At 45.8% G+C, this 57,671-nt stretch carries 53 protein-coding genes, 1 tRNA gene and 1 other RNA gene (1 of these 55 running past the window's edge); 46 read left to right on the top strand and 9 right to left on the bottom strand.

What is annotated here, in order from left to right; translation table 11 throughout:
- On the bottom strand, positions 1 to 141 hold the 5' end (the start) of the coding sequence (locus tag BLR15_RS09330; RefSeq protein ID WP_092986868.1) for an LCP family glycopolymer transferase. It extends 822 nt beyond the left edge of the window; the window shows 141 of its 963 coding nt (coding positions 1–141); it begins with the start codon at positions 139 to 141; the stop codon falls past the left edge of the window.
- 129 nt (positions 142 to 270) lie between these two features.
- Between BLR15_RS09330 and BLR15_RS09325 the strand changes: the two genes are divergently transcribed.
- Entirely contained in the window at positions 271 to 1,329 is a 1,059-nt protein-coding gene (locus BLR15_RS09325; protein ID WP_092986866.1) for a glycosyltransferase family 4 protein, read from the top strand.
- On the opposite strand, the gene BLR15_RS09320 is transcribed toward BLR15_RS09325, so the two are convergent.
- Together BLR15_RS09320 and BLR15_RS09315 are read right to left on the bottom strand one after the other, a co-directional pair.
- The gene (locus tag BLR15_RS09320; protein ID WP_092986864.1) at positions 1,326 to 1,805 is read right to left on the bottom strand and encodes a hypothetical protein; all 480 of its coding nucleotides are present in this window, start codon (positions 1,803 to 1,805) and stop codon (positions 1,326 to 1,328) included. The genes BLR15_RS09325 and BLR15_RS09320 overlap by 4 nt on opposite strands.
- 18 nt (positions 1,806 to 1,823) lie before the next feature.
- Positions 1,824 to 2,441, bottom strand: coding sequence for a YigZ family protein (locus BLR15_RS09315; RefSeq protein ID WP_092986874.1), 618 nt, complete (start codon positions 2,439 to 2,441; stop codon positions 1,824 to 1,826).
- A 111-nt stretch (positions 2,442 to 2,552) separates the two neighbouring features.
- Between BLR15_RS09315 and BLR15_RS09310 the strand changes: the two genes are divergently transcribed.
- The 22 genes from BLR15_RS09310 (at position 2,553) to BLR15_RS09205 (ending at position 27,649) form a co-directional block, all read left to right on the top strand.
- A complete protein-coding gene (locus BLR15_RS09310) occupies positions 2,553 to 3,422 on the top strand; it encodes a DegV family protein (RefSeq protein ID WP_092986862.1) in 870 nt (289 codons plus the stop codon).
- Positions 3,423 to 3,492: 70 nt separating this feature from the next.
- The gene (locus BLR15_RS09305; protein WP_092986860.1) at positions 3,493 to 4,743 is read left to right on the top strand and encodes a DEAD/DEAH box helicase family protein; all 1,251 of its coding nucleotides are present in this window, start codon (positions 3,493 to 3,495) and stop codon (positions 4,741 to 4,743) included.
- A gap of 224 nt (positions 4,744 to 4,967) precedes the next feature.
- On the top strand, positions 4,968 to 5,414 hold the full coding sequence (locus tag BLR15_RS09300; protein WP_143003955.1) for a ComF family protein: 447 nt from the start codon (positions 4,968 to 4,970) through the stop codon (positions 5,412 to 5,414).
- Positions 5,415 to 5,469: 55 nt separating this feature from the next.
- Complete coding sequence (gene hpf / locus BLR15_RS09295; RefSeq protein ID WP_092986856.1) at positions 5,470 to 6,027, top strand: ribosome hibernation-promoting factor, HPF/YfiA family; 558 nt, start codon at positions 5,470 to 5,472, stop codon at positions 6,025 to 6,027.
- A gap of 158 nt (positions 6,028 to 6,185) precedes the next feature.
- A complete protein-coding gene (gene secA, locus BLR15_RS09290) occupies positions 6,186 to 8,711 on the top strand; it encodes a preprotein translocase subunit SecA (RefSeq protein WP_092986854.1) in 2,526 nt (841 codons plus the stop codon).
- 14 nt (positions 8,712 to 8,725) lie between these two features.
- Positions 8,726 to 9,827, top strand: a protein-coding gene (prfB, locus tag BLR15_RS09285; RefSeq protein ID WP_143003954.1) for a peptide chain release factor 2 whose coding sequence is annotated in 2 segments (ribosomal slippage) — positions 8,726 to 8,797 and positions 8,799 to 9,827 — 1,101 coding nt in all. Because the reading frame shifts where the segments join, the coding sequence is not laid out codon by codon here.
- Between the two features lie 573 nt (positions 9,828 to 10,400).
- Complete coding sequence (locus tag BLR15_RS09280; RefSeq protein ID WP_092986850.1) at positions 10,401 to 11,126, top strand: C40 family peptidase; 726 nt, start codon at positions 10,401 to 10,403, stop codon at positions 11,124 to 11,126.
- A gap of 150 nt (positions 11,127 to 11,276) precedes the next feature.
- Complete coding sequence (locus tag BLR15_RS09275; RefSeq protein ID WP_092986848.1) at positions 11,277 to 11,864, top strand: TlpA family protein disulfide reductase; 588 nt, start codon at positions 11,277 to 11,279, stop codon at positions 11,862 to 11,864.
- Position 11,865: 1 nt separating this feature from the next.
- Positions 11,866 to 12,504: a YfbR-like 5'-deoxynucleotidase gene (locus tag BLR15_RS09270; protein WP_092986846.1), complete on the top strand. Its 639-nt coding sequence runs from the start codon at positions 11,866 to 11,868 to the stop codon at positions 12,502 to 12,504.
- A 2-nt stretch (positions 12,505 to 12,506) separates the two neighbouring features.
- Positions 12,507 to 12,743: a DUF2198 family protein gene (locus BLR15_RS09265; RefSeq protein ID WP_052255690.1), complete on the top strand. Its 237-nt coding sequence runs from the start codon at positions 12,507 to 12,509 to the stop codon at positions 12,741 to 12,743.
- An 80-nt stretch (positions 12,744 to 12,823) separates the two neighbouring features.
- Positions 12,824 to 14,794 (top strand): excinuclease ABC subunit UvrB, encoded by a 1,971-nt coding sequence (gene uvrB / locus BLR15_RS09260; protein ID WP_092986844.1) that lies wholly within the window; start codon positions 12,824 to 12,826, stop codon positions 14,792 to 14,794.
- A gap of 6 nt (positions 14,795 to 14,800) precedes the next feature.
- Positions 14,801 to 17,653: an excinuclease ABC subunit UvrA gene (uvrA, locus tag BLR15_RS09255; RefSeq protein WP_092986842.1), complete on the top strand. Its 2,853-nt coding sequence runs from the start codon at positions 14,801 to 14,803 to the stop codon at positions 17,651 to 17,653.
- Positions 17,643 to 18,842 carry a DUF4097 family beta strand repeat-containing protein gene (locus tag BLR15_RS09250; protein ID WP_092986840.1) on the top strand — a complete coding sequence of 400 codons (1,200 nt, stop codon included), beginning with the start codon at positions 17,643 to 17,645 and terminating at the stop codon, positions 18,840 to 18,842. Before uvrA ends, BLR15_RS09250 begins: the two co-directional genes overlap by 11 nt.
- A gap of 98 nt (positions 18,843 to 18,940) precedes the next feature.
- Positions 18,941 to 19,879 carry an HPr(Ser) kinase/phosphatase gene (gene hprK / locus BLR15_RS09245; RefSeq protein ID WP_092986838.1) on the top strand — a complete coding sequence of 313 codons (939 nt, stop codon included), beginning with the start codon at positions 18,941 to 18,943 and terminating at the stop codon, positions 19,877 to 19,879.
- Positions 19,869 to 20,765, top strand: a complete 897-nt coding sequence (gene lgt / locus BLR15_RS09240) for a prolipoprotein diacylglyceryl transferase (RefSeq protein ID WP_092986836.1) — start codon at positions 19,869 to 19,871, stop codon at positions 20,763 to 20,765. Before hprK ends, lgt begins: the two co-directional genes overlap by 11 nt.
- Positions 20,766 to 20,767: 2 nt before the next feature.
- Positions 20,768 to 21,247 carry an acyltransferase gene (locus BLR15_RS09235; RefSeq protein WP_092986834.1) on the top strand — a complete coding sequence of 160 codons (480 nt, stop codon included), beginning with the start codon at positions 20,768 to 20,770 and terminating at the stop codon, positions 21,245 to 21,247.
- 1 nt (position 21,248) lies between these two features.
- Positions 21,249 to 22,670, top strand: a complete 1,422-nt coding sequence (locus tag BLR15_RS09230; RefSeq protein ID WP_092986832.1) for a tetratricopeptide repeat protein — start codon at positions 21,249 to 21,251, stop codon at positions 22,668 to 22,670.
- 85 nt (positions 22,671 to 22,755) lie between these two features.
- Positions 22,756 to 23,685 carry a thioredoxin-disulfide reductase gene (gene trxB, locus BLR15_RS09225; protein ID WP_092986830.1) on the top strand — a complete coding sequence of 310 codons (930 nt, stop codon included), beginning with the start codon at positions 22,756 to 22,758 and terminating at the stop codon, positions 23,683 to 23,685.
- A 175-nt stretch (positions 23,686 to 23,860) separates the two neighbouring features.
- Positions 23,861 to 24,745 (top strand): RNase adapter RapZ, encoded by an 885-nt coding sequence (gene rapZ / locus BLR15_RS09220; RefSeq protein ID WP_092986828.1) that lies wholly within the window; start codon positions 23,861 to 23,863, stop codon positions 24,743 to 24,745.
- Positions 24,732 to 25,727, top strand: coding sequence for a gluconeogenesis factor YvcK family protein (locus BLR15_RS09215; RefSeq protein ID WP_092986826.1), 996 nt, complete (start codon positions 24,732 to 24,734; stop codon positions 25,725 to 25,727). The genes rapZ and BLR15_RS09215 overlap by 14 nt, the downstream gene beginning before the upstream one ends.
- Before the next feature lie 10 nt (positions 25,728 to 25,737).
- Positions 25,738 to 26,682: a DNA-binding protein WhiA gene (gene whiA / locus BLR15_RS09210; RefSeq protein WP_092986824.1), complete on the top strand. Its 945-nt coding sequence runs from the start codon at positions 25,738 to 25,740 to the stop codon at positions 26,680 to 26,682.
- Positions 26,683 to 26,848: 166 nt separating this feature from the next.
- Positions 26,849 to 27,649, top strand: coding sequence for a SurA N-terminal domain-containing protein (locus BLR15_RS09205; RefSeq protein ID WP_092986822.1), 801 nt, complete (start codon positions 26,849 to 26,851; stop codon positions 27,647 to 27,649).
- 58 nt (positions 27,650 to 27,707) lie between these two features.
- Here the strand turns inward: BLR15_RS09205 and BLR15_RS09200 are convergent, their stop codons facing one another.
- Positions 27,708 to 28,622, bottom strand: a complete 915-nt coding sequence (locus tag BLR15_RS09200) for a TIGR01777 family oxidoreductase (RefSeq protein ID WP_092986820.1) — start codon at positions 28,620 to 28,622, stop codon at positions 27,708 to 27,710.
- A 102-nt stretch (positions 28,623 to 28,724) separates the two neighbouring features.
- A complete protein-coding gene (gene clpP, locus BLR15_RS09195; protein WP_092986818.1) occupies positions 28,725 to 29,315 on the bottom strand; it encodes an ATP-dependent Clp endopeptidase proteolytic subunit ClpP in 591 nt (196 codons plus the stop codon).
- A 159-nt stretch (positions 29,316 to 29,474) separates the two neighbouring features.
- Between clpP and BLR15_RS09190 the strand changes: the two genes are divergently transcribed.
- The 10 genes from BLR15_RS09190 to eno all read left to right on the top strand — a co-directional run bounded on the left by BLR15_RS09190 (position 29,475) and on the right by eno (position 38,227).
- A tRNA-Arg gene (locus BLR15_RS09190) sits at positions 29,475 to 29,546 on the top strand.
- Positions 29,547 to 29,588: 42 nt separating this feature from the next.
- Positions 29,589 to 30,374 (top strand): threonine/serine exporter family protein, encoded by a 786-nt coding sequence (locus BLR15_RS09185; RefSeq protein ID WP_092986816.1) that lies wholly within the window; start codon positions 29,589 to 29,591, stop codon positions 30,372 to 30,374.
- Between the two features lie 12 nt (positions 30,375 to 30,386).
- Positions 30,387 to 30,839, top strand: a complete 453-nt coding sequence (locus BLR15_RS09180; protein WP_092986814.1) for a threonine/serine exporter family protein — start codon at positions 30,387 to 30,389, stop codon at positions 30,837 to 30,839.
- A 1-nt stretch (position 30,840) separates the two neighbouring features.
- Complete coding sequence (locus BLR15_RS09175) at positions 30,841 to 31,110, top strand: glutaredoxin family protein (protein WP_092986812.1); 270 nt, start codon at positions 30,841 to 30,843, stop codon at positions 31,108 to 31,110.
- 107 nt (positions 31,111 to 31,217) lie between these two features.
- Positions 31,218 to 32,234, top strand: coding sequence for a sugar-binding transcriptional regulator (locus BLR15_RS09170; protein WP_092986810.1), 1,017 nt, complete (start codon positions 31,218 to 31,220; stop codon positions 32,232 to 32,234).
- Between the two features lie 19 nt (positions 32,235 to 32,253).
- The gene (gap, locus tag BLR15_RS09165) at positions 32,254 to 33,252 is read left to right on the top strand and encodes a type I glyceraldehyde-3-phosphate dehydrogenase (protein ID WP_092986808.1); all 999 of its coding nucleotides are present in this window, start codon (positions 32,254 to 32,256) and stop codon (positions 33,250 to 33,252) included.
- A gap of 99 nt (positions 33,253 to 33,351) precedes the next feature.
- Positions 33,352 to 34,539, top strand: a complete 1,188-nt coding sequence (locus BLR15_RS14285) for a phosphoglycerate kinase (RefSeq protein ID WP_092986806.1) — start codon at positions 33,352 to 33,354, stop codon at positions 34,537 to 34,539.
- Between the two features lie 21 nt (positions 34,540 to 34,560).
- Complete coding sequence (gene tpiA, locus BLR15_RS14280; protein ID WP_092986804.1) at positions 34,561 to 35,313, top strand: triose-phosphate isomerase; 753 nt, start codon at positions 34,561 to 34,563, stop codon at positions 35,311 to 35,313.
- On the top strand, positions 35,310 to 36,842 hold the full coding sequence (gene gpmI, locus BLR15_RS09150; protein ID WP_092986802.1) for a 2,3-bisphosphoglycerate-independent phosphoglycerate mutase: 1,533 nt from the start codon (positions 35,310 to 35,312) through the stop codon (positions 36,840 to 36,842). The genes tpiA and gpmI overlap by 4 nt, the downstream gene beginning before the upstream one ends.
- Before the next feature lie 83 nt (positions 36,843 to 36,925).
- Positions 36,926 to 38,227, top strand: a complete 1,302-nt coding sequence (gene eno, locus BLR15_RS09145; RefSeq protein WP_092986800.1) for a phosphopyruvate hydratase — start codon at positions 36,926 to 36,928, stop codon at positions 38,225 to 38,227.
- A 346-nt stretch (positions 38,228 to 38,573) separates the two neighbouring features.
- Here the strand turns inward: eno and BLR15_RS09140 are convergent, their stop codons facing one another.
- Positions 38,574 to 39,485 (bottom strand): nuclease-related domain-containing protein, encoded by a 912-nt coding sequence (locus BLR15_RS09140; protein WP_176754119.1) that lies wholly within the window; start codon positions 39,483 to 39,485, stop codon positions 38,574 to 38,576.
- A 256-nt stretch (positions 39,486 to 39,741) separates the two neighbouring features.
- Here BLR15_RS09140 and secG point away from each other — a divergent pair, with 256 nt between their 5' ends.
- The 11 genes from secG to BLR15_RS09085 all read left to right on the top strand — a co-directional run bounded on the left by secG (position 39,742) and on the right by BLR15_RS09085 (position 49,551).
- Complete coding sequence (secG, locus tag BLR15_RS09135; RefSeq protein WP_092986796.1) at positions 39,742 to 39,972, top strand: preprotein translocase subunit SecG; 231 nt, start codon at positions 39,742 to 39,744, stop codon at positions 39,970 to 39,972.
- A gap of 112 nt (positions 39,973 to 40,084) precedes the next feature.
- Positions 40,085 to 40,834: an alpha/beta hydrolase gene (locus BLR15_RS09130; RefSeq protein WP_092986794.1), complete on the top strand. Its 750-nt coding sequence runs from the start codon at positions 40,085 to 40,087 to the stop codon at positions 40,832 to 40,834.
- A gap of 13 nt (positions 40,835 to 40,847) precedes the next feature.
- Positions 40,848 to 43,127, top strand: coding sequence for a ribonuclease R (gene rnr / locus BLR15_RS09125; RefSeq protein WP_092986792.1), 2,280 nt, complete (start codon positions 40,848 to 40,850; stop codon positions 43,125 to 43,127).
- Between the two features lie 6 nt (positions 43,128 to 43,133).
- The gene (smpB, locus tag BLR15_RS09120) at positions 43,134 to 43,598 is read left to right on the top strand and encodes an SsrA-binding protein SmpB (RefSeq protein ID WP_092986790.1); all 465 of its coding nucleotides are present in this window, start codon (positions 43,134 to 43,136) and stop codon (positions 43,596 to 43,598) included.
- 101 nt (positions 43,599 to 43,699) lie between these two features.
- Positions 43,700 to 44,062, top strand: a transfer-messenger RNA (tmRNA) gene (gene ssrA / locus BLR15_RS09115).
- Between the two features lie 181 nt (positions 44,063 to 44,243).
- Entirely contained in the window at positions 44,244 to 45,074 is an 831-nt protein-coding gene (locus BLR15_RS09110) for an ABC transporter ATP-binding protein (protein WP_092986788.1), read from the top strand.
- Positions 45,075 to 45,106: 32 nt separating this feature from the next.
- Positions 45,107 to 46,165, top strand: a complete 1,059-nt coding sequence (locus tag BLR15_RS09105) for a FecCD family ABC transporter permease (protein WP_092986872.1) — start codon at positions 45,107 to 45,109, stop codon at positions 46,163 to 46,165.
- Positions 46,162 to 47,199 (top strand): FecCD family ABC transporter permease, encoded by a 1,038-nt coding sequence (locus tag BLR15_RS09100; RefSeq protein ID WP_092986786.1) that lies wholly within the window; start codon positions 46,162 to 46,164, stop codon positions 47,197 to 47,199. The genes BLR15_RS09105 and BLR15_RS09100 overlap by 4 nt, the downstream gene beginning before the upstream one ends.
- A gap of 15 nt (positions 47,200 to 47,214) precedes the next feature.
- The gene (locus BLR15_RS09095) at positions 47,215 to 48,153 is read left to right on the top strand and encodes an ABC transporter substrate-binding protein (protein WP_092986784.1); all 939 of its coding nucleotides are present in this window, start codon (positions 47,215 to 47,217) and stop codon (positions 48,151 to 48,153) included.
- Positions 48,154 to 48,238: 85 nt separating this feature from the next.
- Positions 48,239 to 49,138, top strand: a complete 900-nt coding sequence (locus BLR15_RS09090) for an ABC transporter substrate-binding protein (protein WP_092986782.1) — start codon at positions 48,239 to 48,241, stop codon at positions 49,136 to 49,138.
- A gap of 212 nt (positions 49,139 to 49,350) precedes the next feature.
- On the top strand, positions 49,351 to 49,551 hold the full coding sequence (locus BLR15_RS09085; protein WP_052255719.1) for a cold-shock protein: 201 nt from the start codon (positions 49,351 to 49,353) through the stop codon (positions 49,549 to 49,551).
- 109 nt (positions 49,552 to 49,660) lie between these two features.
- Here BLR15_RS09085 and BLR15_RS09080 read toward each other — a convergent pair whose 3' ends face one another.
- The 3 genes from BLR15_RS09080 to BLR15_RS09070 form a co-directional block, all read right to left on the bottom strand.
- Entirely contained in the window at positions 49,661 to 51,826 is a 2,166-nt protein-coding gene (locus tag BLR15_RS09080) for a DUF1307 domain-containing protein (RefSeq protein WP_176754118.1), read from the bottom strand.
- A gap of 257 nt (positions 51,827 to 52,083) precedes the next feature.
- Positions 52,084 to 52,926 carry a serine/threonine-protein kinase gene (locus tag BLR15_RS09075; RefSeq protein ID WP_176754117.1) on the bottom strand — a complete coding sequence of 281 codons (843 nt, stop codon included), beginning with the start codon at positions 52,924 to 52,926 and terminating at the stop codon, positions 52,084 to 52,086.
- A 17-nt stretch (positions 52,927 to 52,943) separates the two neighbouring features.
- On the bottom strand, positions 52,944 to 54,824 hold the full coding sequence (locus BLR15_RS09070) for an ABC transporter ATP-binding protein (RefSeq protein WP_092986776.1): 1,881 nt from the start codon (positions 54,822 to 54,824) through the stop codon (positions 52,944 to 52,946).
- A gap of 654 nt (positions 54,825 to 55,478) precedes the next feature.
- Here BLR15_RS09070 and BLR15_RS09065 point away from each other — a divergent pair.
- Positions 55,479 to 56,801 (top strand): Na+/H+ antiporter family protein, encoded by a 1,323-nt coding sequence (locus BLR15_RS09065; protein WP_092986774.1) that lies wholly within the window; start codon positions 55,479 to 55,481, stop codon positions 56,799 to 56,801.
- Between the two features lie 107 nt (positions 56,802 to 56,908).
- Positions 56,909 to 57,322 (top strand): organic hydroperoxide resistance protein, encoded by a 414-nt coding sequence (locus tag BLR15_RS09060; protein WP_052255723.1) that lies wholly within the window; start codon positions 56,909 to 56,911, stop codon positions 57,320 to 57,322.
- Positions 57,323 to 57,671 lie beyond the last annotated feature (349 nt).

The following is a 57,671-nucleotide window of genomic DNA, read 5'->3' as shown; positions in this document are numbered from 1 at the left end:
ATCGTACATATTATTTGCAGTACTTCTAAGCTGGAAGTATACATATGCCAGTATTCCGCCTACAATAAGGATGAACACTAATAAAATAACAATCATAACGGTGAATACCGGGTGTAATCCTTTACGTCTGGTTTGTCTCATAAATTTAACTCCTTTGTTTGACTGATATAATTATACAATGAAAAGAACTTATTTTAAATAAAGATTCAGTTCGATTTCATATTTTCAATGTGATATATTAAATTCAACATATAATGAACGGTGATGGGTATGTATACTTTCTTTCTACTACTGATGTCTTTTATGATATCACTAATTTTAACTCCTATATTCATTTGGACGGCAAAGAAACTTGGATTTGTAGATCATCCGAATTTGCGAAGGGTCAATAAAATGCCGATTCCTCATCTCGGGGGCGTGGCGATTTTAATTTCATTCATTATCGGTGTCCTCATTTCAAGACCGATAGAAATTGAATTTAAACCGATCATTATCGGCGGTGTTTTGATTGTCCTTCTTGGGCTGATCGATGATAAATTTGATCTGAAACCGATCTTTAAGTTGATTGGACAAATATTAGTGACGCTTGTTCCCATCTATTACGGCATCGTCATAGACAGAATTACACCGTTCGGTATCGAAATAGAGTTCGGAATCTTTGCGATTCCGGTAACAGTACTGTGGATGGCTGCCATCATCAATGCGATCAACTTCATAGACGGCCTGGACGGCCTGGCAACAGGTGTGTCCATAATCGCCCTCTCAAGTATTGCATTTATCACGATTCTGCAGGGTGATATATTCGTCATGATGATCTGTGTAATACTGGTCGGTTCATGTGCGGGGTTTCTGGTATACAATTTTAATCCGGCTAAAATATTCCTTGGCGACAACGGAGCGATGCTCCTCGGTTTTGTAATCAGTGTCGTTTCCCTCATGGGCTTTAAAAATATCACGCTGATTTCACTGTTTTTCCCGGTCATCATTTTAAGTGTACCGATACTGGATATGCTGTTTGCGATACTGCGCCGTTACCGGAAAAAAGTATCCATCGTCAGTGCCGATAAAAGTCATATCCACCATAAACTGCAGAGCCTGGGCTACTCACATGTAGAAAGTGTCATCCTGATCTATTTCATGGCACTGCTCTATGCGGGTGCCAGCATCATTCTCTTTCTGTCCACGGTGCCGGGTGCAATCATCATTTCGTCATTGCTGATCCTGACGACAGTAATCATTGTCGAAGCGACCAATCTGACCGATAACAATAAAAAACCGGTGCTCAATTTCCTGCGTAAAATGGTCAGTAAAATTGTTTCTGTGAATTAGAAGGCCAGATGCAGCGCGACAAGTATGAAAAGCGAAAGTCCCAGCCGCCTGTGCAGATTCCTTGTCATCAGATCGTGGCGGATCAGGAGGCTGTACCATCCGGATAAAACCAGAGCCAGCATGGTTAAAGCGGCGAGCAGTCCGGTTAAAATTTTCATGTTCGTCAAATCAAAATTGTACAGATAAAGAACGGCCATGCCGTGCAGCAATATGAAAACAATGGATAATGTCCCCGTCCACCTGTGGTAGGGCATTATTTTTTTTGAGAATTTTGCAAGCCGGATTTTCTTCTGTCTGTCCTTTGTACCCCGGATGGTCGCGAATACCGCGTTCCTTGTCCAGTTGAATATGAAAAATAAAAAGCCGGCGAAGCCGAGCAGAAAATGATAGTACGTTGTGTGGACTGCCAGACTTTCAATAACATTCCATAATGCCCATATCAACAGTGCGCCGTTCAGCAAAAACCATATACTCATAAATGGACCTCCAAGTGTTTATGCCAGTACATTTTCAGCAGTCACTTCATCCCCCTGGACGAGGGTGTGGGTACCCTGCGTGATTTCGCTGATCAGCTCTTTCAGGCTGTCGGCATCCTCCTTTGGTGTGTGGACGGTATATGTGACCTTGTCGGTATATATGGTGTCCTTTATCGTATGAGGGCTGTCCAGAAGCACATGTTCAAATTTACTTGTGTAAGTATAGTCCATGGTGATTTCAAATGGTGTCATGGCAACTTCATAAACTTTGCCTGCACTTTGGACCACCTCGCCTGCAGAACCGGAATATGCGCGGATCAGGCCGCCGGCGCCGAGTTTTATGCCGCCGAAGTAACGGGTCACGACAACGGTGACATTATACAGCAGTTCCCGCTTCAGTACTTCAAGTATGGGAACCCCTGCCGTGCCGGAGGGCTCACCGTCATCGTCTGCCTTTTGTATCAGGGCGCTTTTTCCGATGATGTAGGCGCTGCAGTTATGTGTGGCATCTTTATGTTTATTTTTAATTTCCGAAATGAAAGCCTTGGCTTCTTCTTCGGTTTCTGTTCTTTTGATATATCCGATGAATCTTGATTTGTTTATGACTGTTTCTTCTGTTTTTGTGTGATGGTTCATATATTTCTGTTCCACAAAATCACCTCTTAAAATTATATTAACACATAGACTTTATAGAGTGGATTTAGTAAGATATTTATGAGTGTGTTTGGTTTGAATGGAGGATACTAAATGAAGACAGCAATCGTTGTAGATTCAACGGCTTACCTGCCCGAAGAATTACTGGAGAAATACGATATATATACAATACCATTGAGTGTTGTGATGGGAGACGAAACATACAGGGAAAATGTGGATATCAGCACTGACGAGTTTTTTGAAAAAATGGCGGAGATGGATACTCTGCCGACGACAAGCCAGCCGTCAATCGGTGACTATATTTTATTGCTGGAGTCATTATACCGTGACGGTTATACTGACGTGATCAGTTTTCATCTGTCGGCTAAAATCAGCGGTACATGCCAGAGTGCCATATCGGCCGGAGAAAGCGTCGAAGGGATCAATGTACATGTGATCGACAGTCAGGTCGCTGCCTATGTGCAGGGGTTTCTCGCACTGTATGCCGCCCAGAACAAAGATGAGATGCCTCTGGAAGAACTGATTGAACATGTCGAAGAGATGAAAAAGAAGGAAAATACAAATGCCTACTTCATCGTGGACACTTTGACGAACCTGCAAAAAGGCGGACGTCTGTCCAATGCGCAGGCACTTGTCGGCAGTCTGCTGAAAGTCAAACCGATTCTTGATTTCCGTGACGGCATGATTGTGCCGTACGAAAAGATCCGGACAAAAAAGAAGGCCAAGAAAAAAGTCGAGGAAGTTTTCGGCCGGGAAATTGAGAAACATCAGGATAAAAATATTACAGCGGTCGTCATTCACAGCAATGCAGAAGAAGAGGGCCGGAAATGGAAAGCGGAACTGGAGTCACTCTATCCACATGTAAAATTCACATTGAGCTACTTCGGCCCGGTGATCGGGACCCATCTCGGTGAAGGGGCGCTCGGTCTGGGCTATACGACATTTGATGTCGAAGTCGATTAAAAAATAAGAATAAATTAAATGATTAAGGGCGCAGCTTATTTGCTGCGTCTTTTTTTATGGGGGAATGGGGATGTATTTTCACAGCAAAGGAGAAGTTGTCTATAAGGAAGCCGGAGTGGATATCATTAAAAACATCTGCCACCGGTGTCACAACCGGGACAGGAAACTGTTCTATGAATTTTATTCCGAACTGGATCAACACAAAATAAAATACTGTCTCAACTGTATCGGACTTGGTCGCGTGGACAGTATGACGCCGCTCGCGGGCACCGAAACACACCGTAGAAAAGAAAAGTGTGACTATGTATTGAATTTCGAACTGACAGACATTCAAAAGGAAGCTTCAAAAAAAGTTGTTTCTGCAGTCAGGGAACGCCGGCACCTGCTGCTTCATGCCGTGACCGGTGCAGGCAAGACCGAAATCATATTTGAAGGCATCAAATATGCACGGGAGCATGGCCTGAATGTTGCCGTCGTCAGCCCGAGAATTGATGTGGTCAAGGAAGTCCATCTGAGGCTCGGTGATGCATTCAGAAAAAGCCGCATCGACTTGATGTTTGCAGGTGTCAAAGTGAAGTTCGAACATCATTTCACTGTGTGTACCGTACATCAGCTGTATAATTTCCATGATCATTTCGACTGTATCATCGTTGATGAATATGACGCATTTCCTCTGGCGGATGACAAACACCTGCTCGGGGCGATAGATAAGGCTAAAACTGCGGACGGAAATATCATCATCATGACTGCGACACCGACCAGGAAAATGGTGAAACATGTCGGGGTGGGGAATATATTTCAGATTGCCCGCCGCTATCATGGGCATGATCTGACGGTACCGGTCATCCATTACGGCAATGTCAATAAGGAAGTGCAGCAGAAGAAGCTTAATGGCAAGCTCAAGCGTCTGCTTGACGGCATCATGGATGCAAATCGAAGAGTACTGGTTTTCTTTCCCGAAATAAAAATGATGTATGAGGCATATCCTTTGATATTAAAACATTTTGAAGATGCGGAAACGGTCTACAGCGGTGATGGAGAAAGGTATTCGAAAGTGGAGCGGATGCGTGAAGGTGAGATTAAAATACTGCTGACGACGACCATATTGGAAAGAGGCGTGACCTTCAAAGATCTGGATGTCATCGTTGTCCATACTGAATATTTTCCATCGGATACACTGATCCAAATATGCGGGCGTGCCGGCAGAAAGCCGCAGGACCCGACGGGCAATGTGCACTTCATCACTTTATACAATACACACCATATTCAAAAGACGGTACGGACAATCAAGGCGTTCAACCGGGGAAGTGCGGTCATATGATCTGTCTTTACTGTCACGGAAGGATTGACGTTGAACTTAATCTGCTGAACATGTTTTCAAAAACGAAAAGGATTTGTCAAAGCTGTCATCTCAAGCTGACAGGATGGCGGAGCGGTGTGAGGTGCGCGAGGTGCCACAGAATCATGCATGCGGCTGAGAAGGAATGCAGAGACTGTATTTTTATCAGCAGCCGGTTTACGCCTGTCCGGAGCATCAGATGTCTTTTGGATTATAACAGTGAAGTGAAAATGATGATGCACCGCTATAAATTTGTCAGGGACATCGCCCTCGCAGAAGTGATGGCGGGTTTTATTGATATAAAAGAATGGCAGTATGATCATATCGTTCCGATTCCTGTGTCAGAACACCGGCTCGAGGAGAGGGGATTCAACCAGATCACGGAAGTGCTGAAACGCTCCAGGACTGCCTATACGGAACTGCTTGCAACAGATAAGGTGAAGCTGCAGTCGGAGCGCTCCAAAGCCGAAAGGATAGACAGCGATAATCCTTTTTCTTTTGACGCGGGCGAGAAGGATGTTAAGATACTTGATAAACGAATCTTGATTGTAGATGATATATACACAACAGGTATTACTGTTCATCATGCAGCTGAAACCATAATGCAGCGGAACCCGTCATCCGTCGATGTGTTAACGTTTTCAAAAGCGTGATTGAATATGATATAATAAATATGAATAGAAATAGCAATTTAAGGAGGCGTGCATCATGATAAGATGTGAAATCAGAGGAGAAAACATTGAAGTAACTGATGCAATAAGAACACACATTGAGGACAAAGTCAGCAAATTGGAGCGTTACTTCAATGATGCACTGAACACTCATGCGCATGTAAACATTAAGACTTATAACAATAAGAAGGGGAAAGTCGAAATTACCATCCCTATGAAAGATCTTACTTTACGTGCGGAAGAAAGCCACGATGATTTATATGCGGCGGTGGACCTGATCGTAGATAAGCTGGAAAGGCAGATCCGCAAGCATAAAACCAAAATCAATCGTAAGTTCAGAGAAAAAGGTCCTGAAATAGAGCTCTTCAGAGCGATTGAGAATGAGAGAGCAGAAGAGGAAGAACAAAATGACGACGGCATTGAAATTGTCCGTACGAAAGAATTCACTTTAAAACCGATGGATTCGGAAGAAGCGGTACTTCAGATGAACATGCTGGGACATGATTTCTTCGTCTTCAACGATCGTTACACTGAAGGCACAAGCATAGTTTACAGACGCAGAGACGGTAAATATGCGGTGATTGAAACAAACTAGATTTCAAAACTGTTAAATTACAATAATGATATTCAAACAGGGCAGGGCGTATAACCTTCGGAAGAAGAAGTTGTGCGTCCTGTTTTTATTTTTACATGAAAAGTGGTAAAATTATGTGATGTATTAATACTTGTTTAAAGAATGAGGAGAGAGCTATCGTGGGCGTATTAAACAAATTATTTGATGGCAATCGGATGGAAGTAAAGTCATTGCGTAAGCAGGCTGAAAAAGTTGATAGTTATCGATCTGATATGATGGAGCTGAACGATACAGAGCTTCAGGCTAAAACTGATGAATTTAAAGAACGTCTTAAAGACGTTGAAGATGATGATAAAAAAGAAGCGAAATTACTGGATGAAATATTACCGGAAGCTTTTGCCGTTGCGAGGGAAGCTTCAAGAAGGACTTTGGGTCTGGAACCGTACCTGGTCCAGATCATGGGCGGCATCTCCCTGCATAAAGGTGATATATCCGAAATGAAAACCGGTGAAGGTAAAACTTTGACCGCAGTGATGCCTGTATATCTGAATGCTTTGACCGGGAAAGGTGTTCACGTCATTACGGTGAACGAATATCTATCCGCGACCCAGATGGAAGAGATGTCGGTGCTTTATAACTTCCTGGGACTGACTGTCGGTTTAAACCTGAACCAGAAGAACAGTGAAGAAAAGCGGGAGGCATTTGCGCAGGATGTCACCTATACGACAAATAACGAACTGGGCTTTGATTATTTGAGGGATAACATGGTGACATACAAAAAAGACCGTGTGCTCCGCGAATTGAATTATGCAATCATTGACGAAGTGGACTCGATTCTAATTGATGAAGCGAGAACACCGCTGATCATTTCAGGTAAGGCGGATCAGTCAAATACCCAGTATCTCCAGGCGAATGCATTCGTTAAAATGCTTAAAATAGATGATGACTTCACATATGACGTGAAGACGAAGGGCATCCAGCTGACAGAGGACGGTATCGGCAAATCGGAAAAATGGTTCAAGATTGATAACTTGTTCGATGTGAAGCACGTCAATCTGCTGCACCATATCAACCAGGCTCTGAAAGCCCATTTCTCAATGGAAAAAGATGTGGATTATGTCGTCGAAGAAGAGAAAGTAGTCATTGTCGACCAGTTCACCGGACGTACAATGAAGGGACGCCGCTTCTCCGACGGTCTGCACCAGGCGATTGAAGCCAAAGAAGGTGTGGACATACAAAATGAATCCAGGACGATGGCTTCAATCACTTTCCAGAACTTCTTCAGACAGTTTAAAAAGCTGTCCGGCATGACCGGTACGGCAAAAACCGAGGAAGAAGAGTTCATCAATATATATAATATGAAAGTCACTCAAATTCCAACAAACGTGCCGATAGCCCGTGAAGACCGGACGGACAAGATTTTCTCCAACAAAGATTTCAAGTTCAACGCGGTCATCGACGAGGTCATTGAAAGACACAGGAAAGGCCAGCCGATTCTGATCGGTACCGTAGCGGTCGAAACGAGTGAGCTGATTTCAGAGTTCCTTCGTAAAAAAGGCATCAGACATAACGTGCTGAATGCGAAGAACCACGAGAGGGAAGCGGAAATCATTCAGAATGCCGGCAAAAAAGGCGCAGTCACCATCGCAACGAACATGGCCGGGCGCGGTACGGACATCAAGCTCGGTGAAGGCGTCAAAGAACTGGGCGGCCTTGCCGTCATCGGGACGGAAAGGCACGAGTCGAGACGTATCGATGATCAGCTCCGCGGACGTTCAGGGCGCCAGGGGGATGTCGGTATCAGTACATTCTATCTGTCACTTGAAGACGACTTGATGAAACGCTTCGGTTCGGAACGTATTCAGAGCACGATGAGCCGTTTCGGCATGTCCGGGGAAGAGCTTACGTCAAAAATGATTTCAAGGGCGGTTGAATCGTCACAGAAACGTGTGGAAGGGAACAACTTCGATGCACGTAAACGTCTGCTTCAGTATGACGATGTACAAAGACGTCAGAGAGAGATCATTTATAAGGAGCGGAACGACATCATCGATAATGAAGATGTGCGTGACCAGCTGATGGGAATGATCGAATCTTCGGTTGAGCGGACAGTCGAATTTTATAATATTGACGATTCTGAACATATTGATTATGAACAGTTCATCAATACGATTAACGATCTTTATTTCCGGGAAGATACTATAACGGTGGACGAAATCCAGAACAGGGAATCAGAAGAGATTTTCGAAATATTGATGGATAAGGTGAATACCGAGCTCGAATTGAAAGAAGAGAAGCTCGGCGAAGAGAAGATGCGCCTGTTCGAACGTATGATGATGCTCCGCACCATGGATAGAAAATGGATCGAGCACATCGACAGCATGGACCAGCTCAGAACGGGCATCCACCTTCGTTCATACGGCCAGATCAACCCACTTCGTGAATACCAGAATGAAGGACTTCAGATGTTTGAGGACATGCTGGTGGCGATCGAAGATGATACGGCCAAATATGTTCTGAAGACGGAAGTGAAGTCGGATGAAGAATTGAAGCGCGAGCAGGTCATAGATAAGAAAGAAATGCAGACCGGGGACGGCAAGGCGAAAGTCAAGAAAGCGCCGAAGAAACGTGAAGTGAAAGTCGGCCGCAATGATCCGTGTCCCTGCGGTTCAGGAAAAAAATATAAAAACTGTCACGGCAGCTAAAGGAGTAAGATGCAATGGAACTATCAGATATCAAGAATTTTATAGAAGCGAAGAAAGAAAAACTAAAAGACTTCAGGGGGTCTCTTTGACTTAGAAGAGATGGAAACCCAGATTCATGAAAATGAAGACAGGATGCTGCACCCCGACTTCTGGAATGATCCGGAAGAAGCACAGAAGCTGATCGACAGCAATAATCATATCAAAAAAATCGTCGACGGTTTTAACGATCTGAGGGACTCGGTCGATGATATCGAAGTATCCCTTGAACTGTTGAAAGAAGAAGACGATGAAGATATGCGGGAAATGATCGATGAGAACGTCAAAGAGACAGAAGAAAAGTTTGATGAATATGAACTCAATATTCTGCTCAGCGATGAACACGATTATCTGGACGCCGTCCTTGAACTCCACCCGGGCGCCGGCGGTACTGAAAGCCAGGACTGGGCGGAGATGCTGCTCAGAATGTACCAGAGATATGCAGAACAGCAGGATTTCAAAGTTGAGACGATGGATTTCCAGGCCGGAGATGAAGCGGGAGTCAAAAGTGTCACACTGTCGATAAAAGGCCCGAACGCATACGGTTTGTTGAAGGCGGAAAAAGGTGTGCACCGGCTGGTGCGTATTTCACCTTTCGATTCATCCGGACGCAGACATACGTCGTTCGTATCATGCGAAGTGACGCCGCAGTTCGATAACGATGATATTTCAATCGAAGTGAAGAGTGAAGATATCAGTGTCGACACATACCGTTCTAGCGGTGCCGGCGGACAGCACGTCAACACCTCGGATTCAGCAGTGCGGATTACACACCATGAGACTGGGATCGTCGTGACATGCCAAAACGAACGTTCACAGATTAAAAACCGTGAACAGGCGATGAAGATGCTGAAATCGAAACTTTATCAGAAAGAACTGGAGAAACAGCAGGCTGAAATCGATGCGGTAAAAGGAGAACAGAAAGAAATCGGCTGGGGCTCCCAGATCCGTTCATACGTTTTCCATCCATATTCAATGATCAAAGATCACCGCACAAATTATGAGGTCGGCAACACAAGCAAAGTGATGGACGGCGATCTCAACCCATTTATAGAAGCATATTTAAGAGAGAATATATAAATGTTACAGGAGGCACCTTTTTAGGTGTCTCCTTTTTGTTTGTTTTGATGTAGGAGTGGTGGATGGTGTGCTGCTCACTTGAGTGTTGAAAATGCCTCTGAGTGAGCAGCCGACATGGAAACCTGCTCACTTGGGCGTGAAAATCTCTCTGAGTGAGCAGCCAACACCATCCATTTAACATGACCATACATATATAACTGCCGAGTTAACATTCCATACCCTTCTCCAGGCTGAAAAAGATTGACAGCAATCGACGATCAGTCTCAACCGGCTGCGGAAACAACCGTGACATCAAAATTACATCAATAATTTTCTTTGTAATATTCATGAGATATAAATGTGTCTGAAGGCCTCAAAAAGCTGTTAAGACAATGTTTCTATTTGTAATATAAGCTGTCATATATTACATACAGGCTTTTTAAATTTCGTTTATTTTACAATTCCTTTACATTGCCCACAAACGAAAATTTTTGTGCTATAGTTCTACTCATGGATTTAACAAGTTGTGTACGGCCCATCAGTTACCGTACAAAATACAATATTGTTATGTAATTATTAGGAGGAAATTTTATTATGAAAAAGACTTTATTATCAGTGGCAACTGTTACAGCACTAACAGGAATCGCTTCTACAAATATATCAGCTAACGGATATGTACCGGAAGATTTACAGCAGAACCATGATTACACATTTAACTATGATTCAAACGGAAATGACTATTCTTACTACTGGTACTACGGCGACACAGACGGCAGCCAGTATGCTGAAGAGTATTCTTTAAATGAAACAGCTTCAGCACCTGCTGCAACGGAAACAGCCGCTCCAGCTTCAACACAATCTGCACCGGCAGTAGAAGAAGCACCTGCAGTTGAAGAGCCTTCAGCACCGGCAGTACAGCAGTCACAGGACACTACAGACGTTCAGGCGCCTGCAGTCAGTGAAACACCATCTGCAAGCAACGGTAATGCTGCGGCTACTGCACATAATGTAGCAGCAGGAAAATCATATGTATATGGCGCCAACTCTGCAACAGCGGTTGACTGTTCAGCGCTTACTCAGCAGTTCATGAAGCAGTACAAAGGCATCGACATTCCAAGAACTGTTGCTGGTCAGCAGGCAGCTGGTACACAGGTAAGCAACCCGCAGGCTGGTGACCTTGTAGTATTCAACGGCGGTACGCACGTTGGTATCTACATCGGTAACGGTCAGATGGTAGACGCACTCAACCCGTCCGAGCACGTTGGCGAGCGTTCTGTAAGCTATGTACACGGTACAGTTGACGGCTACTACAGATTCTAATATAGATTAAAAAATAAAGATTACATTTCAATTCCCGGGGCAACAGCTCCGGGAATTTTTTGATGCCATAAACTTTCCATTATTGAACCATGTATCAGGTCTGTACGTATGTTAAAATAACGGCAATAACTATACTGAGGAAGTTGAAAAATGACGAAAAAACGTGTGCTGATTTTATTGGTGATCGCAGCTGCTTCTCTGTTGATCGGTGCGGCAATCGGTGCAGTACTGAACTATTCGGATGACCAGTTTGAGGAGCAGGCACTGCAGACTCTCCAGTCGACCGAAGGCAGGGATAATCATCATGCCGTCGGGGCGAATGTGACAGAAAGCAGTCTTACAGAGGTTATGAATGCAAACGAAGCATTTAATGATATTATAGGTAGTAACGAGGTCACTGTAGTGAACTTTTTCGCATCATGGTGTGAACCTTGTAAACGTGAAACCCCGGCGCTTAATGAATATCATCAGGACCATCTGGATGAACCGATTGATATCATCGGTGTCAATATAAGTGACAGCAGGGAAAACAGAGATCAGTTTTTAGAAGATTATGAAGTGGAGTACCCGATTTTTGAATTTGAAGATGAAGATCAGGCACTTGATGACTATAAGATTCAGCTGATGCCGACGACATTTTTTGTCGACAGCGATGGTGAGGTCATCAGGGCTTATATCGGCGAGGTGTCGCCTGAACTGGTAACCAACTATATCAATTATGTTAAGGAGGCATCCTGAGATGGGTGTACATCAGTATTTTAAAAGCTTGAATGATTTGGAAAAGTTGATACGCTGTCCGGGCAAATTTAAATATCAGGAACATAATGTTGCTTCACATTCTTTTAAAGTGACTAAAATCGCACAGTATTTCGGTACGGTGGAAGAGCACAGCGGCACAGACATCGACTGGAAAAGCTTATATGAAAAGGCTCTGAACCACGATTATCCCGAGATCTTTACAGGTGACATCAAGACACCGGTAAAATATGCTTCAAGCGAACTGAACACTTTATTCCGTGAAGTCGAAGAGACGATGACGGTCAAATTTATAGAAGAGGAATTTCCTGATCACTACCATAAGGAGTACAAAAGGCGCCTGAAAGAGGGCAAGGATGATTCGATAGAAGGACAGATCCTTGCCGTGGCGGACAAAGTGGATCTGCTGTATGAATCATTCGGAGAAATACAAAAGAGAAACCCTGAGAAACTGTTCTTTGAAATGTATGAGAACTCACTGATCACGATAAAGCAGTATTCGCACCTCGCATGTGTCCAGGATTTCATGCACAATATTTTGACTGAAATGCTGAAGGAGCCATTCATCCCTAAAACTGAACTGATGGATATTACGGAATCGATTATCAATAAGGAGTTATAATTATGGATCTATACTGGTTGATGATGGCCCTGGTGGTTCCTGCAGTAACAGTGGTTGTCTTTGCCAGGCTGACACGGAACAAGTACGTCGCTGTAATACTCACCTTCATACTGTACGGCGTATCGATATACCGGGGGTTCTATAATTCGGAGTGGGTGATATACCTGGATGCGATTTCTCTGGTTATCGGATATATTCTGGTTGAATTATACAATATAGATCAAGTGGAAGAAGAGTAGAAATGACCGAACAAATGTTTGTCGTCGCTGCTCTTTTTTTGTTAAAATAAGATACATGAATAATATACGGAGGCGTATTTATGGCTAAATTTGAATTGGTTTCCAACTTTGAACCTGCCGGTGACCAGCCGCAGGCGATCGAAGAACTGACTGAACAGATCAAATCCGGACAGCGGCACCAGACACTGCTTGGTGCGACGGGTACGGGTAAAACATATACGATGAGCCAGGTCATACAAAAAGTGGGGAAACCGACTTTGATCATCGCTCACAACAAAACATTGGCAGGACAGCTTTATGGTGAATTTAAAGAATTTTTTCCGAATAACAGGGTAGAGTATTTCGTAAGTTATTATGATTATTATCAGCCTGAGGCATATGTGCCGCATACAGATACTTTCATCGAGAAAGATGCTTCAATCAACGATGAAATCGATAAACTTCGCCATAGCGCAACAAGCGCTTTATTCGAACGGGATGATGTCATCATCATCGCTTCGGTGAGCTGTATATACGGTCTCGGTAATCCGGACGAGTACCGTGACATGGTAGTGAGTGTACGCGTCGGCATGGAGATGGACCGCAATGAGTTTTTACGGAAGCTTGTCGACATCCAGTACTCGAGAAATGATATAGATTTCCAGCGCGGGACGTTCCGCGTGCGCGGGGATATCGTCGAAGTCTTTCCGGCCTCCCGCGATGAGCAGTGTATCCGTGTCGAATTTTTCGGCGACGAGGTCGACCGTGTGAGGGAGATCAACTATTTGACAGGTGAAGTGCTTCACGAACGGGAACATTTCCCCATCTTTCCGGCATCCCACTTCGTTACGCGTGAAGAGAAGATGCGTGTGGCGATTGAACGCATTGAAAAAGAGCTGGAAGAACGTCTTGAAGTGCTTCGCAAAGACAATAAACTGCTTGAGGCACAGAGGCTTGAACAGCGGACGAACTATGACCTTGAAATGATGCGGGAAATGGGTTTTTGTTCAGGGATTGAGAACTATTCCGTACATCTGACGCTGAGGCCGATGGGGTCGACTCCGTATACACTGATGGATTATTTTGATGATTTCCTTATCATGATCGATGAATCCCACGTGACGCTGCCGCAGGTCAGAGGGATGTACAACGGGGACCAGGCACGTAAGCAGGTGCTCGTTGATCACGGGTTCAGGCTGCCGAGCGCCCTGGATAACAGGCCGCTCCAATTCAGCGAGTTTGAATCCAAGGCAAGCCAGCTGCTCTATGTATCCGCGACACCAGGCCCGTACGAACTCGAACATACGGAAAAAATGGTCGAACAGATCATCAGGCCGACAGGTCTTTTGGATCCGCCGATCGATGTCCGTCCGACCGAGCATCAGATAGATGACCTGCTCGAAGAAATCGTCAAGAGAAGTGAACGGAACGAAAGAGTATTGATCACGACCCTGACAAAGAAGATGTCAGAGGATCTGACGTCGTATCTGAAAGAGTCGGGTGTCAAAGTTCAGTATCTGCACTCAGAGGTCAAGACGCTGGAACGTATTGAAATCATACGCGAACTCAGACTCGGCACTTATGATGTACTTGTCGGCATCAACCTGCTCCGTGAAGGACTGGATATACCTGAAGTATCACTGGTTGCGATTCTGGATGCGGATAAGGAAGGCTTCCTCAGATCGAGCCGTTCACTCGTCCAGACGATCGGTCGTGCGGCGAGAAACAGTGAAGGCCGGGTCATCATGTACGCAGACAAAACTACGGAATCGATGCAGTATGCACTCGATGAGACGGCGAGACGCCGCGAAATCCAGATCGCATTCAACGAGAAACACGGCATTACGCCGACGACGATCCAAAAGGCGGTCAGGGATACAATCAGTGCTGAAGTGGATATTAAAGAGGACAGGGAAAAATCGAAAACCAAGAAGAAGAAAATGACGAAGAAAGAAAGAGAGAAGACGATCGAACAGCTTGAAAAAGACATGAAACAGGCAGCGAAAAATCTGGACTTCGAAACGGCTTCGGAGCTGAGAGATGCACTGTTTGAACTGCAGGCAGAAGGGTGAATTCAAATGAAGAATAAAAATATAAGCATTAAAGGCGCAAGACAGCATAACCTTAAAGGTGTGAACCTCGACATCCCCCGTGACCAGCTGATTGTCATGACCGGACTGTCCGGGTCGGGGAAATCGTCTCTCGCATTCGACACGATCTATGCTGAAGGCCAGCGTCGTTATGTCGAATCTTTAAGTGCATATGCGCGCCAGTTTTTAGGTCAGATGGAAAAGCCGGATGTGGATTCGATCGAAGGATTGTCCCCCGCCATCGCCATCGACCAGAAAACGACGAGCAACAACCCGCGCTCAACCGTATCGACCATCACTGAAATCTATGATTATTTAAGACTTTTATTTGCCCGTGCGGGAACGCCGTACTGTCCGAATCACGGTGTTGAAATTACATCACAGACGGTCCAGGAGATGGTGGACAAAGTTATGGAACTGCCGGAACGCTCAAAGATCCAGGTGTTCGCACCGATCATCCACGGACGTAAAGGCCAGCATAAGAAACTGCTCGAATCACTCGGCAAGGAAGGTTTTGCCAGAGTGGTCGTTGATGATGAAGTTTATGATATAGAAGAAGTGCCGGAACTCAGCAAAAATAAAAAGCACAATATCGATGTCGTGGTGGACCGTCTTGTCGTCCGTGACGGCATAGAGGCACGGCTCGGCGACTCGCTCCAGACGGCGCTTGTAAAAGGGGAAGGCAATATTACCGTCAATGTCATTGACGGTGACGATCTGTTCTTCTCCGAAAACTACGCATGTCCGATCTGCGGGTTTACCGTCTCTGAAATGGAACCGCGGTTATTTTCGTTCAACGCACCGTACGGGGCATGTAAGGGCTGTGACGGCCTTGGCATGAAGATGGCGGTGAATAAAAAGCTCGTCATTCCGGACGATACACTGACGCTTGAAGAAGGTGCGCTCGTACCATGGGAGCCGATTTCTTCCGGATACTATCCCCAGCTGTTGAAACAGACGTGTAAACATTTCAATATAGATATGAAGAAACCGTTCAAGGATCTGAGCGATAAAGAACAGAAAATCGTTCTTTACGGTTCCGGCGGCGAAGTGCTGACTTATAAATTCAGACAGGAGAATGGTGTGTCAAGAACGAGGGAAATGCCGTTTGAAGGAGTTCTCAACAATATTGACCGCAGATACAGAGAAAGTCCGTCTGAATATACGAGAGAAGTCATGAGCCGTTATATGCGGGAAACGACTTGTGAAACATGCGGCGGCTACCGTCTGAATGATGAAGCACTGTCGGTCAAAGTGGACAACCGTCATATCGGCCACAGTGTGGATCAGCCGGTCGGGGAAGCACTCGAATTTTTCAATACTTTGGAACTGTCGGAAAAAAACCGGACAATCGCGGCACCTATACTGAAGGAAATCAATGAGCGGCTGTTATTTTTACGCAACGTCGGCCTGGGCTATTTAACATTGAACCGCAGAAGCGGTACACTATCCGGCGGTGAAGCACAGCGGATCCGTCTGGCAACACAGATCGGCTCCAGACTGAGCGGCGTCCTGTATATACTGGATGAGCCGTCAATCGGTCTGCACCAGAGGGACAACGAACGTCTGATCAATACACTTAAAGATATGCGTGACCTCGGCAATACGCTGATTGTCGTCGAGCACGATGAAGATACGATGCTGTCGAGTGACTACCTGATCGATATCGGACCGGGAGCAGGCGAGCACGGCGGAGAAATCATTGCGGCGGGGACACCCGAAGAGGTTAAGCGGAACGAAGAGTCGATTACCGGTCTTTATTTAAGCGGCAGGCGTCAGATTCCGCTGCCTGAAAATTATCGCGACATCAATCCCGACAGGATGATTGAAGTGAAAGGTGCGCGCGCGAACAACCTGAAAGACATCGATGTGAAAATACCGATGTCGGTGCTGAACGTCGTGACCGGTGTGTCAGGTTCTGGAAAGAGTACCCTCGTCAATGAAATCATCTACAAGGCACTGCACACGAGACTGTATAAATCCAAACAGATTCCCGGTGAGCATGACAGTATAGAAATTGCTGATGAACTCGAGAAGATCATCGACATCGACCAGTCACCAATCGGACGGACACCGCGCAGCAACTCGGCAACCTACACGGGTGTGTTCGATGATATAAGAGACGTCTTCGCCCAGACGAACGAAGCGAAAGTCCGCGGCTACAACAAAGGCCGGTTCAGTTTCAACGTCAAAGGCGGCCGCTGTGAAGCGTGCCGGGGCGACGGCATCATCAAAATAGAGATGCATTTCCTTCCGGATGTCTTCGTTCCGTGTGAGGTGTGTGACGGCAAACGCTATAACCGTGAAACGCTCGAAGTGAAATATAAGGATAAAAGCATCGCGGATGTTCTGGCCATGACGGTAGAAGAGTCATACTACTTCTTTGAAAATCTGCCGAAGATCAAACGAAAAATAAAAACGCTCCTCGATGTCGGTCTCGGCTATGTCAAGCTCGGCCAGCCGGCGACGACACTGTCCGGCGGTGAGGCGCAGCGCGTCAAACTCGCTTCCGAACTGCACAAACGTTCAAACGGCCGCTCACTCTATATACTGGATGAACCGACGACCGGACTCCATTCAGAAGATATCGGCAGGCTGATCAAGGTGCTGCAGAGACTGGTGGACAACGGAGACACCGTCATCATCATTGAACACAACCTGGACGTCATCAAAGTGGCCGACAATATTGTCGATCTCGGGCCCGAGGGTGGTGTCGGTGGCGGAACAATTGTTGTTGATGGTACAATAAAAGATGTCATAGATGAACCAAAAAGCCATACGGGTTATCATTTAAAAAAATGGTTGAACAGAAACCATCAGGGGGCTAATCATGGACAGTAAAGAACGTATTTTGAAGATGCTGGAAGAGGGCAAGATCACTTCCGAAGAAGCTATACGTCTAATGGAGACGATGGATGAAAAAGATTCCGGCAGCCAGTCCGCCGCAAAAGAAGATACCGGCGGCAGACACCGGACAGACAAAGATGAAGAGTACTGGGACGGCGGCATGTTCAATGATTTATACAAACAGTTTATGGGTGAAGTCAACAAATATGTAAAATCGGACAAGATCAATGAAAAGTACAGAGATGTGAACGAAAGAGCGAATAAGACATACAAAGATGTCAGAAGTAAATTCGACAACAGCCAGCAGGCGTCACAGCTCTTCAAATCCGTTGAGAAGGCTTTTGATTCCGTCAAGACGACCAGCTTCGACTCGATGTTTGCAGGCGGCGCGAAAAACCGTTTGATCGAAACGATCGATGAGGAGTATTCCTCGATCTCAATCGACATCACAAACGGGAATATCAATATCGTTCCGACAGACCGTGTCCAGACGGCCAAATTTGAAGTGACGCCTTTCTACAGAAAATTGGATAATAAGAGAAACTATTTCAAGGACATCATCTGTGAAGTCAAAAATGGTGAACTTGTCATCGTATCCGATATCAGGGCTGCGAAAGTCAATGTGGAATTGAACCTGAACCCTGAAACGATAAAACGCATGATCATTTCGGGATCCAACGGCGATGTGAGCATGAAGAATCAGGAAATCAAAGATCTGACGGTCGACCTTCTGAACGGTGATGTGAACCTAGAAGAGACGGTCACAGACCAGGCATACGTGCGCACGTCACGCGGCAACATTACGGTGACTCAGGGTGCGTACGGAAATGTGGAACTGGTATCGATGGTCGGAACGATCAATACCGATCAGTTCAACGCCAAGGATATCACCGTCTCTGCGAACGGCTCGGTGAATCTGACACTGCAGAACACGACAGAGTCTGCGACGATCAATACCAATATGGGCAGCGTCAACTTGAGCATCCCTCAGGGACGCGCACTGGAAGGCAGATTGTCGACCGTTGTCGGACAGTTGAACTATCCGCCGGAAGTGGATGCAAGATTCATGAAACATCAGGATTTCGGGCTGAAGGAGCTCATGCTCGTCAATGATACGGATGAGCCCGGACTGTTTATAGAAGTGAGCACGAAGTTCGGCAGTGTAACTTTGCATAGAAGTTGACACTTTGTCTAAAAGACTGGCGGATGCCGGTCTTTTTTTTGTTATAATGGTGTGTGAAGCCAATTTATTATTAACATGAGAATTCAAGAGGTGATTGGGTGTTAACGGTACATGAACTCGTAGATACATTTACATTGAAAGTCGCCGCCGGAAATGAGGGGTTGACGAACGAAATAAAAAACTATGACATTTCGAGGCCGGCATTGGAAATCGGCGGATACTTCTCACATTATTCCTCTGACAGAGTCCAGATACTCGGGATGACGGAAATCTCTTTCTTTGAAAGGATGCTGACAGAAAAAGAGCGGGAAGAACGTTCCAACCGTCTCTGCCGTAAGGAGACACCATGTATAGTACTCGCCAGACAGATCAACCCGCCTCTTGAACTGATAGAAGCGTGCAACTCCAGTAACACACCGTTACTTGTCTCGGATGCAAACACGACGACATTCTACTCGAGATTGTCAAGCTATCTGGAAAAGGCGCTGGCACCGGAAACGAATATGCACGGTGTGCTGGTGGATGTGTACGGCATCGGTGTACTCATCACCGGTGAAAGCGGGGTCGGAAAAAGTGAAACCGCGCTTGAACTCGTAAAAAACGGGCACCGTCTTGTTGCAGATGACAATGTGGAAATCCGGGAAGTGACGGACAATGTCCTGATGGGCAGCGCCCCCAAACTGATAGAGAACCTGCTTGAAATCAGGGGTCTCGGCATTATAAACGTCATGACGCTGTTCGGAGCAGGCTGTATACTGGCTGAAAAGAGAATTATGCTGAATGTCAATCTCGAGACATGGGAAAAAGGCAAGGCATATGACAGAGTGGGCCTCGACCGTACAAAACTCACCATATTGAATTCGGAAATAGAAAAAAGGACCATACCGATCCGCCCCGGCCGGAGCCTGGCCGGCATCATAGAGGTCGCCGCAATGAATTACCGTCTGCAGAATATGGGATATGATGCGGCAGTTGAATTCAACGACCGCTTAAATAAGCAAATCAAAGTCAACGGAGGACTGGAAAATGATATTTAATATACAACCGCTTGACCCGGTAATCATCTCCCTCGGACCGATCGACCTCAGATGGTACGGCGTCATCATCGCGTTCGGCATGCTGCTCGGGTTTTTGATCGCCAACAGGGAAGCCGTTAAAAAGAACATGCCTGAAGGGATGTTCATCGATCTGATGTTTTATATCATTCTGGCCTCGCTGATCGGCGCAAGACTTTACTACGTATTCTTCAACCTGGATTACTATCTCCAGGACCCGATTTCGATCATAATGGTCAACGAGGGCGGAATGGCCATCCATGGCGGAATTATCGGCGGTATTCTGGCAGGGCTGGTCTACTGTTACAAAAATAATCTGAGCTTCTTCCAGGTGGCCGACATCGCCATACCCAGTCTGATTCTGGGTCAGGCCATCGGCAGATGGGGGAACTTCATGAACCAGGAAGCTCATGGCGGCGAAGTGACGAGAAACTTTCTCGAGTCTCTCATGCTTCCCGAGTTCATCATCAATCAGATGTACATAGACGGGGCATATTATCATCCGACATTTTTGTATGAGTCGGTATGGAATATCATCGGCTTCATCATACTGATGCTGCTCAGACCGAAACTTAAAATCGGACAGACTATGCTGCTCTATTTATTTTACTACTCCATCGGACGATTCTTCATCGAGGGCATGCGTACCGACAGTCTGATGATCGGGGATGCACTCCGGACGGCGCAGGTCATATCGATCATCACGGTGATCGTCGCTGCAGCAATCTGGATCTACCGCAGCAGAAACTACAATCTGCCGAAGTACGGCAATGTTGACGGTGTCTATGATCCGGATAACAAACGCCGGAAAAAGCAGTCGAAAACCAAAGGCAGACCTGTAAATAAGAAACACAAAAGGAAGAAATAATCATGAGAAATACAACCCGGTACAAAGTTGGAAAGTATAACCCGCTGTGGAATCTATACAGCACGGTCTCCATATTCAAAGTTGCCAGGAACTTTATTTTCATAGAAATCGGCCGTTTTTCACCGTCTACAAAATTGAAACATTTTTTGTACCGCAAATTTTTGAAGATGGAATTGGCCGAAAAAGTTTCTTTTGCCTACAAGGCGATGCCGGACCTGATGCATCCGGAGAAGATACACATTGGAAAGAACAGCATAATCGGTTATAATACTGTAATATTGACCCATGAATATTTAGTTGATGAATACAGGCTTGGAGACGTTCATATCGGGGAAAACACGATGATCGGCGCCAACGTCACAGTATTGCCCGGTGTGACCATCGGCAGCAATGTGACTGTCGGTGCCGGCGCCGTCGTGTCCAAGGATATCCCCGATAATTCGAGCTGTCATGGGAATCCACTTGTGATAAGGAGCAGATAAAATGTCTGAAAGAAAAGTTATACCCTTCAATCAAAGTGGTTCATTTTACTTCAATCAGGGATTAAAGAGAATAGAGCAGAAAAAGAAGAGAGATGCTCTCAAAAGCTTTGAAAGAGCATATGATATAGATAATAATAATTTAGCTTATTTGTCACAATATGTGTATTTGTTAGCTGAAAATGGACGGCAGGCTGAAGCTGAATATTTACTGATCAATAAATTCATTCAGCATCAATATGATGCTGAATTTTATTTTATACTCAGCCAGTTGTTTGTCATAACAAACGATCCGAACAAATCTTTCTTATTTGGAGTAGAGTATGCGAAGCATTTTCCGGAAGCGGGATATGATGAAGAGCTGGAAAAGATGTTTGATCTGGCCATCGAGGACGAGGAAGAAGTCGAGAAGGAATCGGAACGATTCGTCAGCCATCATATATTCCAGCATCTTTTCATGAATGCGCGCATAGATGAAGCACTTGAATATTTATCGATGTTACCGGTCGGTCTGCAGGAAGAAAGAACGTTCAGAAACTTGAGAGCGATGGCGTATTTATTTTTAAACAAGTTTGATGAGGCTTATGAAATTTTGGATACGCTGCTTAAGGAAAATAAAACTGATATGCACGCTTTAAGTCATCTGACGCTGCTTTACTACCACACAGGGCAGCAGTCGGAATATGAGTCATATTTAAAAAAACTGGAAGTTGTTGAACCTCTGGATGACGACTCCAGATTTAAAGTCGGCCTCGTACTGAATTTCCTCAAACAATACAACCGGTCATATGAGCTGTTGTTCCCCCTGTATAAAAGCCAGCAGTTCATCAGTTTCCAGCTGCTGCATGCCTTGAGCCATGCAAGCTACCATATCGGAAATGTTCCGCAGGCGGAAATGTTCTGGGACAAGATGCAGAATTTCCATAAGGTGAGTGAAATGTACAGTCCATGGAAGAAAGAGGAGGCGCATGATCTGATATCAGATATTGCGCATATGCATCTGCATGACGATGATGTTCATATACGGCTGCTCGGCCTTTACAGGATCAGTCTGATCAAGCCGAAAGATGCGGTACTCGGCCATCCGGTGTGGGATACTATTGAACAGCTGGATGACTACGAAAAATTATATGTTACATTTCTGTTCCAGGGTGTTAAACTGGTCAGGCTGGGTAAAATGCATAATGGCCTGGAAATATTGAGGGCGGTCGGATATGAGAATGAGGAAGACCGTCTGCAGTGGATCGATACATTCCATCTGCTGTATGAAAAAATCAAAGAATATGAAGATGTTCCATCTCTCGTTGCGGCGACATTGTACCTGTATCCGAAAGGCAGAAAAATAACGAAAAAAGCGATGACCGAGCAATTTGAGATTACATCGTACCGGCTGAACAAGGCCATTGATATCATTAAGCAAATTTGATGTAAAGTGAATTATTAACGCTTATAATGTGAGTGATGTGATTTAGGAAGAGCGTCTATAATAGTTAAATGTTAGGAGAAGAATAATGACGGAAGAAAACATATATGATGTAGTGATAGTAGGTGCCGGACCGGCAGGAATGACTGCTGCCGTCTATGCATCAAGAGCGAATTTGAAAACAGTCATGCTTGAAAGAGGGGTCCCCGGCGGACAGATGGCGAACACAGAAGATGTTGAAAACTTCCCGGGTTTTGATTTCATAACAGGACCGGATCTGTCATCGAAAATGTTCGAACACGCCCAGAAATTTGGAGCGGAATATAAATATGGCGACCTCCAGTCTGTGGAAGACCACGGGACCTACAAGCTCCTCAAAACGTCCAGTGAAGAATTTAAAACTAAAACAGTCATCATTGCGACAGGTGCGGAATATAAAAAAATCGGTGTACCCGGCGAGGATCTTCTTACCGGACGCGGCGTAAGCTACTGTGCTGTATGTGACGGCGCATTCTTCAAAGAACGTGAACTTGTCGTCATCGGCGGCGGTGACTCGGCAGTGGAAGAAGGTGTCTACCTGACGAAGTTCGCCAGCAAAGTGACGATCGTCCATAGACGTGCGGAACTGCGTGCCCAGAAAATATTACAGGAACGTGCATTCAAAAATGAAAAGATCGAGTTTATCTGGGATACTGAGCTGCAGTCCATCAACGGTGAAGGCAAAGTCGGCAGTGTGACTCTTCTGGATAAGAATACGGGCAACACATACGATTATGATACGGACGGTGTCTTCGTCTATATCGGCATGCTGCCTCTGACAAAACCGTTCAAAGATCTCGGTATTCTGAACGAACTGAATTATGTCGAGACGAACAGGGAGATGGAAACGAGCGTTCCGGGCATATTTGCAGCCGGCGACGTCATCGATAAAACATTGCGTCAGATCGTTACAGCAACCGGCGACGGCAGTATCGCAGCTGAAAATGCACAGAAATATATCGAAACATTGGGTGACTGATGACTTTCAGAAGACAAAATTTGACATTTTGTCTTCTTTTTAATGTGACAGAATGCGAGTGCGGACCGTTGTAAAAAGTAATCAATTTTGGTATTATAGTATATTGCCATTAACTTTAGTTCGACCCATTTATGATGTAAAATAAAGGTAATAATATGAACGGGATGTGGAGCCATTGAAGAATTTAATCATTCTAACGGGTATGAGCGGCGCAGGTAAATCGGTCGCACTGGAAGCACTGGAAGATATGGATATTTTCTGTATCGATAATTTACCGCCGATTCTGATACCCAAAATAGCAGACTTGATGGAAACAACGGATGGCAGAATGGACAATGTCGGACTCGGCATTGATCTAAGAGGCAAAGAACTTTTCGATACGCTTGTATCAGAACTGGAAAAGATCATTGCCAACGACAAAATCGAACTCAAAATCATCTTTTTGGATACGACTGATGAAAAACTGGTGGCGCGTTATAAAGAGACGAGACGCTCACATCCTCTGGATCACGGGATGAACGTGCTGCAGGCGATAAAAAAAGAGAGGGCGCTGCTTGATGAGCTGAAATACAGGGCGGATATCCTTATCGATACGACGGAACTCAAGCCGAAAGAGCTCCGCTCCAAAATGTTTGAAGAAATTACAGGAGACGGTGAGAGCGGCTTCCACGTCAATGTGCTGAGCTTCGGGTTCAAGCACGGTGTGCCGATCGATTCCGACCTTCTGTTTGATGTGAGGTTCCTGCCGAATCCGCATTATATCAGTGACCTTCAGCCTTTCACAGGGCTCGATCAGCCGGTCTATGACTATGTGATGAGCTCCAAGGAAACGAATATTTTCTACACGAAATTATTGGACATGATGCGTTACCTTCTTCCGCAATATTTGAAAGAAGGTAAATCCCAGCTGGTCATCGGCATCGGATGTACAGGCGGGCAGCACCGTTCTGTAGCTCTGGCAGAACGTCTGAGCAGAGATCTGACCGATTATTTTGATTTTAAAATAAAAGCGAAACACCGTGATGCTTTTATAGAAGGTGCTAAACATGAAGAAAGTTAGAGTGACGATTATCGGCGGCGGGACGGGACTCAGTGTATTGGCGCGCGGCTTAAAACAATATCCTGTCGAAATCTCTGCGGTCGTCTCTGTAGCAGACGACGGCGGTTCCACAGGAATTATCCGTGACCAGATCGACATGCCGGCACCGGGGGATATCAGAAATGTGATGTCTGCCCTGTCAGACATGGAGTCGAAACTTGAAAGCCTGTTTAAATACAGGTTTAAAAAGAATGAGATCAGCGGCCATTCCCTTGGCAACCTGATGCTTGCGGCAATGTATGACATGACAGGCGATTTCGCACTGGCAGTCGAGGAACTGAGTGACATTCTGAACGTCCGGGGGACAGTGATTCCTTCGACGAACATCAGCCCGAAGCTTGCTGCCCGCATGCATGATGATTCGATCATCATCGGTGAAAGCTATATACCAAAAGTGCAGCAGAAAATTTCCGAAGTGTTTTTATTGCCGAAAGATACGATAGCGACACCGGAAGCGATCGAGGCAATCGAAGAAGCGGATGTCATTGTGCTCGGACCGGGCAGTCTGTATACAAGCATCATTCCGAACCTCCTGCCTTCGGGGATGAGGGAAGCACTGATCCACTCCGAAGGAACGAAAGTATATATATCAAACATTATGACGCAGGTCGGTGAAACGATCGGCTATACTGCAACTGATCATTTAACAGCGATCAACAAACATATCGGACAAAATGTGTTTGACTATATTGTCCAGAATGAAAGGAATATCACTTCCGATATTTCCGATTATTACAAGGAAAACGGCATGACCGTCGTGACGAGCGACAAAGATCAGCTGGATGAAATGGGCGTATCCATACTGACCAGGGACGACCTGGTGAGCGTCGACAAAGACGGTGCAGTCAGACATAATAATGATGTGATTGCGGAAATCATTTATGATATTGCGCTGACCGAAATCAGTACACTGCAATATCGTTTGAACAAAGATCAAAGTTAGGGTTGATGAAATGTCATTTGCATCAGATATGAAAAATGAACTTACGCGTGTGGACGTCGATACAAGCTGTCAGAAAAGTGAACTGTCTGCCCTCATAAAGATGAATGGTGCATTAAGCTTTTTTAACGGCGACTGGGTAATCAGCGTTCAGACGGAAAATGCGGCGATAGCGCGCAGGATCTTTTCGTTGATAAAAAACCTGTACGGCGTTGATATCGAACTGCTCGTACGCAGAAAGATGAAGCTGAAAAAGAACAATGTCTATATAAGCAGGGTCAAGAAAGATACGCATAAGATGCTTTCAGATCTTAATATCATCAAAGACGACATGATTACAAATGACATCAATGATGAGATCAAGAATAGTGACTGCTGTATACGCAGCTATTTGCGCGGCGCATTTTTGGCAGGCGGTTCGGTCAACAATCCGGAAACATCGGCCTACCATCTGGAAATTGCATCATTGTATGAAGAACATGCAAAGGTGTTGACAGAGCTGATGAACGGCTATGATCTGAATGCGAAATATATTGAGCGTAAACGCGGATATATCACTTACTTGAAAGGTGCAGAGAAAATCGCCGAATTTTTAAGTCTGATCGGCGGCTATCAGGCACTTCTGAAATTCGAAGATGTACGTATCGTCCGTGATATGAGAAACTCCGTAAACAGGCTGGTCAACTGCGAAACGGCCAATTTGAACAAAACCGTCAGCGCAGCGATGCGCCAGGTGGAAAATATTCAGCTGATTGATGATGAAATAGGCATCGGCGAACTGCCGGAAAGACTTCAGGAAATAGCGAGGCTCCGGGTCGAGCATCAGGATGTCTCTTTGAAAGAGCTCGGTGAAATGCTGTCGACCGGCCCGATTTCAAAGTCCGGTGTCAACCACCGTCTGAGAAAGCTGGATACCATAGCAGAGAAAATCAAAGGCGGAGAAGTGATGGAATTTTAATGACTGCATTCAATCATTCCCGGTGAGCACAGACTTGCCGGGTTTTATTTGTCACTGAATGGTCAAACATTGAAAAAAGTCGACAGTTTGAGCCGGCTTTAAATTGAAATTTAATAGTTACAGGAGTAGAATGACGGACTATAACGACATGGAGGTAATTTAAGATATGAAAAAATGGTTAACGATGATATCACTCGCTGCCACGATGCTTGCAGTATCCGCATGTGGCGACGAGTCGGCAGAAGGTGAAAACGGAGAAGGTGCAGAAAATGGTGAATCACAGACTGCCGAAGAGGGCCAGGCATCTGAAGGTGCCGAAGGCGGCGAAGCGCCTGAAATGCCGGAACCGGATCTTGAAGACGTTCCTGACGTCGTCGCTGAAGTAAATGGCGAAGAAATCACAAAAGAGGAATTCGAACAAGTATATACAGGTCAGTTCCAGCAGGCTTCAATGATGCAGGAAATGACCGGCGAAGAAGTGAATGAAGATGAACTGAAGCAGCAGATTGCAGACGGAATGGTTTCAGAAAGATTACTTATACAGGAAGCTGAAAACCGTGACATCAGTGCTTCAGAAGAAGATGTCGATGCAATGATTTCTGAAATCACCGAAGCAAACGGCATGGAATCTGAAGAAGACTTCTTTGCGGCAATGGAAGAGAGCGGCATGTCAGAGGATGATATCAGAGCCGAGCTTGAAAAACAGGTGAAAGTCGAAGGGCTGATTGCTGAAGAAGCCGGCGACGTCGAGCCGACAGATGAAGAACTCCAGGAAGCTTATGATGAGCAGATCGCTGCTCGTGAAGAAGCGCAGAGTGAAGGTGAAGGCGAAGAAACAGAACCGCCGGCATTCGAAGATGTAAAACCTCAAATTGAGGAACAGCTTGTCAGAGAAAAAGAAGCAGAAGCGGCACAGGGTCTCTCAGAAGATCTGCGTGAGGATGCCGACGTGACTGTGAATCTGTAAAGTACCGCAAATTGGATAAACAAAAACCGCCGACAATAGTTGTCGGCGGTTTTTATTGTCATGCTCCGTAAATATCATCGAGGGCGAGATCGAGTGTCGGGTAGTTGAATTTAAAATCGTTCGCGAGCAGTTTTTGAGGGATGACTTTCTGTCCCCGGATGATCAGAATCGACTGGTCGCCAAGAACAGTTTTGAATAAAAACCCAGGCGTCCTGACGATTGTCGGCTTGCCGAGCGCCATTCCCAGGTATTTTGCAAACTGTTCCTGCCTGAGCGGCACCGGTGATGTCATATTGACCGGACCGTCCAACTCATCGACGGCCAGTACATAGAGGAGGGAATTGATCAGGTCTTCCAGATGGATCCAGCTGTAAAACTGTTTGCCTGTCCCGATATCCCCGCCGGCCCCGAACTTGAAAGGCAGAGCCATCATCGGCAGTACACCTTCGTCTTTATCCAGCACCAGGCCGAAGCGCGCGAGGACGACTCTCATCCCGAACGCCTGAAAATTAAGTGCTTCTTTTTCCCATGCGTTTACAACTGAAGCGAGATAGTTCGACGGCTGGAACTCGTCCTCTTCGGTGAAGCTGACGCTTTCACTGGTCGGGTAGTAGCCGACGGCGCTTGCATTGACCAGTACGTCCGGCTTGATGTCACTGTTTTTTACCCAGTTGTAAAGCATCTTCGTTGTATTGATTCTCGAATCCATTATTTCTTCCTTGTGGCGGTCGGTCCACATTTTCTGCAGGGAAGCGCCTGCAAAGTTGTAGACCGCATCCACATTGAGAGGGAGTTCATCTGCCCAGCTCAGGTTGTTGATATCATCCGGATCATATTTTATATAATGTATGAAAGGATGGTCGTCAGAATGTTCGCTGCGGCTTAAAATATATACGTGATTGCGTTCTTCGACTAAAACTTCTGCTAAACGGGAACCGACCAGGCCTGTTCCGCCGGTAATCAATATATTCATTTATGGAGGGCCTCCTTATATTCCTTTATACACTGTACCCAAAAATGACTAAAATAAAAGCGCTATATGCCTTTTTGACATATAGCACTGTATCAAAATATATTATTGTACTTTTTCCGGTTCCATCACTTCGTCGATCAGACCGTATTCCTGTGCTTCCGCAGCAGTCATAAAGTTGTCGCGGTCCGTATCTTTCTCGATTTTTTCCAGTGGCTGGCCGGTTCTTTCTGACAAGATCTTATTCAGTTTTTCGCGTGTTCTTAAAATGTGTTTGGCAGCAATTTCAATTTCAGTTGCCTGCCCCTGTGCGCCGCCGAGCGGCTGGTGAATCATCACTTCAGCATTCGGCAGTGCAAAGCGTTTGCCTTTTGCGCCTGCTGCAAGCAGGAATGATCCCATTGATGCAGCCATGCCGACACAGATTGTCTGAACGTCCGGCTTGATGTGCTGGATCGTGTCATAAATGGCCATACCTGCTGTGACACTGCCGCCCGGTGAGTTGATATAAAGATAAATATCTTTCTCAGGGTCTTGAGCCTGCAGGAATAAAAGCTGGCTCACTACCGAGTTTGCAACATTATCATCGATGCCGCTGCCAATCATTATGATTCTATCTTTTAAAAGTCTGCTGTAAATATCATAAGCCCGTTCTCCACGATTTGTCTGTTCAATGACTGTAGGTATTAGATTCATAGTTTTAACCTCCATAAATATCTGTAATTTGCTACTGTTTTATTTATATCACATTAGTCAAACAAGGTCAAAGGATTGAAACCAACTTTAAATTGTCATAAATATTTGATACAATTATGATGTTTTAATTACCGCATTTAGGTTACAATGTATAAGTATGCCCCCATGGTGTAATGGATAACACGTAAGATTCCGGTTCTTAAGATAGGAGTTCGATTCTCTTTGGGGGCGTTTTTTATTTACCGACAATAATAAATATGGCGGGGTGATGACATGCTGAACGATATTGAAATCATTGAAGAGCCGGATGACAGTCTCAAGGAAAGTTATGTACGTGATGTTTTCTTCGTTGCCATCAACTGCGGCAAACTGCTGCTCGAGAGCGGTGCTGAAACTTACAGGATCGAGGATACGATGATGCGCATTTCAAATACATACGGCATCAGCAATCCTCAGGTTTTTGTCACCCCCACCGTCATTATATTTTCCATGAATGAACACTCTCTGACCCAGACTGTGCGCATAGATGAGCGGGCAAACGACCTCGGCATGGTCGATGTCATCAATAATCTGTCCCGTGACATCGCGCGTGGACTGCCGATCAAATCGGCGATCAGGAAAATCGAGAAGATACACGATGCACTCGTCTTCCCTTTCTGGCTGATGGTGCTGTCGGGAGGCATGACGGCTTTCATGTTTCTCCTGTTGTTTGACGGATCGGTTGCAGATCTGCCTGCAGCAGCATTCGGCGGGGCGCTCGGCGTATTCATCATGGAAAGTATTCTGCGCTTTACAAGAGTCAAATTCTTCACAGAGTTCTTCGCATCATTCTTTATAGCTGTCACATCTTTTCTTTACGTCCAGTATGGTCCCGGTTTAAATATGGATCTGATAATCATTGCAGCTGTCATGCCGCTCGTTCCCGGCGTACTGATCACCAATGCCATACGGGAAATGATCCGCGGTCACCTGCTTGCAGGCGTAATGAAAGGAACGGAAGCGATGCTCACTGCTTTTGCCATCGGCGCAGGCGTGGCATTGATATTCATGCTCATTTAAGGAGGCGGCTCGATGTTAACTTTACTCTATCAGTTCATTTTAAGTTTCTTTGCCTCCATGGGTTTTGGCATATTGTTCAATGCACCGAGAAGGGCCTTGTTGCAATGCGGCCTGACCGGTGCAGCCGGATGGATTGTCTACTATATACTCAGCAGCTTTGAAGTAAACCAGATACTGGCAAGTTTTGCAGGCGGTATAGTACTCACCGCAGTATCGATTTTCAATTCAAGATATATGAAAATGCCGATCGTCATATTCATCACGTGCGGCATCATCCCGCTCGTCCCGGGCGGAAAGGCCTACCAGGCGATGCGCAATGTCGTCCTGGAAGATTATCAGCTGGCATTTTCATTTGGTATAGAAGCTGCGCTCATAGCCAGTGCAATCGCACTCGGTATCATTACATCAGAAATGTTCTACTCATTAGTGAATACGGCAATAACAAAATTAAAGACAGGTGAATAAAGTGTTAGTTTTAGATTATTATACGAGAGACCGGTGTGCATTGTGTGATGAAGGCATTCTTCAAATAAAGATCGCATTGTCCGAGCTCAGGGAAATGAATGTTAAAATCAATAAAGTGAATATTGATGAAGATGATGCGCTGCAGGAAGAGTATATGGTCAGGGTCCCGGTATTGAAACACGATACCACGATCATACAGGAAGGCGTCCTCGATTTCGTTCAGATCTATGATTATTTAAAAGCGAATAAGGGTAAAGATGATATTAAGTGACCAAATTAATTGCATTGTTACATATATTTCTGATATATTAATAATGTAATTTTTTTGTCCCTGGTGGGACGCTAAACGTCTCGCTTTGGTGAAAGGTGGTTGAACGAATGTGGCAGAGATTGATTGACATCCAGAAAAATATAGTACCTGATATTTTATCCCACATGCTTAAACGCCTGGATATATTGAGTTATATTGAAGCAGAACAGCCGATCGGCAGAAGGACACTGGCAAGACATCTGGGTATGACAGAAAGGGTTTTACGCAGGGAAGTCGAAGATCTTTCACAATTGAACATGATAAAAGTCGATGCAAAAGGCATTTCCATTTCAGAGAGCGGCAGGCAGACATTAAAGGATGTTGAACCATTCCTGACATTGATTGAAAGCCGCAATGACTTGGCGGCAAAGCTGAAACTGCAATATCCATTAAAAGATATATTTGTAGTCAGAGGCGATGCTGATCAGAATGAAATGGTCAAAGAAGAATTGGCGAGACTGATGGCAGAAGAACTGACAGGCAATCTGTTCAAGAATGCCATTGTTTCAGTCGCCGGCGGTTCGACGATGGCATTGGTCAGCAAGTTTTTGAGACCGAAACATGAAGGTCTCCTGTTCGTCCCGGCAAGGGGCGGTCTCGGCGAAGATGTCGCATTCCAGGCAAACTCGATAGTGAGCCATCTGGCGGAGGTGACATCCGGACAACACCGTGTGCTATATGCGCCCGACAGCATCAGCAAGGCTTCATTGGAGTCATTGAAGGAAGAACCGATGGTCAGGGAAATCATCGATTTGAACAGCCGTTCATCGATGGTCATCCATGGTATCGGGGACGCACTGCAGATGGCCCGGCGAAGAAACGTCACTCAGGAAGTGATGTCGAAACTGGACGGGGAAAAAGCAGTTGGTGAAGCTTTCGGTTTTTATTTTGATGCAGATGGGAATATAGTCCATAAGGTGAAAACCATCGGTCTGCAGCTCGAAGATCTTGAAAATAAAGAATCGATTTTCGCAGTTGCAGGCGGAGACAGTAAAAAGGAAGCAGTAAAAGCATATTTGAAATTCGCGCCGCAAAACACGATTTTGTTCATCGATGAAGCGGTCGCACAACATTTATTAGGATAAAACTAAGGAGGCCATTTTAATGGTTAGAGTAGCAATTAATGGATTTGGCAGAATTGGAAGACTTGCAGCAAGAGAAATTCAAAATTATGACGACATGGAAGTCGTAGCAGTAAACGATTTGACAGATGATGATTTTTTGGCACACTTATTCAAATATGACTCGACTCAGGGCCGCTTTGAAGGAGATATCGAAGTGTTGGATAACAGCTTCAAAATCAACGGTCAGGAAGTGAAATCCTTCACTGAGAAAGATCCTTCAAACCTGCCTTGGGGCGATTTAAATATAGATATCGTACTTGAATGTACAGGTTTCTTCACAAAAGAAGAAGATGCAAGAAAACACCTTGATGCAGGCGCGAAAAAGGTATTGATCTCTGCACCGGGTAAAGGCGACATGAAAACGATCGTCTACGGCGTGAACGAAAATACGCTGGACGGTTCTGAAGAAATTGTATCGGCGGCTTCATGTACGACAAACTGTCTGGCACCGGTTGTCAAAGTATTAAATGACGAGTTCGGCATCAGAAAAGGTCTGATGACGACCATTCACGCTTATACAGGCGACCAGAACACATTGGATGCACCACATGCGAAAGGCGACTACCGCCGTGCACGTGCGGCAGCGGAAAACATCGTACCAAACTCCACGGGTGCCGCAAAAGCGATCGGTCTTGTCCTGCCTGAACTTGAAGGCAAGCTTGACGGCGGCGCGCAGCGTGTTCCGGTAGCAACGGGTTCACTTACTGAAGTGACTGTAACACTGGATAAAGATGTTTCAGTTGAAGATGTAAACAATGCGATGAAGAACGCAGTCAATCCTTCATTCGGCTATAACGAAGATCAGATTGTATCTGCAGATGTCATCGGCATCAAAGAAGGTTCACTGTTTGATGCGACTCAGACACGCGTACTTGAAGTGGACGGCAAACAATTGGTAAGAGCCGTTGCATGGTATGATAATGAAATGTCCTATACTGCCCAGCTTGTCCGTACTTTAAACCACTTGGTAACACAATAATAAACTTAACCTGGCGGGTGGATATTCCATCCGCTTTTTATTTTTATGTGCAGCCAAATTGGGTATAATGAAGGCAATGAATATTTTAGGAGGCAAGTTATGAAGAAAACTGTTGAAGATATTGAATTAAAAGGAAAGAAAGTGCTCCTAAGAGCCGATTTGAACGTCCCGATGGAAGACGGTACAGTGACAAATGATAATCGAATCGTGCAGGCGTTGCCTACAATCAAGTATGTATTGGAACAGGGCGGCCGGGTCATTTTATTCTCGCACCTCGGCAAAGTGAAAACGGAAGATGATAAGAAGGATAAAACTTTGCAGCCTGTTGCAGATAAGTTGGGCAAATTGCTTGGCCAGACAGTTTTATTTGTGCCTGAGACGAGAGGATCCGAGCTGGAATCGGCCATTGATGATTTAAAGGACGGGGAAATTCTGTTGTTTGAAAATACCCGTTTCGAAGATGTGGACGGCAAGAAGGAATCCGGTAACGATGCGGAACTCGGCAGTTACTGGGCGGGGCTCGGCGACGTCTTCGTCAACGACGCTTTCGGTACAGCACACCGTTCGCATGCATCCAATGTCGGCATTGCCGGAAATATTGAAACCGTATCCGGCTACCTGATGCAGAAGGAAATTGATTTTATCGGCGGTGCGGTCGATGCGCCCCAAAAGCCTTTTGTTGCAATTTTAGGCGGCGCGAAAGTGTCGGATAAGATCGGCGTCATCGAAAACCTGCTTGAAAAAGCGGATAAAGTACTTATCGGCGGCGGCATGGCTTACACGTTCTTCAAGGCACAGGGTAAAGAAATCGGCACTTCGCTTCTTGAAGCGGACAAAGTCGACCTGGCAAAATCACTGCTTGATGCGGGAAAAGATAAAATCGTTCTGCCTGAAGACGCAGTCGTGGCGGAGAAGTTTGACAAGGATGCATCTCACAAAACGGTGTCGGTGGATGAAATTCCCGACGACATGATGGGGCTAGATATCGGTCCGGATACTGTCAAAGCATTCGAAAGCCATCTGAAAGATGCGAAAACCGTCGTATGGAATGGTCCGATGGGCGTATTTGAATTTGAAAACTTTGCACAGGGTACCATCGGCGTATGTAAAGCACTTGCAGAACTGGACGATGCCATCACGATCATCGGCGGCGGCGACTCAGCTGCAGCTGCATTCGACCTTGGATATGAAGACGACTTCTCCCACATTTCAACAGGCGGCGGTGCGTCCCTTGAATATTTAGAAGGCAAAGAACTGCCGGGACTTGCAGCAATCAATAATAAGTAATGATATTTTAGGAGGATTATAATGAGAACACCATTTATCGCAGGGAACTGGAAGATGAACAAGACGATTTCCGAAGGGGAACAATTTCTTGACAGCCTGAAAAATCTGCCGGCAAAAGACGAAGTGGAAAGTGCAATCTGTGCACCATTCATCCACCTGCCGTCGCTGGTTGATAAAGCGAAAGACCTGAATATCGGCATCGGTGCCGAGAACGCACATGAAGAGGACAGCGGCGCGTTTACAGGCGAAGTTTCTGTCGCCATGCTCCAGGACCTCGGTGTGGACTATATCATCATCGGCCACTCTGAACGCCGTGAACATTTTAACGAAACAGATGAAACGGTGAATAAAAAGACGCTTGCCACTTTGAAAAACAATATCGTACCGATTGTCTGCGTCGGGGAAACTGATGCTGAACGTGAAGAAGGCAGACATATCGAACGTGTTGAAAGCCAGGTAGAGAAGGCGCTCTCTGAAGTGTCTGCTGCAGATGCCAAAAAAGTGGTCATCGCATATGAACCGATCTGGGCGATCGGCACAGGGAAATCCGCAACAAGCGATGATGCAAACGAAATGTGCGGTGCCGTCCGTAAAAAGATTGCTTCATTATATAGCGATGACGTGGCGGATAAAGTACGCGTCCAGTACGGCGGCTCTGTAAAACCGGCAAACATCAGGGAGTATATGGAGCGTGAGCACATCGACGGTGCACTCGTCGGCGGCGCATCTCTTGAAGCGGAGTCATTCCTCGAACTGCTGGAAGGTGCTAAATAATGACCAGACCGACAGCTTTGATCATATTGGATGGGTTTGCCAACCGTGATGAAGAGAAGGGCAATGCGGTAAAAGCGGCGAATAAACCGAATTTCGATCGTTATTTCAACCAGTATCCCCACAACGAACTGTCGGCGGCCGGCCTGGATGTCGGGCTGCCTGAAGGACAGATGGGGAATTCCGAGGTCGGCCACCTGAATATCGGCGCCGGCCGCATCGTGTATCAGAGTCTGACACGCATCAACAAGTCGATTGAAGACGGCGACTTCTTTAATAACGAAGTGCTGCTTGAAACGATGAAGCATGTTGATGGGAATGACAGTGAGCTCCATGTCATGGGGCTGCTCAGTGACGGCGGCGTCCATTCACATTATGAGCATTTATTCGCCCTGCTCGAAATGGCTAAGGAGCATGGCCTGGATCGCGTGTATGTTCACGCCTTCCTTGACGGCCGTGATGTCGGACAGAGTTCTGCACTCGGTTTCATAGAGGAGAGTGAACGCAGGTTTAAAGAAATTGGCATCGGTGAATTCGCAACGGTTTCCGGACGTTATTACGCGATGGACCGTGATAAGCGGTGGGACCGCGGAGAACCGGCATACCATGCCATTTCAAACGGCCGCGGGCCTGTATTCGACAGTGCGGCTGAAGGTGTACAGGCGAGCTATGATGAGGAAGTTTCCGATGAATTCGTCGTTCCGTTCGTTGTGAAAGGCTATGAGAATAAGGAAGGAACCGGCATCAAAAACGATGATGCCGTCATATTCTACAACTTCCGTCCCGACCGTGCGGCGCAGCTGTCCGAAGTCTATACAAATGAAGACTTCATGGGCTTTGAAATGGACCGCAAATACAGCGGTTTGAAGTTCGTGACATTTACGAAATACAGTGATGATGTCGTCGCTGACATCGTCTTTGAAAAAGAAGACATCGTCAATACGATCGGCGAGGTCGTCGGGAACGCCGGCGGCAGGCAGCTGAGAATTGCCGAGACCGAGAAATACCCGCACGTCACCTACTTCATGAGCGGCGGCCGCCACAGTGAATTTGAAGGTGAGCGCCGCACGCTTGTGGACTCGCCGAAAGTGGCGACGTATGATCTGCAGCCTGAAATGAGTGCGTACGAAGTCCGTGATGAGTGCCTGGCCGAACTCGATAAGAAAGATCTCGACCTGATCATTTTAAATTTTGCGAACCCGGATATGGTCGGGCACAGCGGAAAACTCGAACCGACAGTCAAGGCGATTGAAGCGGTAGACGAGTGTCTCGGACCGATTGTGGATGAAATCATCGCACAGGGCGGTCACGCAGTCATCACTGCAGACCATGGCAACTCCGACGAAGTGACGACACCTGAAGGCAAGCCGATGACTGCACATACTACGAATCCGGTGCCGATCATCGTCACTAAAGAAGGCGTTGAAGTGAGAAGCGGCGGCATACTCGCTGACATCGCACCGACGCTCCTCGATCTGATGGGTATTCAGCAGCCGGAAGAGATGACCGGGAAGAGTCTGCTGCAAAAGTAGATAAGGTGTTTTATTTTCGTTGAAATTAATCTTTGTTTAACACATAATAAAATAGAACAAATACAATTTAAGGAGATATTGATATGCCATTAATTATTGATGTTTATGCACGTGAAGTAATCGATTCCCGCGGGAACCCCACGGTTGAAGTGGAAGTATTGACTGAAAGCGGTGCGTTTGGCCGCGCCCTGGTACCGTCCGGAGCGTCAACGGGTGAATATGAAGCGGTTGAACTGCGTGACGGTGACGATACACGTTACTTAGGTAAAGGTGTAGAAAAAGCGGTTGAAAACGTCAATGAAGAAATTGCTGACGAACTTATCGAGGGACAATTCAGTGTGCTGGAGCAGGTGTCCATCGATAAAATGATGTGTGCGCTGGACGGCACTGAAAACAAGGCGAAATTGGGCGCGAATGCAATACTGGGTGTATCTATGGCAGTGGCTAAAGCAGCTGCAGATTTCCTTGGACAACCTCTTTATAAATATCTGGGCGGATTCAATGCAGTCCAGCTGCCTGTACCGATGATGAACATCATCAACGGTGGTGAACACGCTGACAATAACGTCGACATCCAGGAATTCATGATCATGCCGGTCGGTGCAGAAAGCTTTAAGGAAGGTCTGCGCATGGGTGCTGAAATTTTCCACAACCTGAAAAAAGTGCTGAGCGAAAAAGGGCTGAACACCGCAGTCGGCGACGAAGGCGGATTTGCGCCGAACCTCGGTTCCAATGAAGAGGCGCTGTCTACAATTATTGAAGCGATTGAAAGAGCAGGCTACGAGCCTGGTACTGAAATCCGTCTGGCGATGGACGCTGCGTCATCAGAATTCTATAATGCTGAAAAAGGCGTTTACGAATTAGCCGGTGAAGGCAAGACATTCACTGCCGAAGAGATGGTGGACTGGTATGCGGACATGGTCGACAAATATCCGATCATCTCCATCGAAGACGGCCTGGATGAAAACGACTGGGAAGGCCACAAGTTAATGACGGACCGCCTCGGCGACCGCGTCCAGCTTGTCGGTGACGACCTGTTCGTGACGAACACGGAAAAACTTGCACGCGGCATCGAAGAAGGCGTGGGCAATTCGATCCTGATCAAAGTGAACCAGATCGGTACACTGACAGAAACTTTCGAAGCGATCGAGATGGCCGGCCGTGCCGGATACACATCCGTGATCTCACACCGTTCAGGTGAAACGGAAGATACGACAATCGCAGATATCGCAGTTGCGGTGAATGCCGGTCAGATCAAGACAGGCGCGCCATCCCGTACAGACCGCGTCGCAAAATACAACCAGCTCCTCCGTATCGAGGACGAATTATTTGAAACAGCTAAATACAAAGGACTCGACTCATTCTTTAACCTGGATGAAGTATAGGAGATTGTATTAGTGTGAGGACCCCGCTTCTTGTGAAGCGGGGTTTTTGGTGGGGTTAAGATTATTTTGCAATGAAATTTAAAAATCTGCGCTATAAGTATCAGTCCACCATATGAAATATAGCGCAACAAAGGTTGTCACGCTATAAGTTGCAGTCAGACTCATGAGATATAGCGCAGCAGAGGTTGTCACGCTATAAGTTGCAGTCAGACTCATAAGATATAGCGCAGTAGAGGTTGTCACGCTATAAGTTGCAGTCAGATTCATGAGATATAGCGCAGCAGAGGTTGTCACGCTATAAGTTGTCAAATATTCACCACATATAGCGCTTCGATACTACTTTAAATCAATAATCAATATTTCCACGTTGTTTTTGCCGTCTTATATACGAACTGGAAATCTGATGGCCGCTGTATTTGGCTATAATAGAAGAATCCAGCTTCCAATCTTCATTCAACATTTTCAACTCATTAATTAACCGCCGGGTAACGGTCAGCAAGTCGAAATTTTCATTACACTTCACGCAGTTGTATTTATTACGGTTCACACGCTCCAGCTCCCGATAGCAATGCTCACAATAAACTCCGCCGGCCAGCGCATCCAACTCAATATTCGCTTTGCCGTCGTACATGGATTTCGTCAGGCGGCGCGACTCCAGAAAATCCAGCAGCCTGTCATGGGAATAATGGTTATCCCGCACAATCCGGTCCAAAAATTTCTCAATCCCGCTGTAAGTCAAAATGTTTTTCCCATAAGGCAAATTATAGATTGTCTGTTTCGGGTTAATAAAGACCAGGCAGCTGTAAACTTCAAAGTCAGCACCATTACCGGACTGCCGGAGGAGATAACGAAAAGCATCATTATGTCGTGACACCTGCTGCATCAGATTTTTAAACTTGTCCCCTCCGGTAAAAGTCCACACGGTATCCGAATACACCAGATCAAAATTGTACTTCTTCACTTCAAAAGTGAACACAAGGTCACCGGCAATAAAAATATTATCAATCTGCACTTCACTCGTACTCCTCGAAACTTTGCGGCTGTCATTACCGGTTTGACTCACCGAAAACCGGTAATCCTTCAAATGAATACAATTACGACCGGCCATCCTCTCATCAATCATCCGGTCCAGTTCACCTTCGCCCTCCCATCCGAGCTTCAAATTGCCGAGTTCATTCACTTCATCAGCAGCCACTACTGCCCGGCATTTCAATATTTCCAGCTGCTCAAGTTTCAACGGCTTATATCTGAGTATCACAACCATCCCCTTACAATTGAATAAAAGTTATTCCAACTTTAAAAGTGTCCGAAATTGTTGTCAAATCACAGCAATTCAATAACTGCGCAATCCACCGCCCGAAACCGTCAGATCTGCCATGGCCGAAATGCTGAAACTGCAAAAAATACCCCGCCAAAAGACGAAATCCGTAGTTTGGCAAATCAAACCCGGCTTGCATTACAGCAGCACTTTTGGTATGCTTTCTAATGTTAATATTTATTGGAGGGACTACCACATGCAAACAGTTTTAATTGTTATGTTGATAATCGTTTGTATATCTTTAATTGCAGTGGTATTGCTTCAGTCAGGAAAAAGCGCCGGCCTTTCGGGTGCAATCAGTGGCGGGGCAGAGCAATTATTCGGTAAACAGAAGGCACGCGGCATGGATCTCGTATTACACAGAGCAACTGTGATTCTATCCGTACTATTTTTCTTAATCATGCTTTTACTCACATATGTGAGCTGAATTTAATGAAAATGACTGAAAAGAAAACCCTCAACAGCCAGGGTTTTCTTTTTCTTTTGTTTGTCGAATTTTTAACGTACAATTGAAGTAACACACAAAAGGAATGTTGACGATGAACGTAAAAATGCCAGGTGAATTTTATTTTAATGAGCATTCGGACTATGCTGTCCTCCTGCTTCACGGTTTTACCGGAAACACTTCGGACGTCAGACAGCTGGGCCGTTTCCTGCAGAAGAAAGGCATCACCTCATATTCATTCAACTACCAGGGTCACGCAGAGGCGCCCGAAAACATTTTGAAGTCCTCCCCGCATGTCTGGTACCGCCAGGTTACAGAAGCTTACGATTTCCTGAAATCGGAAGGATACGATAAAATTTTCACAGCCGGCGTTTCAATCGGCGGTGCGCTCGGACTGCTGCTCACTCGCGACCGTGACGTCACCGGAGCCGCGACGATCTGCAGCCCGATGTTTATAAAATCGCATAAAGAGCTATTGGAAAGCTATACCACGTATGCTGCCAATTTCAAAAAGCGTTTTGAAAATAAAGACCGTCAGACGATTGATGACGAAATCAATGCCAGTATTGACGACGCTGACGATATGCTGGAAGACATCAATGCCATGATCAACAGGACGGAACAGTCACTCGAAGATATATTTGTGCCGGTGTATGTGGCGCAGGGATCTCTGGACGAAGTGATCGATCCCGAGTCCGCAAATGTGATTTATGACAATGTGTCCGCAGAGGAAGCGGAAAAACGATTGAAGTTTTATGAAAACTCCGGACACGTATTGACGATAGATAAAGACAAAAACGAACTGTTCAACGATTTATATGAGTTTATGGAAGAGATAATATAATGGAGGTATTCTCATGAGTAACTACAGAGAAATGGTTTTGGAAATCATGAATAAAGAAGATTATAAACCGATGACGATTGACCATTTTATAAAAGCGTTTGATGCCCATGATTCAGAGGATTTCAAAGAAGTGGTCAAAGTAATGGTTGCTCTTGAGGAAGAAGGCATCATTTTCCGCACTAAAAAAGACAAATATATGAGAGTGGCGGAAACCAGCCTCGTCAAAGGAAAGCTGTCCATGCATAAGAGGGGCTTCGGCTTCCTGCGTGTGGAAGATGAAGATGTCGACGATGTTTTCATTCCGCCGACGGGCATCAACGGGGCGCTTGACGGCGATACGGTGCTCGTTGAGACTTTCAACGAGACTTCCGGCACCAATATGGAAGGGAATATTACAAGCATCCTGACCCGCGGCATTACAAGAGTGGTCGGGGAGTATGTGGATAACAAGTCATTCGGTTTCGTGCTGCCGGACTCGAAAACTTTCAAGACGGATCTCTTTATTCCGAAAGGTCAGAACCTCGGTGCAGTCGACGGCCATAAAGTGCTTGTTGAAATCACGAAATATCCTGAAGATGAAAATGCAAATCCGGAAGGTCATGTAACTCAGATTCTGGGCCATAAAAATGATCCGGGCGTGGATATATTGTCCATCATTTTCAACCACGGCATCAATATCGACTTCCCGCAGGAAGTGCTGGATCAGGCGGAAGCTGTGCCGGATACGATCCGGGAGGGTGAACTCCGGGACAGAACGGACCTGAGGCAGGAAAACACGATTACGATCGACGGTGCGGATGCGAAGGACCTTGATGACGCAGTTGCCGTGAAAAAGCTCGATAACGGCAATTATGAGCTGACGGTCAGCATTGCGGACGTGAGCCATTACATCACTGAAGATTCTGCGATGGATAAAGAGGCATATGACCGTGCGACAAGTGTGTATCTGGTCGACAGGGTGATTCCGATGATTCCTCACAGACTGTCGAACGGCATCTGTTCACTGAATCCTGAAGTCGACCGTCTGACGATGAGCTGCCGTATGGAAGTGAATCATGACGGCCAGGTGGTCAATCATGAAATTTTCCAGAGCGTCATCAATTCGAACAGAAGAATGACCTACGATGCAGTGAACGGCATGCTGGAGGATGAAGATCAGGCACTGATGACCGAGTACAGTGATGTCTCACCGATGATCATGGCTGCGGGGGAGCTTGCACAGATTTTAAGAAATAAAAGAATCAAGCGCGGTGCGATGGACTTCGACTTCAAAGAGGCGCAGGTACTTGTCGGTGAAGACGGCACGCCTGAAGATGTCGTATTAAGAAACCGCGGACAGGGTGAAAAGCTCATCGAGGAGTTCATGCTGCTTGCCAATGAGACTGTGGCCGAGCACTTCCACTGGATGGACGTGCCGTTCCTTTACCGTATACACCAGGACCCGAAAGAGGAGAAACTCAGGCAGTTTTTTGACTTTATTTCCACATTCGGAATTGTGGTCAAAGGGAAGGGCAATGAAATACACCCGCATGCACTGCAGGAAATACTGGAGGAGATAGAAGGCAGACCTGAAGAACTTGTCATCAGTACATTGATGCTCCGTTCGATGCAGCAGGCGAAATATTCGCCGGAAAGTCTGGGGCACTTCGGTTTATCCACCGAATTCTATACCCATTTCACATCACCGATCAGACGTTATCCGGACTTGATCGTCCACAGGCTCATCCGCAAGTATCTTATTGAAGGCAGGACGGATGATAAGACAATCAGCAAAGTCGATGCCTTCCTGCCTGATGCGGCTGAGCACACATCCGACAGAGAACGCCGCGCGGTCGATGCCGAGCGGGATACGGATGACCTGAAGAAAGCTGAATATATGAAACAGTATATCGGTGAAACGTATGAAGGCGTCATTGCCGGTGTGATGAATTTCGGCATGTTTGTGGAACTCCCGAATACAATTGAGGGACTCGTTCATATTTCCAATATGACAGATGACCACTACCAGTATAATGAACGTCATATGGCACTTATCGGAGAGCGGACGGGCAACGTCTTCAGAATCGGCGATCCGATCGAGATCAAAGTGATGGATGTCAATATCGAAGAACGTCTCATCGATTTCCAGGTCATCGGCATGCCTGAACGTAAAAAATCGGAAAGACGCTCAAGACCGGTGGAAATCAAGGCCAGAAAGAAAAAGCCGGAAGACCACAAAAAGAGCGGAAGCAAGAAAAGAGGCAAAAAGCCTTTTTATAAGTCAATGGCCAAAAAAGGGAACAGAAAGAAGTAATGTCTAATGAAAAAGAATCATACTAAACCACTTGCCCAGAACAGAAAGGCAAGGCACGACTATACAATCGAAGACACCATTGAAGCGGGCATTGCGCTGAAAGGCACTGAAATCAAATCCATCAGAAGAGGATCTGCGAACCTGGTGGATGCCTATGCAAAGACGTACAGAGGTGAGATGTATGTTTACAATATGCACATCGCACCTTACGAAGAGGGGAACCGTTATAACCATGATCCCCTCCGTACGAGAAAACTGCTGCTTCACAGAAAAGAGATCAACAAGCTGATGGGACACATCCAGGAGACCGGCAATGCATTGATTCCCCTTAAACTGTATATTAAAAACGGGGTTTGCAAAGTGCTCCTCGGCATGGCCAAAGGTAAGAAGAAATATGACAAGCGTGAAGATATGAAACGCAAACAGATGAAGCTCGAAGCCGACCGTGCGATGAAAGACCGTATGAGATAGATGCGGTGACGGCGGGAGTTGAACCCGTCAGCGCACTTGCATCAGACCTCATTTTTTGCTATAATATACTTCACTCGAAAATATCGAGACCTTTTAAATCCGGGGACGTTCCGGATTCGACAGGGGCTGTTTGGGCATTTTAAGCGTGTCGGAGGCTGCGGCTCCGTAAACAACGCTACACAGTTTATAATAACTGGCAAACAAAACAATTTCGCAGTAGCTGCCTAAGAGCACTCTGCATCATCCCATGAGCTTTCCTGTGGCCCATGACGATGATTCAACTTTAACAGGATATCCAGAGAGTCTGCCGTCTTAAGACTCTGTGGAGAAACCAATAAGACTAGCATGGACTTGAGGGTTCGTTCATTACCATCATCCATGCGAAACTGAGAAATGAACTACACACGTAGAAAGAAATGTATCAAGGTCTCTGGACGCGGGTTCAACTCCCGCCGTCTCCATTTATAAAGCTGTAAATGTTGCGGTTGCAATGTTTACAGCTTTTTTATTTTCAATTTGACTTTATTTTCAACCGGTTTTTTATCAAGTTTGATTGACATGACAGGAATTATGAAATATTATTTTAATTGATAATGATTCTCATTATCTGTGATGGGAATCCTGCATCGGAAGGAGCAGAACATTATGAATGCGATAGACATTAAAGATGTGAAAGTGGGATATACGAAGCGGACTGTCATCGACGAACTGAGTGTGACCATCCCTGAAAATAAAATTACGACGATCATCGGTCCGAATGGCTGTGGTAAATCAACCTTGATCAAGACGATCGCAAGAATTCTGAAAGCCGAGGAAGGTGCAATCTATCTTGACGGCACTTCCATTCAGAAAATGGATACGCGGGAAATTGCAAAGCAGATGGCGATTCTTCCGCAGTCTGCAGATTCTCCTGCCGGTCTTTCTGTTTTTGAACTTGTTTCATATGGACGTTTTCCATACCGGCGCAGGATGGGCTCGATGACCGCCGAGGATTATGAATATATCAACTGGGCGATTGAAGTTACGGGACTTCAGAGTTTCAGAGATCGGCCGATCAGTGAAATGTCCGGCGGCCAGAGGCAGCGTGTCTGGATTGCCATGTCACTGGCACAGGGCACTGAAATACTTGTTTTGGACGAACCGACGACTTACCTCGATCTTGCACATCAGCTGGATGTACTCATGCTCCTTGATAAACTGAACAAATTGGAAAAAAGGACCATCGTCATGGTACTTCACGACCTGAACCATGCTTCAAGGTTTTCCGACTACATGATTGCGATGCGCGAAGGTGAAATCATCACGGACGGTCCGCCGGAAGAAGTGATGACGAAGGATAATCTTCGCGATATTTTCAATATCGAAGCAGACTTGACCGACTGTCCGTACAGCGGCAACCCTGTCTACCTTTCCTATCACCTGAGCGGTTCGGACGATCATCTGCCATCCCGGAATGATGACCGGGAGGTCATGTGATATGCAGATGATTTCTGGAGATGAACAAAGATATGACAACATCAGGTAAAGATAACAAAAGAGATAAAGAAGCTGTAAAAGCAGTCAGTAAGACAGCGAGACCCGTCCGTGGAATATTCATCATCATCGGTGGACTCGTCTTTCTCGGCATTGCTTTCATGGTTTCCATTTCACTCGGTGCAGCAGATATTGACCTGCAGACGGTTTGGACTGCGCTGACCGGCTTCGACCCTGCAGTCAGCCAGCATCAGATTATATGGGAACTGCGGTTTCCAAGAATTATCGGTGCTGCGCTCGTCGGTGCCGCTTTCAGTATCGCCGGTGCACTCATGCAGGGGATGACGCGAAATCCTCTTGCTGATTCCGGACTTCTCGGGCTGAATGCCGGTGCGATATTCATGCTTGCCATCAGTTTCGCTTTCTTTCCGGGGCTGCCTTATGTCTATGTCGTGCTGATGTCTTTTGCCGGTGCGGCACTTGGTGCTGTAATCGTATATGGCATCGGGTCACTCAGCAGGAATGGTCTTACTCCGATCAGACTGGTGCTTGCCGGTGCAGCTGTTACAGCACTCCTTACTGCACTCAGCCAGGGCATTGCACTTTATTTCAATGTCGGACAGGATATCGCATTCTGGTATGCAGGCGGTGTTTCGAGTACACGCTGGTCGCACCTCGCTGTCATCACGCCGGTACTTCTGCTGATGGTGATTGCTTCACTGGCCATATCACGGTCGATCACCATCCTGAGTCTCGGTGAGGAAGTAGCAGTCGGTCTTGGAGAACGCACGATGCGGACTAAACTCATAAGCGGGGTCATTATCGTAGTTCTTGCCGGACTTGCCGTATCTGTGGTCGGTGCGGTGAGCTTTGTGGGACTCATAGTGCCGCACTTGACACGAAAACTTGTAGGCTATGACTACCGCTGGATCATTCCTGTCAGCGCCATAGTCGGTGCAATGCTTGTTGTAGTGGCGGATCTGCTTGCGAGAACACTCAATGCACCGTATGAAATCCCTATAGGTGCGTTGATATCATTGGTCGGTGTGCCTTTCTTCCTGTACCTGGCACGTAAGGGAGGGAAGGAAATATGAAGTTGGATCATTTACAACCGGACAGTGTCATCAAAAAAAGAAAACGTGCTGCCTGGATCATTGCTGTACTGTTCATATTGATTGTTATCAGTTTTATCATCAGTCTGAACACCGGTTACATCAGATTATCACCGTTTGAAGTCATCAGTACGGTGACAGGGTTTGGAACTGATCAGCAGGAGCTGATACTTTTCCAATTCAGACTTCCGAGAATCGTCATTGCGATACTTGCCGGTATGGGGCTTGCGGTTTCGGGCGCCATCCTTCAGGGCATCGTCCGGAACCCGCTTGCGGATCCCGGCATCATCGGTATCAATGCGGGTGCAGGGCTTGCCGTCATGTTGTTCATCTCGTTCTTTTCATCTGACCTCGGCAGTTCGGTATTCGCATTGCCGTTCTTCGCATTGCTCGGCGGCGGAACGGCAGCGGTTGTCATATATCTTTTTTCGTATAAAAAGGATGAAGGAGTCTCTCCGATAAGGCTGATTCTGGTCGGAGTGGCTGTCGCGGCAGGCATCAATGCATTGATGATTGTACTGACACTGAGATTGGACCCTGAGTCATATGAATTTCTCGCGACATGGCAGGCCGGCAGCATATGGGGGTCCAACTGGAGTTTCGTCCAGGCACTCCTGCCATGGCTCATTATTTTAATACCGTTCGCACTTATGAAATCTTCTGTGCTGGATGTGTTGAACCTTGGTGATCATACAGCCGTCAGCCTGGGGACGGATTTGGAAAAAGAGCGGAGAATCCTGCTTGCTGTCGCAGTCGGACTGGCTGCCTCGAGTGTTTGCGTAAGTGGAGGCATAGGGTTTGTAGGTCTGATTGCCCCACATATTACAAGACAGCTTATCGGCAGTGCCCATAAATATGTCATCCCGATCAGTGCACTGATCGGTGCGCTGCTGGTGCTCGGTGCAGATACAATCGGGCGCATTCTGCTGCAGCCATCGGAAATCCCGGCAGGTGTCGTCGTTGCAGTCATCGGTGCGCCATATTTCTTATATCTGCTTGCAAAATTAAATGATTGAAGAGGAGAAACAAACATGAAAAAAAGGTTGATAATGGTTCTGGCAGTCATGATGATTGCAGTATACGGCTGCCAGAATGATAATGAAGAACAAAACAGTGGTGCATCAGATGAAACAGGCAATGTGGAAGCACTCGAAGATGATGCAGGGAATGAAGTGGATGTACCGGAAAATCCCGAGCGCATCGTTGCACCGTATCTTGAGGACGACATTCTGACTTTGGAAGAGAAACCGGTGGTCCAGTGGTCTGTCAATGACGGCGGGAGCATTCAGGATTATCTTCAGGAAGAAGGACTGGAAGGACTCGAGCTGATTCCTCATGATCTGCCTTTTGAAGTGGTTGCATCGCATGAACCGGATCTGATCTTATTGAGTTCGTCAGATTTTGCCGACGATGAATCCTACAGCAATTATTCATCCATTGCACCGACATTCGTCGTTGAATCCGGAAGTTACGACGATTGGCGGGAGCGTCTAGGAAGAGTGTCTGAAATCTTCGGCAAAGAAGATATGGCCGAAGAGAAAATCGATGAATATGAATCTCTCGCTGAAGAAGTGCGCACCGGCCTTCCCGATGAGACGGCAATGTCTGTATGGAAATCCGGAGAATCATATTTCATATCCAATGCTGATAAATCAAGCGGAGAAGTATTGTATAATGATCTCGGCCTCGGTGTGCCGCCTGTCGTAGAAGAAGTATCCGAAGGCAATGAAACACCGTGGATCGAAATATCACTTGAAAGTCTGGCGGAGAGTGAAGTCGATCATATATTTTTTACTGGAGACGAAGCGGGAGATGCTGAAGAAGCATTCAGTGAAGATGTATTCCAGAACATACCTGCTGTTGAAAACGGCAATGTATATGAATATACCGGCGCTGACAGCTGGCTTTACAGTGGATATATAGCAAATACACAGATTATCGAAGACGTAGAGGAAGAATTTTCAGAGTAGGATAAGTCCGGTACTGAAGTACCGGGCTTGAATAAAGAAAACCAATTGAGAATGATTATCAAATAAAAGACGGGAAGATGTAATCATGAATAAAATATCAGCATTTGTATTGGTATCTATAATGGCAATTTTCACTGCATCATGCAGCAGTACTGAAACTGACAGTGGTTCACAGGAAGACACGTTTACATATGAATCGGAACTGGGGCCTGTGGAAGTTCCTGAGGATCCCGAGCGTATCGTTGCGTTGACCAACGGTCCGAATATCCATGCACTCGATGTCGATATGGTCGGTGTGGATCAATATACGAAAGATAACCCGCTGTTCTCGGATGAATTGGAAGATGTGGCGACTGTATCTGAAACGGATGCAGAAAGTGTCATGGCCCAGAATCCTGACCTGATCATTGCAGGGTCCCACATGGAAAATATTGAAGATCTTGAAAAAATAGCACCGACTGTCGTATTTACATGGGGAGAGATGGATTACCTGGAGCAGCATATTGAAATAGGAAAACTGGTCGGCAAAGAAGATGAAGCGGAGGAATGGGCAGAAGATTTTGACGAGAGAGCCGGTGCAATAGGCGAAGAGGTCAAAGAAATTCATGGTGAAAATGTATCGGTCACCACTTATGAAACTGCTGATGATACATTTTATATATACGGTGATGACTGGGCACGCGGTACAGAGATACTGTATCAGGCGATGGACCTGAATATGCCTGAAAATGTGGAAGAATCGGTTTCTGATGAAGGCTACCATGCGATATCACAGGAGACCCTGGGAGAATATGCAGGAGATTTCATAGTTCTCAGCCGCTATTCAACCGACGAGATGAACTTCAAGGAAACAGATGTATGGCAGACGATTCCGGCAGTCCAGGATGATCGGGTCATAGAAATCGATCTTGAAGCATCGACATACAGTGACCCCATTACACTGGAATATCTATTGGAGATATATGAGGAAGGGCTGACACAATAATATTCAACCATGATGATTACATGGAGGATACACTGTTCGGAAATAAGGCATATATAATATTCAGCTTGACAGTTTGAGCGGAGCAGTGTATCATACTAAGAGTAGTTTAAATTAACACATTTTAATTTTTTCATTCATCTGAAAAACCCTTAAAACAAATTAATTTACAACGAACAAATATTTAAGTGCAAAAGCACTAGGAGGTTTTTTCTATGAATGAAGGAACAGTAAAATGGTTTAACGGCGAAAAAGGCTTTGGCTTTATTACACAAGAGCAGGGTGACGATGTATTCGTACACTTCTCAGCTATCCAGGTTGATGGTTACAAGACTTTGGAAGAAGGTCAAAAAGTAAACTTTGACGTAGAAGAAGGTCAGCGTGGTCCACAGGCGACTAACGTTACACCAGTTTAATCTACGGAAAATATAGAGCTTGAAGGGACGGCTGCGGCCGTCTTTTTTTGTGCATAAAAACTCCCTCACAGACACTTTTCTGTGAGGGAAGTTTTAATTAATATGAACTTTATTCCGGATTAATGTCGAATACAGCTGAATCTTCCGTGTCGAGTGGTGAAAATACCAGCTCGATTTCAGAAGGATCTCCGGTAACGGCGTAAGCGAGTGAACCGGATGTGCTTTCTCCATCCTCTGTCTCATCCAGTATGATATCTCCCACCGGATAAGTTTCAGCTGTTTCACCGTCCACCATCACTTCTATATCACGGCTGCCCATCAAGTAGGCGTCGCCGGAGTTGTTTTCAAATGACAGGTCGATCATGATGACTTCATCTGCATCGACTTCTGCAAACTCATTTCTTTCATCGGTATAACCCACATCTTCAACAGTCAGCGTCATATCGTTCAGATCAGCCGAATCACCGACACTCAGTCCGTCTTCTACAGAACCTGAGGATTCCTCAGATGTGCTGCCGGATTCTTCTGTCCCTTCTTCGGAGGCTGAACTTTCCTCAACATCAGGAACAGTCACACTGTCATCATATTCCCCGTATTGATCGATTTCTTCCGCAATCTCTATATGCAGCTGTTCGTCAGGGTTTTCCTGTCCGGGAGCGGTGGAGATGTAGGCGACATGTATCAGGTCACCGCTTGATTTATCAACGACACCGATGACTGCATTTTCCATTTCGTCCATATTTGCACCTGTATATTCGACATTGAATATGTTTCCGAACTGCTCATGCAAGGATTCTTCCTCCCCGATATTATGAAGGAAATAATAGTCATCATCTTCAGAGATCTCGATGACATCGCTTGTCTCCATGAATGCTTCATGTAAGTTGGAATAAGTGCCATAGTAGACTTCTTCACTTTCAGCAGTTCCGGTCTGGTCGGCCCAGCCTGCGCCATCATAGGCAGCTAACTGATCCGGATTGGCATAAATGTTTGGGATGAATGTCCCGCTATTCATATCATACACTTCGGAATATACTTCAACACCGTCACTTTCATCAATTTCTGCATTCAGACCTGCAACATCGGATTCAGCAGGTGTGTCGGAACCGGCTGCGAACGCATGAATGACCATGAAAGTCTGAGAGAAGTATGAAGTGACTTCATCTGCAGGTTTTAACACTTCTTCGATGTCTGCATCAGATTCTTCGGCATTATCCAAAAGTTCCGCGAGTCCGGAATTCATTTCAAACATCGAAATGATTTCTGTTTCATCGCCTGACAATGTTTCACCAGTTATATTGGAGAAATCAACATCGACTGCTGAACCTTCACCTTCAGAGGCGCTGTCACTGCCTGAATCGGAGCCTGTTCCACTGTCCGAATCAGAAACAGCTTCGCCTTCAACGAGTTCATAGCCTGAATTTAACAACTGTTGTTCGGAACGTTCCATGCTGACGAAATTGGCCGTTTCTTCACCTTCGAATTCAGCACCTTCAAGGTTTGATACTTCAGAAAGATCAGCTTCATCGTAGTTGACTTCGATCGTTTCAACATAACCGTCTTCCCCATATTCGATATTATGTTCTACACCCTCTGTGTCAGTATATTCCTGCGCGAATTCATCCAGCAATTCCCGTGCTTCTTCTTCGTTCGTCACTCCGATTGCTGCATAGTCCATTTCAGTGACGGAAGTCTGCCTTGTGACTTCATCACCGACGTAATAATAGACAAGTTCGTTATATGTCCCTTCCTCTTCCAGGACGTAAGTGTTCGATTGTTCTTCTCCTTCAGTCGCTTCTTCGTCGGTTTCTTCATCAGAATCCTCTTCATCGGTGACTTCTTCGTCTTCATCAAGGTCCTCTGTTCCACCGATACCTATTGAAGAATCTTCATCATCACTGTCCAGGTCTAAAGAACTTTCCTCGTCACTGTCATCCCCGGCATCTGCAGAGTCATCTTCGGAATCAGCATCATCTTCGGAGTCATTCGAATCCTCTTCAGAATCTGCGTCATCTCCGGAGTCATTTGAGTCATCTTCAGATTCTGTGTCATCTTCGGAATCTGTGTCTTCCCCTGAGTCGGCATCGTCTTCGGTGCCTGAAGTGTCATCTTCAGTGTCATCTGCTTCTGCTTCCCCATCATCTTCTGATTCAGTGTTTTCCGTCTCTTCGGATGTTTCTTCATCCGATCCTTCATCTTCTTCTCCGTTTCCGCATGCCCCGAGTATCAACATTGTTGAAAGGCCGCCTGCCAATAAATATTTTTTTAAAGACATATAATTTTTCCTCCCGAACTTTATTGTTTGTACATGTTCTTCCATAAATAATCAGGGATATGAAATTTTTTGCTCTGACTATTTATGTTTTTCAATCCCAGTCATCATTATGTCTGTCTTATCTGTTAGTTTTGTCATGTTCAAAGAAGTTATAAATACAGTATAATTAACATTTTATAATATTTCCACAAAAATTCACAAAATGTTCAAAAATTATTCAAAAAAATAAACTCCCATCAAATGATGAGAGTTTTAATTTAATCTTTGTATTTCTGAATATATGTTTCGCACATATTAAATATTTCTGGAGCTTCGGGTCTGTTGTCCGGATTTTTATCAAGGCACCGGTTGATCATATCACTCAGGAGCGGGTCCATTTCACGCAGGGTTTCAACCGGTTCAGCATCACGTTCAAGCTGTTCGTAGCGTTTATCTTCATATGTTTTGAAAGGTCTCTTTCCTGTAGCCATGAAGAACAGGACCACTCCGATGCCCCAAATATCTGCAGCTGTCGTCAACGGTTCTCCCGTTGCCTGCTCGGGGGACAAATAATTTTTTGTACCGGTGCCTTTTCTGATGGTCCCTGGTATCGTGGCCAGGTTGAGATCGAACAATTTGGCGAGCGGCGGCTGGGATATGATATTGGACGGCTTGATGTCCAAATGTATAATATTATTCTGATGCAGATAATTAACGACGGATGCAATCTGTTTGCCGAACTGCGCGAGCTGAATCAGCGGCAGTTCTTCATTTCTTTTATACGTATTTCTGATAAGATGTGAAATTGTTTCTCCCGTCAGTGTTTCCTGGATTACGATGGGGCGGGGTTCCGTATAAAGTGCGTATCCTCTGATGAGATTCGGGTGGGAAAGCGTTGTGATGGCTTCGCCTTCCTGGATCAGACGATCTTTTGCAGCTTGTTTTTCCATGGCAAGCGGCTGGATGGTTTTTCCGATGCAGCTGGTCATCCGCTCCTCGCTCCACAGGTGGTAGAGGTCGCAGTCTTTTCCCCTTCGCAAATGTTCGACAACCGTATAGTCCATGATTAATGTTTCTCCGCGTTCAAGCGGTGCTTCTCTGATCACTTCTTCAGTTTTCAATTTTTCCGCCTCCTTTGTCATCTTACAGCCACAGGTTCTAGGACTGTTTTATCCTTATCCATTTTCCCCTGTTGTGCTGTATAAAGCTTTTTATAATTTCCATTTTGGCTCATCAGTTCATCGTGTGTGCCTATTTCTGTAATTCCCTCTTTTTTCAGATAAACGATCTTGTCTGCATTGCTGGCACTTCTCAAGTTATGTGTAATCATCAATGTGGCTGTATTTTCCATCAGTCTCTGCATCGGTTTCATAACGCGTTGTTCGGTTGCACCGTCCAGTCCTTCTGCAGGCTCGTCGAGTATGACGACAGAAGCTTTTCTGATCATCGCACGGGCAATGGCGACACGCTGCTGCTGACCGCCGGACAGGTTTCTGCCTTTCTGGCCGACGTTTGTGTCATAACCTTCGGAAAGTTCACTGATAAAGTCGTGCGCATCCGCCTTTTTAGCTGCTTCCATGATTTCTTCGTCTGTCGCATCGGGTTTACCGTAAGCGATGTTTTCCCTTACAGTACCGTCAAATATCAACGACTCCTGGAAGACGACTGCAATCTGGTTGCGTAGTGACTGGAGATCGACATTTTTCAGAGGGTGTCCGTTGACATGGACTTCTCCATGTGATGGTTCATAAAATCGCATCAGCATTTTTACTACCGTCGATTTTCCAACACCGCTGGCACCGACGAGGGCAACGGTTTCCCCGGGATTTACTTTGAATGACAGATCGGAAAGTACATGCCTTTTTTTACCGGGGTAGGAGAATGATACATCCCGGAATTCGATGCTGCCCTCATCGTTGTCAAGTGATTCCCCATCTCGCTCTGCGACCTGGGGTTTTTGTTCCATGAACTCGATCACACGCTCGGCACTTGCCGAGGCGGAGAAAATCGTGTTCAACAGCCGGCTGAGTCCCCTTACAGGACTGTACAGGCGTCTCAGCAGAGTGAGAAAGGCGACAAGTATACCGATGGTCACTTCATTTTGCATCAGCAGGATTGCACCGAAGACCATGACAATGAGCGTACCGCCTGTTTCTATCATTGAAACCGTCGGTGAGAATGTTGCTTTCAGACGGACTTTGGTCATTTTCGCATCATATGCTGCGACGTTCTGATTTTGAAATTTTGAAGCTTCATGATCTTCCTGGTTGAAGGCCTGCATCAGTGAAATATTAGAAAATCCTTCTTCGGCCAGGGAGTTTATCGCACCCATACGCCTCGAACGTTCGCGTGATGCAAGTTTCATCCTGACTGAAAAATACCTTGTGACCATATAGAACAACGGGACGACAATCAGTGAAATGAGTGCCAGTCTCCACTCCATGAAAAACAGCATGCCGATAAAAACAATCAGCTGGAAAAAGTATGATAGTGCTGATGTTGCACCGCTGACGATCAAGCGTTCAATGGATGCGATATCACCGGTCAGCCTGGCAATGATATCTCCGAGTTTGCGTCCTTCAAAGAAGTGCAGTGACAGACTCTGCAGATGTTCGAACAAAGTCTTTCTCAGTGACAGTACGAATTTCTGGCCGACCCAGTTGGACACGTAAGTCCCTGCGAATGAAAATATGCCGCCTGCCAGGCTGAGGCCGAAGTAAAGGAGTACGATCCATAACAGCGGACCGAGATTACGTGCATCAAGGACATTATCTATAAAAATCTGAAGCAGCCACACTGTGCCTGACAATGTGAGCGGTTTCAATGCGATGAAGATCAGACCGACGACTATCCATTTGCGGTAATTTTGTGTATATGGCCAAAACCATCTGAATATTTCCTTCAGTGGTATCGGCGGGGCTTCACGAATAATATTACCGCCGGTATTCTTAAGTGCGAAAAACTGATCGATTTTCGATTTCAAGGTCTGATTTTTTCTGGCTCTGTTTAATCCCTTCATGACTTTCACTCCTTTCATATGTAAAGCAGGCGGCCGCAACAGAATGGGCCGCCTGTTCAAAATTGATAATAAAATTACACCCTGTATTCCTATGACCATCAGTCAGAGGAAACGCTAGATGCGCTTGAAGCACTCGATGCACTAGACGCACTAGATGCACTCGAATATGAATCTGAAGAAAAATCATTCGATGAAGCCGGTTGGATATCTTCGAAATAAGTCATGGATAATCTCTCCTTTCTGTTAATTCCCTTTTACTGACCATCAGTCAGATGAAACACTGCTTGCACTTGAAGCGCTCGATGCACTTGAAGCACTTGAAAATGAATCGCTGGAAAAATCATTTGATGCTGCTGGTTGGATGTCCTCGAAATAACTCATGAATTTTCCCTCCCTTCGTTGTGTTATTGTCATCATTCCATGTAAAAATTAAAAACCACTTATCAGAATATTAAAAACGCATTAAAAAAGGCTGAAAATATTAATAATGTGTAAAAAATTAGTAAATATTAAACATAATATTTGATTTACTGTATAAATATGTAAAGGGATGTGGGCTGATGTCGTTAATTTTATACTCACATTTATGTTTGTCTGATAGAATAGTGATATTGTTTCATCTGTTTTTACATTAATGGAAGAGGAGGCATGGAAATGGATGTTTTGTTTAACCCGGTCATTATTTCGGTTCTTGTATTAGTAGTATTAAGTCTTTTAAAGATCCATGTCATTTTCGCACTGATCCTGGCGGCAATTTCAGCGGGACTTCTTGCAGGGCTGCCGCTCGGCGAGACTGTGACTGTTCTTGTTGAGGGCATGGGAGGTCAGTCCGAAACGGCGCTGAGCTATTTACTGCTCGGAATTTTTGCTTCAATGATTGCGATGTCCGGCATCGTTAAAGTACTGCTCAATTATTTGCTGAGAGTAATAGGCAAAAAGAAATATCTTCTTATATTCATATTTGTAGGTATCGGGGTGCTTGCAGAAACGGTTGTACCTGTACATATTGCGTTCATTCCTATTCTCATACCGCCGCTTCTGATGCTGTTCAACAAATTGAAAATTGACAGAAGAGCGGTGGCGAGTGCGCTGACCTACGGTCTGAAAGCACCTTATATGATCATCCCGGTCGGCTTCGGCCTGATTTTCCATGGCATTCTTGTATCGGAAATGCAGAATAATGGCCTGGATATCGCTTTATCGGATATTCCTGCTGCAATGCTGATTCCGGTTATCGGAATGACGGTCGGTCTTCTGACTGCGGTGTTCATCACATACAGAAAACCGAGGGAGTATCAGGATATTGAAACCGTCGATTCCGACAGCATGGTCTCTGAAGATCTGACAGCCACACGTCAGAAAGTGAATCATATCATTACATTGTTTGCGATTGTTGCTGCGTTTGCTCTGCAGCTGTTCTTCGATTCGATGATCATCGGTGCGCTCGGGGGTATTACAATCATGCTACTCAGCCAGGTCATCAAAGTGAGCAGAAGCGACGCTGCAGTCAAAGAGGGCGTCCTGATGATGGGGGCGATCGCCTTCATCATGCTGATCGCATCCGGCTACGCATCCGTTCTGACTGAAACAGCTGCAGTGGATGATCTGGTCGGTACGGTGTCCGGCTGGTTCGAAGGCACACCGCATGCGGTGGCGGCAGTCATACTGCTTCTGGTCGGATTGGTGATCACCATGGGCATCGGTACTTCATTCGGCACGATACCCATCATTGCGGCGGTTTTCGTACCGCTCTGTATGTCACTCGGATTCAGTCCGCTTGCGACCGCATCACTGATCGGCACCGCTGCGGCACTCGGTGACGCCGGGTCACCCGCTTCAGACAGCACACTCGGCCCGACATCGGGACTTGCGGCCGACGGCCAGCACGATCATATCTGGGATACAGTAGTGCCGACATTTCTGCACTACAACATACCGCTGATCATATTCGGTACGATCGCGGCAGTCATACTATAGAAGACATCGTCCTGCCGGACGGTGTTTTTTTATTAGAAATAAAGGATTAATAAAATCTTTTTAGGGTAGAGATGACTGTAAGCAATATATTAGGAGGTAGTAAGATAATGGCACTTAAATATGAAGTAACAGCAACCAACACAGGCGGACGTAAAGGTCATGTTCAGACGGATGATAAAGCGATCGACTCAGCGGTACTACCACCGGATCAGGACGGCGACGGCGTCAATCCGGAACAGCTTTTCGCAGCAGGCTATGCGTCATGCTTCAACGGTGCATTCGACTTGATGCTGAAACAGGGCGGTGTCAAAGATGCTGAGCCGGAAGTGGACCTGACAGTCCAGTTACTCGATGATGATGAAAATGAAGGTCCGAAGCTCGGGGTCAAAATCAATGCGAAAGTTAAAAACATGTCTCAGGCAGACGCGGAGAAATACTTGGAGCAGGCACACCAGTTCTGCCCATATTCCAAAGCGACACGCGGCAACATTGATGTTGAATTGAATGTAACTGCACAATAGAATAGATTTTTTAAGTGGGGGGTTGGGACAAAAGTCCCACCTAAAGTCGAATTCCCCGGGGTAGAATACAATTCTACCCCGGGGAATTTTTATGATATAAATATAAGACAAAAATAAGGTCTTCTTATACAATGTAAGTAACGACACCAACAAAGAAAGAAGGGACCTTATGTATAAAGATTATAACATGAACCAAATCACACTGCCAATCGATCTGGCAGTCGTCATTCCGGAAGATGATATCGCTCTGGCTGTGAATGCCCTGGTGGAAAGTATTCCCGATACTGAGTTTGCGCCATTTGAACATACCTTCGGGACGTCATCCTACCACCCGAGAATGATGATGAAG

This window comes from Lacicoccus qingdaonensis (genome assembly GCF_900101075.1).
Taxonomy (GTDB): domain Bacteria; phylum Bacillota; class Bacilli; order Staphylococcales; family Salinicoccaceae; genus Lacicoccus; species Lacicoccus qingdaonensis.
The sequence above is the reverse complement of the archived record's forward strand: the minus strand, read 5'-3'. Positions and strand labels throughout refer to the sequence as shown.

Bases quoted from the DNA above. Each gene is read 5' to 3' on its own strand.
- BLR15_RS09265 (WP_052255690.1), top strand. From the start codon at position 12,507: ATGGATCTATACTGGTTGATGATGGCCCTGGTGGTTCCTGCAGTAACA.
- uvrB (WP_092986844.1), top strand. From the start codon at position 12,824: ATGGCTAAATTTGAATTGGTTTCCAACTTTGAACCTGCCGGTGACCAG.
- gap (WP_092986808.1), top strand. From the start codon at position 32,254: ATGGTTAGAGTAGCAATTAATGGATTTGGCAGAATTGGAAGACTTGCA.
- BLR15_RS09235 (WP_092986834.1), top strand. From the start codon at position 20,768: ATGAGAAATACAACCCGGTACAAAGTTGGAAAGTATAACCCGCTGTGG.
- BLR15_RS09205 (WP_092986822.1), top strand. From the start codon at position 26,849: ATGAAAAAATGGTTAACGATGATATCACTCGCTGCCACGATGCTTGCA.
- BLR15_RS09230 (WP_092986832.1), top strand. From the start codon at position 21,249: ATGTCTGAAAGAAAAGTTATACCCTTCAATCAAAGTGGTTCATTTTAC.
- clpP (WP_092986818.1), bottom strand. From the start codon at position 29,315: ATGAATCTAATACCTACAGTCATTGAACAGACAAATCGTGGAGAACGG.
- tpiA (WP_092986804.1), top strand. From the start codon at position 34,561: ATGAGAACACCATTTATCGCAGGGAACTGGAAGATGAACAAGACGATT.
- BLR15_RS09130 (WP_092986794.1), top strand. From the start codon at position 40,085: ATGAACGTAAAAATGCCAGGTGAATTTTATTTTAATGAGCATTCGGAC.
- lgt (WP_092986836.1), top strand. From the start codon at position 19,869: ATGATATTTAATATACAACCGCTTGACCCGGTAATCATCTCCCTCGGA.
- BLR15_RS09090 (WP_092986782.1), top strand. From the start codon at position 48,239: ATGAATAAAATATCAGCATTTGTATTGGTATCTATAATGGCAATTTTC.
- BLR15_RS09060 (WP_052255723.1), top strand. From the start codon at position 56,909: ATGGCACTTAAATATGAAGTAACAGCAACCAACACAGGCGGACGTAAA.
- smpB (WP_092986790.1), top strand. From the start codon at position 43,134: ATGAAAAAGAATCATACTAAACCACTTGCCCAGAACAGAAAGGCAAGG.
- BLR15_RS09250 (WP_092986840.1), top strand. From the start codon at position 17,643: ATGGACAGTAAAGAACGTATTTTGAAGATGCTGGAAGAGGGCAAGATC.
- BLR15_RS09080 (WP_176754118.1), bottom strand. From the start codon at position 51,826: ATGTCTTTAAAAAAATATTTATTGGCAGGCGGCCTTTCAACAATGTTG.
- BLR15_RS09105 (WP_092986872.1), top strand. From the start codon at position 45,107: ATGACAACATCAGGTAAAGATAACAAAAGAGATAAAGAAGCTGTAAAA.
- BLR15_RS09085 (WP_052255719.1), top strand. From the start codon at position 49,351: ATGAATGAAGGAACAGTAAAATGGTTTAACGGCGAAAAAGGCTTTGGC.
- BLR15_RS09270 (WP_092986846.1), top strand. From the start codon at position 11,866: ATGGGTGTACATCAGTATTTTAAAAGCTTGAATGATTTGGAAAAGTTG.
- BLR15_RS09185 (WP_092986816.1), top strand. From the start codon at position 29,589: ATGCTGAACGATATTGAAATCATTGAAGAGCCGGATGACAGTCTCAAG.
- BLR15_RS09215 (WP_092986826.1), top strand. From the start codon at position 24,732: ATGAAGAAAGTTAGAGTGACGATTATCGGCGGCGGGACGGGACTCAGT.
- BLR15_RS09315 (WP_092986874.1), bottom strand. From the start codon at position 2,441: ATGAACCATCACACAAAAACAGAAGAAACAGTCATAAACAAATCAAGA.
- rnr (WP_092986792.1), top strand. From the start codon at position 40,848: ATGAGTAACTACAGAGAAATGGTTTTGGAAATCATGAATAAAGAAGAT.
- BLR15_RS09305 (WP_092986860.1), top strand. From the start codon at position 3,493: ATGTATTTTCACAGCAAAGGAGAAGTTGTCTATAAGGAAGCCGGAGTG.
- BLR15_RS09110 (WP_092986788.1), top strand. From the start codon at position 44,244: ATGAATGCGATAGACATTAAAGATGTGAAAGTGGGATATACGAAGCGG.
- BLR15_RS09180 (WP_092986814.1), top strand. From the start codon at position 30,387: ATGTTAACTTTACTCTATCAGTTCATTTTAAGTTTCTTTGCCTCCATG.
- BLR15_RS09070 (WP_092986776.1), bottom strand. From the start codon at position 54,824: ATGAAGGGATTAAACAGAGCCAGAAAAAATCAGACCTTGAAATCGAAA.
- BLR15_RS09095 (WP_092986784.1), top strand. From the start codon at position 47,215: ATGAAAAAAAGGTTGATAATGGTTCTGGCAGTCATGATGATTGCAGTA.
- BLR15_RS09280 (WP_092986850.1), top strand. From the start codon at position 10,401: ATGAAAAAGACTTTATTATCAGTGGCAACTGTTACAGCACTAACAGGA.
- BLR15_RS09170 (WP_092986810.1), top strand. From the start codon at position 31,218: ATGTGGCAGAGATTGATTGACATCCAGAAAAATATAGTACCTGATATT.
- BLR15_RS09325 (WP_092986866.1), top strand. From the start codon at position 271: ATGTATACTTTCTTTCTACTACTGATGTCTTTTATGATATCACTAATT.
- BLR15_RS09275 (WP_092986848.1), top strand. From the start codon at position 11,277: ATGACGAAAAAACGTGTGCTGATTTTATTGGTGATCGCAGCTGCTTCT.
- uvrA (WP_092986842.1), top strand. From the start codon at position 14,801: ATGAAGAATAAAAATATAAGCATTAAAGGCGCAAGACAGCATAACCTT.
- BLR15_RS09100 (WP_092986786.1), top strand. From the start codon at position 46,162: ATGAAGTTGGATCATTTACAACCGGACAGTGTCATCAAAAAAAGAAAA.
- BLR15_RS09310 (WP_092986862.1), top strand. From the start codon at position 2,553: ATGAAGACAGCAATCGTTGTAGATTCAACGGCTTACCTGCCCGAAGAA.
- secG (WP_092986796.1), top strand. From the start codon at position 39,742: ATGCAAACAGTTTTAATTGTTATGTTGATAATCGTTTGTATATCTTTA.
- trxB (WP_092986830.1), top strand. From the start codon at position 22,756: ATGACGGAAGAAAACATATATGATGTAGTGATAGTAGGTGCCGGACCG.
- BLR15_RS14285 (WP_092986806.1), top strand. From the start codon at position 33,352: ATGAAGAAAACTGTTGAAGATATTGAATTAAAAGGAAAGAAAGTGCTC.
- BLR15_RS09200 (WP_092986820.1), bottom strand. From the start codon at position 28,622: ATGAATATATTGATTACCGGCGGAACAGGCCTGGTCGGTTCCCGTTTA.
- BLR15_RS09065 (WP_092986774.1), top strand. From the start codon at position 55,479: ATGGATGTTTTGTTTAACCCGGTCATTATTTCGGTTCTTGTATTAGTA.
- hpf (WP_092986856.1), top strand. From the start codon at position 5,470: ATGATAAGATGTGAAATCAGAGGAGAAAACATTGAAGTAACTGATGCA.
- eno (WP_092986800.1), top strand. From the start codon at position 36,926: ATGCCATTAATTATTGATGTTTATGCACGTGAAGTAATCGATTCCCGC.
- BLR15_RS09320 (WP_092986864.1), bottom strand. From the start codon at position 1,805: ATGAGTATATGGTTTTTGCTGAACGGCGCACTGTTGATATGGGCATTA.
- whiA (WP_092986824.1), top strand. From the start codon at position 25,738: ATGTCATTTGCATCAGATATGAAAAATGAACTTACGCGTGTGGACGTC.